The organism is Bradyrhizobium cenepequi (genome assembly GCF_020329485.1).
GTDB classification, from domain to species: Bacteria; Pseudomonadota; Alphaproteobacteria; order Rhizobiales; family Xanthobacteraceae; genus Bradyrhizobium; species Bradyrhizobium cenepequi.
In genome coordinates this window covers 1-57,105 of record NZ_JAGKJI010000041.1, presented here as the reverse complement: position 1 = coordinate 57,105, position 57,105 = coordinate 1, and the positions used below count along the sequence as shown (strand labels likewise).

The following is a 57,105-nucleotide window of genomic DNA, read 5'->3' as shown; positions in this document are numbered from 1 at the left end:
TCTGCGCGTTGCAAGCTTTCGATCGCTGCCTTTCACGTCGCATGCGGCATCACCGCAAAACGCCTTCGCCCTTTTGCAGCGTTCAACGAAGCGCGAGGTTTATCTTTGCGATCCGACGCGGGTCTTCGACGTTGGAGAGGTCTGCTGCATTTCGTCTCGAGGTGATGCTGCTCCATCAGCACTCTGCTGATCGAGCTCCTTCTGCGCCAAGAGATGTGCATGTCGCTTGCGGGTCGCAGCGAGCGCTCGCATCATCGTTTCCTTGGCATAGCCGCGATAGGCCTGTGCGGTCTTATGTCCGGAGAGCGCACGACCCTGGCCGTCAGTCAGTTCGGCTTCCTCAAGCTCGGTCATGCCGCCGTGCCGGCAGGCATCAAGCGTAAACAGCTTTGACACGCCGTCAATCTTCTTGCGCATCTGCTGCACCACTTTCTCCATGCCGGGGTATGACCACACTTTGGCATCGCCCTTGCGTTCGCCCTTTTGGATCCGACGCATGATCATCGGGACGCCAAGCTTGGGCAGATGGCTCAAAACGTCCTCTGCTTCGGCATAAAACTTGACGATCTCTCCGTCGAGAGTCTCTTCGAGCGGATGCCAGACCAACACCTTGTTCTTGTGGTGCTCAATGCGCACGGCATGTGGCCAGTTTTTGCTGCGATAGTCGGGCCAAGTCAAAAACCCGGCCACAACGTTCTCCGGCCGTTGTAGCCATTCAAAACAGATCACCGCCACGGCCGCGGGTTCAGGCCGCCCTTCTTTGATGCAGCCCCATGCAAATTTATAGACCTCTTCGCGAGTGACCGCATGCTTCTTGGTCTTGGTGCGGCTCTTGAGGGTGAAGTCGTCCCAGGGATTCGGGTGCTTCTTATCGAACAGCTCCGGATGTAGCCGGCGCATGATCCGCCACACCTTTCGGCAGAGCCCGACCACCTTCTCTCCCTGCCGCAGTCTGATGCCGTTCGGGCCGTTGATGATTTTGTCGTAGATCTTATCAGCGGCTCGGGGCGTGACTTCCATGATCTGCCGTTCGCCGATCCGTCGTCCGCTCTTACCGACGGTGTCGCAGATCATTTGCATGATCCGTTCGTAGTCCGGGCGCGACCGAGGTGAGACCTTCTCGGTATACGCCTTCTCTGTCTTGTATTGTCTGAAGAGCCAGTCAATCGTGCCGTATCGCGCGATCTTTCCCTGGCCTGGCTCCCCCCTGCGCTGGCTGTTCCATTCATCGAACAAGGCATTGAGTGTGGCGGCGCGTCCGCCTTTTCTGTCATCGCCACATGCGGTTTCATAGCTCGTTCCAAGGGGCTCATTCGGCATCTCGCAGCCGAGTTTTCTGTAATGTGTAGGGATGCGGAAGTAGAAAGCGGTCGCCCCACGGGCAAGCCGCCGTACCTCCACGAAGCGTGGAAGTGGGCGCTCCAATGTTACAAATCCTCGGCGAGGTCGCCCGGCACGATGTCCGGCGCAATAGCTCGGTCCAGATCGTCTCTCAACCACAGCTGACGCCTCCCTTCTTTCACACGTGGTCGAGGATACTCCTTACCGACTCGTTTGAGAAAGGCTTCTACAGTTGTTTCGCCGCAATACCCGGCCGCAATTGCGGCTGGCATACGACGCGGCCAAGAGCCTGCAGGAATTATGGCAGAACGTGGTATTGCGATCGGTCTAAGCGCGAACTGGTGGAGGAGGCTTCAGCCGTGTGGTGTGCCGGGGCATCATGCAGACAGCCGCCGACGCTTGAAACCGTGACAGCAGCGAGATCGCGCGAGAAGGTAGAGGATCGTATGAAAGGGAAGCGTCGACGGCAGTCGCAGGTGACAGAGCTGCTGAACGTTCGTGGACGAGGCATTCCGCCCCAGTTCGGTAGCAAGATAGCTCTCGATTTTGCTGACTCTTAATCAGCGGGTCCCAGGTTCGAGCCCTGGTGCGCCCACCAAAATCCCTAAAAAAATCAATAGCTTGCAGACATGGCATCGCTCCTACGATCGCTCGTGTTTGCTTGGGTCACGTTAGGGTCACAAAGGTGCTTCTCCGAGAGCGGATCCTGGTTGACGCGATGCTTTCAGGCGAGCTTTCAAGAGTGGGGGGAGCGTACGTCATAGACCGCAGAGCAGGTCGCGATCATGGTGCGACGGCGCCGCGTACCCCCTGCGGCTAATCCACCATCGGTTGCTAGGGTGCCGGCTACCAGTATAACGGGTTACGGACGTACAGGTGGTTTATTCCCTAGGGCGGCGCAAAATTTTACGGTTGCCCGTCGCGCCGATGGCAACCTAAATTTTGACCGATGCGAAAGGCATTCCCGTGCATTTCGATCCAACACGACAAGAATCAACAGGGGAGGCGGAAATGAGGACACTTGCGGTCATGCTGTGTGCCATGGCGCTGATTGCAACCGGCGTACAGCCCAGACCGTCAAGGAATTTCTCGCCGCGGTCACCAGGAAGTGGACCTCGCCGTTCGAGCCTTTCCAGCTGATCGGCAACATCTACTATGTCGGCACCGAAGGGATCGCCGCCTACATCATCAAGACGTCGCAGGGCCTGATCCTCATGGATACGGCGCTCCCGCAATCGACCGGCATGATCAAGGACACCATCGCCAAGCTCGGGTTCCGCGTCGCGGACGTCAAATACATCCTGAACTCGCACGCGCATTTTGACCACACCGGCGGCTTTGCGGAAATCAAACAGGAAACCGGCGCGCAGCTCGTGGCCGGCGAACGCGACAAGCCGTTGCGTGAAGGCGGATACTATCCGGGCGACGAGAACGATACCGATCTCGGCTTTCCGCCGGTCAGGGTGGACCGCGCCGTCAAGGACGGCGACAAGGTCACACTCGGCGACACGACGCTGACGGCACATTCGATGCCCGGACACTCGCCCGGCTGCACGAGCTGGGAGATGAACGTCAAGGACGGCGGCCACGATCGCGACCTGCTGTTCTTCTGCAGCGGGACGGTCGCGTTGAACAAGCTGGTCGGCCAGCCGACTTACCCCGGCATCGTCGAGGACTACCGAACGACATTCGCAAAGGCCAAGGCGATGAAGCCCGACGTGCTGCTCGGGCCGCATCCGGACGTGTACGGCATGCAGGACAAGCGCGCGCGGATGAAGGACGGTGCGTCGAACCCGTTCGTCAAGCCCGGTGAGCTTGCAGCCTATGCGGAAGGGCTCGAACAGGACTTCAACAAGCAGCTCGCCAAGCAGACGGCGGCACTGGCCCCAGTGGCCGCGCTTCAGGTGCCCGCCACGTCGGTCCCGGTACCAGGCACCATAAGCCCGCAACTCGCCAAGATCGTTGGCATGCCCCCGCGCAACGGTTGGGACGCGCTGCCAAAGACCGGCGAGGAATGGGTGCCAATCGTGCAGGCGACCGCGGCGGCCACGCTGAAAAATCTGCCGGGCATGCAGGAGCGCCTCCACGTCAAGGTGGAGAAGACCGTGATCGATGGCGTAAGGGCGTTCATTGTCACGCCGGAGACGATCCCGCCGCAAAATCGCAATCGCGTCCTGCTTCACATGCACGGAGGGTGCTACGTGCTTCCACGGGCGAGCGGCATGCGGGATTTTGCCAGGATATAGTGGACGCCCTTGTTGCCGTCTACCATCTGCGTGACGCGGAGGTCCGCGGCGATCGAGCAGAGCGTATAGGCATCCTGCGCGCCAAGGCCGCTTTTCTCCCGGATCAGCGCAATCATGTCGCGTAGTGCCGCCTTGGCCGCATCATCGAGATCTTCATCGAATCCCATCGTGATCCAGTCTGACGCCGTCTCCGCGCGCGGCGAGGCAAGGCGAAGATCGCGACGAAGATGGAATTCGAAGGTGCCGGTGAGGGCAGTCTCGATCGCGGTCAAGCAGACTTCGCCGTCGCCCTGGAGCGCGTGGCCGTCGCCCGCGGAGAACAGCGCGCCCGGCACGAAGACTGGAAAATAGACCGTGCTGCCGACGCCCAGCTCCTTGTTGTCCATGTTGCCGCCGAAGGCCCGCGGCTCCTTCGAGGACAGCCGGCCCCATGTCAGTGGCGGCGCCACGCCGAAATTGCCGAAGAAGGGAGCGAGCGCCAGTTCCTGTCCCCAGGACAGTCGCGCGACGTTGCGCGCGCGGTCGAGCGGAATGTGGATGCGGCGAAATTCGGGGAAATCCTCAGGGAGAGTGCCGAGCGTCGGGACCTGGAGGTTCCAGCCCCAGTTGCAGCGCAGCTCGATATTCAGGACGCGTACCTCGAGGACGTCGCCAGGCTCGGCGCCTTCGATGTGGATCGGCCCGGTGAGAAGATGCGGTCCCGGACCGCGAAACGTGCTTGCCAGCACGTCCGCGTGTCCGGGCACGACGTCGAAGCCGAGCGACGGATCGGGCAGATCGTCCGGCTCGCCGGAGAGCGTTTCGATGGTCACACGGTCTCCGGACGCGATCCGGAGCACCGGCTTCAGTCGTCCGTCCCAAAGTCCCCACTGGACGTTTCCCGGAGTGGATCGAAGAACGTGGTCCATGATCCGGCGCTACCTGCCTGCGCTGCTCGCAACCATCGAGGAGGGCGAGGTGACGAGCTTGCTCAGTGCAAGATAGACCAGTCCCGAAACTCCGATGCCGAACAGCCAGCTCAAATCGGCTCCGCCGAGCAAATTGATCGAGACCGGTCCCTGGAGCGCGCCGACCAGGCCGTCTTCGACCGACCATCCGGCCGCCAGACCTGCGAGGAAGGCGATCATGCCGGCCCAGTTGATGTCGCCATAGACGCTTGTTTCCGGTGACCGATAGAGCTCGGCGACGTCGATCTTGCCCTTCCGCTTGACGAAGAAGTCCGCGAGCACCACGCCGGCCCAGGGGCTCATCCACAACAGCAGGCCGATCATCCAATTGTCGAACGCCTTGGCGAAAGACGGCGCAAAGATGAAATACAGCGTGACTAGATAGCCGGCGATGCCGACGATGACGGTGAGCCAGAAGCGCGAGAACTTGAGCCCTGCACTGAGCCCGGCCAGTGTCGCCGAATAGACGTTGAGGATGTTGGTGGCGATGGGGCCGTGCAGCACCATCAGCAGGACCAAGAGACTGACCGGGCCGCCGAAGACCGCACTGACCATCTTGGCCGGATCGGTATCCAGGGTCGTCGAGGCGATGGTCGCGCCGAGAATGCCGAGCCAGACCGTTGGCACGAACATGCCGACATAGCTGTACCAGAACACGGAACGCGACGGCACGCTTCGCGGCACGAAGCGCGAATAGTCGGAGGCCCAGGTGACCCAGGAAATGCCCCAGCCGACGCCGATCGCCGTCGTCAGCAGCGTCAGCATCGCCAGATGCGCGCCCGGCGGCAGCGACGTCGTGAGACTCCAATTGACGACGCCGGGATGGGTCCACGCCAAAACGCTCATCAGCACCATGACGGCGATGGTCGGCGGCACGGTATATTTCTCGAAGGTGCGGATCGCGTAGAACCCGTAGACGCCGATCAAGACCTGCGCCGCCATCACCAGCGTGATGATGACGATCTGGACTAACCAAGTATCGGGAACGCCGAATTGACCGAGGATGCCGATCGAGATCTTCACCGGGAAGTAGGTGTTGACGCCGATCCAGCCCAGCGTCATCAGGAACATCAGGATGCTCGGCAGGTAGGCGCCGCGAACGCCGAACGCGGATCGGCTCAATACCATCTGGTTGACGCCGGTCTTGTGTCCCATCACCGTGAACGCGGCGAAGATGGCGCAGCCGACGATGTTGCCGATCACGATGACCGCGATCGTCTCCATCAGTCCCAGTTTCAGGATGATGCCGAGCGCGCCGAGCGCCCAATTGACCGGCGCGATGTTGGCGCCGGCCCAGATCCACATTTGCTGCGGCCCGGTCGAGTCCCGGTCTGCATCGGGAATTGGCTCGATGCTGTGAATATCAGCGCGAAGTTCGGAATTCCTCATGACATCCCCCAATACGAAGCACGCTTCGCAATGCGCAGCATAAATCGTGCCATTGGGGGCGCGGCCCTGACAGAACTCGCGCCGCTCGCGGATCTGGCGTGCCTCGTGCTGGATTGCTGCTGAGCTTTCAAGCGCGGCCGGTCTCGCGCGCGGTGCCGCTTGCTGCGCGTCTGCGAAACTGCGTTGCTGCTTTGACGTTCGACCGAGGGGCGGACGACGTCGCGCCTATGGGCAGCGCTACGATGATAAATTGGGCAGCCAACTCCAAAAGTGCAGCAGCCGGCGGCAATCCGGAGGCTAGTCGAATAGGGCAGCGGAGCTGTCACGACTGGGATTGCCGGCGACGATGCGCTGCATCATCTCGATGAACAGCGCCTGTTCCCGTTCACTGAGATCGCCGAGCGTCGCAAGGTGCGCCCGTCGCGCTGCGCCCTCGATCTTGACGAGCAGGACGGCGCCCGCCGCCGTCAATCGGCACGATCGTGCGCGGCGATCGTCCTTGTTCACCGTGCGCTCGACCAGGTTCCGCGCGGCGAGTCGCTTCAATGCACCGGTCGTCGTGGTTCGATCGAGGACGATATCGGCCGCCAAAGTCGTCTGATCGGCCGTTTCGCGCACCGCCAGCGCGGAAAGCAGGCTGTATAGCAATGGCGTGACATCGAACGCGCCGCAGGCCTCCTGGAAGAGCGCGACGTGAATTTGGTGCAACCGCCGGATCAAATAGCCGGGGCGTTGAGACAATGGCCAAGGGCGGTGCTTTCCCCCGCTGCGACGTTTCCCTGCTTGCCGCAATGTTCGCTCTCCCAACCTGGAACCCGTCGCGCTTCGTTCGATTCGACTGCGCTCGCCATCAGCGGATCATGGCACGAAGTTTGCTTTTGTAAAATACGAAGCATGCTTCGTAATTCGAGAGCCGGGCACCTGCCTGCGCGAGATAGAGGAGAGTGCCCATGTCCGTCACTGCTAGCTTCGATCTTCTGCTGCGAGGCGGTCGCGTGATCTGTCCGGCCTCGGGTGTGGACGGCGTCAGGGACGTTGCCATCCGCAACGGCAAGATCGCGGCGGTCGCGCCGGATATCCTGCCGACCAGCGCCAAAGAGGTGGTCGATGTCGCCGGCAAGCTGGTGCTGCCCGGCCTGATCGACACCCATGCGCATGTCTATCAATATGTCTCGGGCCGCTTCGGCATGAATGCGGACATGGTCGGCGTGCAGTCGGGCGTGACGACGCTGGTCGATCAGGGCGGTCCATCCTGCATGACGCTGCCCGGCTTTCGCCATTTCATCGCGGAGCCTTCGGCCTCGCGCGTCTATGCGTTTCTGTCCGCCTATCTCGTCGGCGGACTCGAAGGGCACTTTTATCCGCAGCTCTATAGCCCCGACGGTGTTGATGTCGATGCGACCGTCAAGTCGGCGACGGCCAATCTCGACATCGTGCGCGGCATCAAGGCCCATGCCGAGATCGGTGGTTTCGCGCGCTGGGGCATCCGCGTCATCGAAATGGCGGCGGAGATCGGCAAGCGAGCCGACCTGCCGGTCTATGTGCATTTCGGCCAGCTGTGGGGATTGCCCGCGAGCGGCGCCAATGGCGAGGATGCGGACACGATCCTGACGCGCGTGATCCCGCTGCTGCGCGAAGGCGACATTCTCGCGCATCCGTTCACGCGCCATCCCGGCGGCTTCGTCAACCGTGAGGGCGAGGTGCATCCCGTGATCCAGGCCGCGCTCGATCGTGGCCTGAAGGTCGATGTCGGTCATGGCAGCCACTTCTCGTACCGGCTCGCGAAGAAGGCGATCGCCGCCGGCATCATTCCGACCACGCTGGGAGCCGACATCCACGGCTACAACACGCACGTGCCAGCGCCGGCCGGGACGCCCGACCAGCACGAGGACGAGGAAAACCACCCCTTCGCAGGACAGGCCAAGTTCAGCCTGGTCCAGGCGATGAGCTCGATGATGGCGCTCGGCCTGTCGCTGGAGCAGGTGGTGCCGATGGTCACCTCCAATCCGGCCAAAATGCTCGGACGCAGCGAGGAAATCGGCGCCCTCAAGGTCGGCATGGACGCCGACGTCTCCGTGCTCACGCAGAAGAGTGGCCGCTTCGTCCTGCGCGACAACGAGAAGAACGAGGTGATCGCCGAACGCCTGCTTCAGCCCGCATTCTGCCTGCGCGCCGGCACGCGCTTTGACGCAGTCGCGCCAATCTTGCCGCAGGCTGTCGCGGCGTAGGCCGCGCGGTGAAGGAGAACGCCGGCGTGCGCAACGAGCGAGAGTTTCCTTCTGGCAAATCCGGGCAGGGCGTGGGCGCACGGCTACCGCGGAAGGAGGACGACCGCTTGATGCGCGGCCGCGGCCAGTTCGTCGCCGACATTCGGCTTGCTGGCCTCCAGGACGTCGCGTTCGTGCGCAGCCCGAGGGCGCATGCGCGAATCCGTGCCATTCACGTGCCCAAGCGCTATCGCGGCAGCGTCTTCACGGCGGCGGACCTCGTCGGCATCAATCCGATTCGCGCGGTATCGGGACTTCCGGGCTTCAAGATTTCGGAGCAGCCGGTGCTGGCCACCGGCAAGGTGCGCCAGGTCGGCGAGCTCGTTGCGATGTGCGTCGCACCGACGCGGGCCGAGGCCGAGGACATCGCGGCGTCCGTAACGTTGGATCTGGAGGAGCTGCCCGCGATCTACGACATGCTGAAAGCGCGCGAGCCGGGTTCGGCCCTAGTGCATGAGCACTGGGGCGACAACGTCTTCCTCGAAACCACCTACGAGGTCGACATTTCCGCGGCGCTCGACGCGCCGATCAAGGTTACGCGCGAGATCTCAACCGCACGGCAATGCATGTCGCCACTCGAAGGCCGTGGCGTGGTTGCGACCTTCGATCGGCGGCTCGGTCAACTCACGCTGCATTCCGCGGCCCAGATGCCGCACATCACGCGCAGTGGTCTTGCCGAATGCCTCGGCATGGAGGAGGGCCAGATCCGCGTCATCTCGCCCGATGTCGGCGGCGGCTTCGGGCACAAGGGAATCTTGTTGCCGGAGGAGGTCTGCCTGTCCTGGCTGACGATGCAGCGCGGTCATCCCGTGCGCTGGACCGAGGATCGCCGCGAGCACCTCGTCGCCAGCTCCAATTGCCGCGAGCACCATTACAAGATCACGGTCTATGCCGACCGCGATGGGACGTTGCGCGGCATCGATTGTGAAGCGACGGTGGATTCCGGCGCCTATTCGTCCTATCCGTTCTCGGCGTGCCTTGAGGCCGCTCAGGTCGCAAGCATCTTGCCGGGTCCCTATCGGATGCCGGCCTATCGCTGCCGCACCTTCTCCGTCGCAACCAACAAATGTCCGATCCTTCCCTATCGCGGGGTAGCGCGCACCGGCGTGTGCTTTGCGCTGGAATTGATGCTCGACCTCGTGGCGGCGGAGGCAGGGCTCGAGCCTGGCGAGGTGCGGCTGCGCAACCTGGTGCAGCCGGAGCAGATGCCGTTCGACAACATCACCAAGAAGCATTTCGATAGCGGCGATTATCCGGAGGCGATGCGGCGCGCGCTAGCCGCGATCGACATCGACGCCATTCGCGCGAAGCAAAGCCAGGGCGAGGCCGACGGCAGGCGGATCGGCGTTGGCGTCTCGATTTATTGCGAGCAGGCCGCGCACGGCACATCGGTCTATTCCGGCTGGGGCATCCCGATGGTGCCCGGCCACGAGCAGGCATCGGCCCGGCTGACGCCGGACGGCGGCCTCGAGTTGCGCGTCGGTGTGCATTCGCACGGGCAGGGCATGGAGACGACGCTCGCCCAGGTCGCTTATGAGATGCTGGGAATCGACGTGGCAAAGGTGCGCATCATCCTCGGCGACACCGCGATGACGCCCTATTCGACCGGAACCTGGGGTTCGCGTTCGATGGTCATGGCGGGCGGCGCGGTGGCGACCGCCTGCCGCGAGCTCGGCGAACGTGCGAGGCGCATCGGGGCCAAATTGTTGCAGCACGACCCGGCCTCCGTCGTATTGCAGAATGGTGAGGTGCGCGGCGTCAATGGCAGTGTCAGCCTCCAGGCGATCGCCCATACTTGGTATCGCCGTCCGCAGGATCTGCCGGCCGACGTCGATCCCGGCGGGTTGGAGGTGACCCAGGGCTACAGGCCGGTACGCGACAGCGGAACCTTCAGCTACGCCGCGCACGCCGCAATCGTCGCGGTCGATCCTGATCTCGGCGAGGTCGAAATCCTCGACTATGTGATCGTCGAGGACGGCGGCGTGCTGGTCAATCCGCTTGTCGTGGACGGCCAGATCTATGGCGGTCTTGCCCAGGGGATCGGCACCGCACTCTACGAGGAAATGCCGTTCGATGCGTCCGGCCAGCCGCTCGCGACGACGCTCGCCGACTATCTGCTTCCCGCCGCGACCGAGGTTCCTGCACCGCGCCTCGATCACATGGGGACGCCTTCGCCCTACACGCAGTTCGGCGTGAAGGGCATCGGCGAGGGCGGGGCGATTGCGCCGCCGGCCGCAATTGCCAACGCCGTCAACGACGCGCTGCGGCCGCTCGGTGTCGAGCTGATGCGGTCGCCGATCACGCCCCATCGCGTCGTCGAGGCCGTGCTGGCCGCCCGCGCTGTCGAAAGGAGCGTGGCATGAAGCCCGTGCCCTTCGGCTATGAGCGTCCGCGCGATCTCAACTCGGCGCTGTCGATGCTCGCGGCGGCCAACGGATCGGCGAAGATCATCGCGGGCGGTCAATCGCTCGGGCCGATGCTCAACTTGCGGCTGGTGCAGCCGGAGCTGGTGATCGACATCTCCGGCCTTGCCGAACTCAAGCAGGCGGAACTTCGGGACGGCGAGCTCGTGCTTGGCGCCCTCGTGACGCATGCCGACATCGAGGATGGGCGCACGGCCGACGTGACCCGCGGCGCCATGCGCGCGGTCGCGGCCAACATCGCCTATCGCGCGGTACGCAACCGCGGCACGATCGGCGGCTCGCTCAGCCACGCCGATCCCGCCGCGGACTGGATTTCGGCGCTCGCCGCGTTGGGCGCGCGGGTCAGGCTGCGCAGTCTTTTCGGTGCGCGGATGATGGCTGTCGAGGCGTTCGTCCTCGGCGCCCTCGAATCGGCGCTCCAGGCCGGCGAAATTGTCGAGGCCGTCCATGTACCGGCACGAACCGTCTCGGCGCATTGGGGTTATGCCAAGAGCTGCCGCAAGACTGGCGAGTTCGCCCACGCCATCGGCGCGATCCTGGTCGATCCGGCCGCCGCAACCGCCCGCGTCGTGATCGGAGCGATCGACACGGCGCCGATCGTCCTGACCGATGCGGCCGAGCTGTTCGGCGGGCGGGTTGCGGCCGACTACAAGCAACGTTTCGACACCCGCATCGCCGAGGCGCTTCTGGCGAAGGCCGGCATCGACGATGCGGCACAGCGCCATATCCACGTCAGCGTGTTGAAGCGCGCCGTCCACGAGGCCGCCGCATGAACACGATTGCCCTCAACGTCAACCGTCGCGCGGTCGAGGCGCTGGCCGAGCCGCGCACCAGCCTTGCCGATTTCGTGCGCGACAAGCTCGATCTGACCGGCACGCATCTCGGCTGCGAACACGGCGTATGCGGCGCCTGCACAGTGCTGCTCGACGGCGTGCCGGCGCGGTCCTGCATCACCTATGCGGCGGCGTGCGTGGGCGCCGACATCACCACAATCGAAGGCCTCGACGAGGACGAGGTCACGGCCGAGCTGCGCGCCGCCTTCACCCGGGAACACGCCCTGTAATGCGGCTATTGCACCCCGGGGATGCTGGTCTCCGCGCGCGACCTGGTGCTGCGTCTGCCCGATGCCGACGAGCGGCGAATCCGAGTCGGCCTGAGCGGCAATCTCTGCCGCTGCACCGGTTATGTCGGGATCGTGCGGGCGGTACAGGCCGTGATCGAGGCCCGGCGCGCGCGCAACGTCGCGCCGCAGCCCGCCGGCGGTCGGACCAGTCTTGGCCCTGCCGGATCAGGCCAGGCCACGCCCGGTCGAGACGAACAGTCGCCGCGAACTGCGCGGCAGTCGTTGGCGTCGGCCTCAGATCGTAACGCGCCGAACGTCATTCCGGACTTTACCCCGGCGACCATTCTCGATCAGCGCTTCACGCTGCCGCATGCGCCGGCAAAAGTGTTTGCGATGTTCGACGATATCGCTGATATCGCAGCCTGCCTTCCCGGCGTATCGCTCACGGCGCCGCCGAGCCCGAAGCGCGTCGAAGGCGCGATCCGCGTCAGGCTCGGGCCGATCGTAGCGGCTTTCGTGGGAGCTGCACGCGTCGAACGCGATGCCGCGACGCTTTCCGGCCGCATTGTCGGCATCGGCACCGACCAGCGCAGCCATTCGGCGACCCAAGGTGAAATCCGCTATCGCCTGATCCCGCTTGAGGGCGGCACGGCAACTACTGTCGAGGTGTCGATCGGCTACACGCTCACGGGAATGCTGGTCCAGGTCGGCCGGCCCGGCCTGGTGAGGGATCTCTCCAGACGCCTGGTTGCGGACTTCGCCGCCAATCTCGATCGCCACATGTCGGGTGCCGCGCCGCAAGAGGCGGTCCCGGTGGAGCTCAGCGGTTGGTCGATTGTCTCCGACGTCTTGCGTGCCCGGGTCGCGCGCCTCCTTGGCCGTGTCTTCGCCAAGCGAGGCGGCGCGGGATGAACGGATCGGTGTATTCGCGCACCGCGGAGCGACGAAGCCTAGACTGCCTAGAAATCAACAGCGTGGGATTTGGAGAGACAAAATGACACGAGCACTTGGACTTGTTCCGGCAATGGCGGTGGCAACGGCCTTGTTCGGCGGCGCCGCAGCGGCGCAGACCATCAAGATCGGCGTCAACGAGCCGCTCACCGGCGCGTTCGCGGCGTCCGGCACCTACGTCGTCAACGGCGCCAAGATCGCCGCCGACGAGATCAACGCCAAGGGCGGCATTCTCGGCAAGAAAATCGAGCTCGTGATCGAGGATAACAAGAGCAACCCGACCGAAGCGGCGGCCGTTGCGGAGAAGCTCATCACCAGCGACAAGGTGCCCGTCCTGATGGGCGCCTGGGGCTCGAGCCTGACTCTCGCGGTGATGCCGAAGCTGATGGAATATGAGACCGCGATGGTGGTGGAGACCTCGTCCTCGGGAAAGATCACGACGACCGGTAATCCCTTCATCTTCCGCATCTCCCCGCCCTCGGCGGTCGAGGCCGCGGCGTTCAAGGGGATCGTCGACAAGCTTGCTCTGAAGAAGGTCGACTTCCTCGTCATCAACAACGACTGGGGGCGCGGCACGGCCGAGGACTTCAGCAAGATGATGAAGGACAAGGGGATCGGCATCGGCCTGGTCGAAACCATGGACCAGGGGGCGCAGGACATGAGCGCCCAGCTCTCCAAGATCAAGAGTTCGGATTCCGAGACGGTCATCGTCACGACCGCGGTCGACCAGCTGACGCTGATCTTCAAGCAGGCGGCCGCGCTGGGGCTGAAAAAGCGCATCATCACCACCGGCGGTTCGCAGAATCCGGACCAGATCATCGCCCAGGCTGGAGCTGCCGCCAACGGCACCATGCACCTGACGACCTTCCTGCCATGGTTCCCCGACAAGACGCCGAACCCAGAGGCGACCAATTACTTCATCTCGGAATGGAAGAAGCGCGGCTTCGAGTTCGCCGGCTGCACCGAGAGCTTCCGCGGCTATGACGGCATCCGCACCGCGGCGGCCGCGATCGAGAAGGCGGGCAAGGCCGAGCCGGCGGCGATCAAGGCGGCGTTCTGGGACATCGACGTAAAGGGGCTCAACGGCGACATCGTGTTCCGCAAGTCCGGCCCCGAAGGCAAGGAGAGCGGACAGAGCCAGCCGAACGTCTATCTCATCGAGATCAACGACGGCAAGGTCGCTATGAAGGCGCTCTGACGTCAGCCAATCCTGGGCGAGGGCGGCGTATCGCGGCCCTCGCCGACATGCGGATCATTCGGGAATAGAATTTGAACGAGTTTCTACAGCATCTGGTCAACATGCTCGTGCTTGGCGGCACCTATGCGCTGCTCGGCATCGGGCTCACGCTGATCTTCGGCATCATGAACGTCGTGAACTTCACGCACGGCGTGCTGTACACGTTCGGCGCCTACGTCATGTTCATCGTGGTGCAACAGCTCGGGCTGAACTTCTTTCTCGCGCTCCCCGTGGCCGTGCTGGCCGGATGGCTGCTCGGCGCAGCCATCGAACTGACGCTGCTGCGCCCGCTGCGGGGCTCCGACATCGACACCACGATGCTGGTCATGATCGGTGCCTGGATCGCGATGCAGTCGGGCACGCTGTGGATCTGGGGCGGCGTCGCGAAGTCGGTGGCAGCGCCGTTTCCCGAGGCGCCGCTGGTGCTCGGACCGGTGTCGGTGTCCTGGCTGCGCCTGTTCGTGCTCGCCGCCGCGGCGCTCTTGATTCTCGTGACATACCTCCTGATCAACAGGACGAGCCTCGGCCGCGCGATGCGGGCGACGTTCCAGGACCAGGACACGGCGTCGCTGATGGGCGTCAATGTCGATCTGATCTATACCTCGACGTTCGCGATCGGCTCCAGCCTGGCCGCCGCTGCGGGAGCTCTGCTCGGGCCAGTTTACGTGATCTTCCCGCAAATGGGCGATCTCGCCGCCGTCAAGGCCTTCGCGATCGTCATCCTGGGCGGTCTCGGCAACATCACCGGTGCCGTGGTCGGCGGCTTTATCCTGGCATTGGCCGAGGAACTCGGCGCCGGCTACGTCTCCTCCGGTTATCGTGACGCGATGGGCTTCCTGATCATCATCGCGGTCCTGATCTTCCGGCCAACCGGCCTGTTCGCACGCGCGGAGCGCGTCGGATGAAGGCAGCCATTACGGTTCTCGCGGTCGCAGCCCTTGCCACGGTGCCGCTCTGGCTGCGCGATCCCTATCTGCTGAACGCGCTGATCACGACCGGCATCTTCATCATCGGCGCAATGAGTCTCAACCTGCTGCTCGGCTTCACCGGCCAGCTCAGTCTCGGTCACATCGCCTTCTTCGGCATCGGCGCCTATGTCAGCGCGCTGACATCGCTCGGCTTCGACATCGGCCTGCCCGGAGGCGCTCGCCTGGTTCACGAGCCCTGGCCGCCCATCGTCGGCCTGGCACTCGCGATCCTAGTTGCCGGACTGTGCGGCTATTTTGTCGGACTGCTCTCGTTTCGCGTCCGCGGTGCCTATTTCGTCATCGTGACGATCTCCTTTGCCGAGGTCGTCCGGCTGGTTGCGCTGAACTGGGTCGAGCTGACGCAAGGCCCGCTGGCGCTGACCAATATTCCCTCCATCGCGCTGCCTTTGGCTGGCTTCGGCGAGCTGACATTGCGTACCAAGCTGCAGAACTATTATCTCGTGCTGGTCGTGGGTCTTGTCGCCTATCTCCTGATCGCGCGCCTCGTTCATTCGCATTTCGGCCGCGCGATGCGCGGATTGATGGAGAATGAAACGCTGGCCGTCTCCGTCGGCATCGACGTGACGAAGACGCTGACGCTGGCGGCGGTGATCTCGGCCGCGATCGCGGGTGCGGCCGGCAGTCTCTACGCGCACTATATCCGGATCATCGATCCCGAAGTGTTTGCCTTCATCAATACCGTCACCATGGTGATCATGGTGATCAGCGGCGGCAAGGGCTCGCTCTCCGGTCCTGGCGTCGGCGGCCTGATCTTCGGACTGCTGCCGGTCGCCCTGCGTCCGATCATGGCGCCGGAAGCGCAGTGGATCGCCTATGGCGGCGTGCTGATGGCCATCCTGTTCGTGCTGCCGCGCGGCATTGTGCCGTCACTCGCGCAGCGGTTGGTGAGGAGACGAAGCGGGGCGGCAGCGCTGGCGCCGGTGGCCCTCGCGGAAACCGGCGTCAAGAAGGGGGCGTGATGGCGGCGCACGCGGTTGCGATGACGATCGAGCAGGTCGCGGTCCGTTTCGGCGGGCTCGTCGCGATCTCCGACATGAGCTTCACCGTGGGGGAGGGTGAGATCGTCAGCCTGATCGGGCCGAACGGCGCCGGCAAGACCACCGCCTTCAACGTCATGACTGGTTTCATCGAGCCGAGCGCAGGGCGCGTCACTTATCGCGATACCGCGCTCAATGGATTGAAGCCGCACCAGATTGCGGATCTCGGGTTGATCCGGACCTTCCAGCGCACCAGCGTTTTTCCCAACGACACCGTCTACGACAATCTCCTGATCGGGCTGCATCGCCAGGGCAGGATCCGGTTGCTTGATGCCATCCTCGGGCTGCCGGGCGCGCGTGCCTCCGAGCGCAAGCTGCGGAAGCGCGCGAGCGACCTGATCGAATGGGTCGGTCTCGAACGCCGTGCGCATGATGCTGCCGGCTCGCTCTCCTACGGTGAGCAGCGTCTGGTGGGCGTGGCGCTGGCGCTCGCGGCAGAGCCCACGATGCTGCTGCTCGACGAACCCGTCTCGGGCATGAATGCCTCGGAGACCCACCGTTTCGTCGAGCTCATCCGGGACATCCGCGGCCGCGGCATCACGATCCTGCTGGTCGAGCACGATATGCCGATGGTGATGACTGTCTCGGACCGCATCGTGGTGCTGAACTACGGCCGCATCATCGCCGAGGGAACTCCCGAAATGATCCGCAACGATCCGGCGGTGATCGAGGCCTATCTCGGACATGGAGCGGGACGTGCTTGAGGTCCGCGACATGGTGTGCGGGTACGGCGGCGTCGCTGCGCTGCGCGGCATCTCGCTGGACGTGAAGGCCGGCCAACTGGTCGCGCTGATCGGCGCCAACGGCGCCGGCAAAAGCACGACGTTGCGCGCCATCTCGGGACTGGTGCCGCCGCGCTCGGGCCAGATGCGCTTCGAGGGCATCGACATTACCGGGGCCAGGCCACCCCGCGTGCTGGCGAGCGGAATCGCGCATTGCCCGGAAGGGAGGCGGGTGTTTCCGCACATGAGCGTCGAGGAAAATCTCGACATGGGGGCTTACCTCCGAAGCGGTCCGAGTGAGATCGCGGCCGATCGCGATCGCATCTACACGGAGTTTCCGCGGCTCGCCGAACGGCGGCGGCAAGCGGCGGGCACGCTGTCCGGCGGGGAGCAGCAGATGCTCGCGATCGGACGGGCGCTGATGTCGCGGCCGCGGCTGATCATGTTCGACGAACCGTCGCTTGGGCTCGCTCCCAACATCGTCGAGCGGACCTTTGCGATCATCCGCAGCATTCGCGATGCCGGCACCACGGTGCTCCTGGTCGAGCAGAATGCGTTTGCCGCGCTCGAGATGTGCGACCACGCCTATTTGCTCGAGAACGGCCGCATCGTGCTGTCCGGGCCCGGCGCCGAGCTGATCGAGAACGAGCACGTGCGGAAGGCCTATCTCGGTGGATGATCCGGCTGTCCGCGCGGGCGAGCCAGGGTGGATTCCGGTCTGTGACATCGGCCGGCTGAAGGCAGAGACGATCGTCAGCGTCGCCGGGCTCGACATGCTCGTGATCTGGAACGAGGGCGATGTCGTCGCATGCGAACGCGCGTGTCCCCACGAACAGGCGGATCTCGGACTTGGACAGGTCGTGGCGGGACGGCTGTTCTGCCCACGCCATGCGGCATCGTTCGATTTGCGCGACGGGCGGATCTCTTCAGGCTGGCCAAGTCCGCCGTTGCGGCTCTATCCGGCCCGGGTCACGGAAGAGCAGGTCTGGATTGAGGCACAGGGGCGACAACCGCGGCGATGATGACATAGTGCCGGTTGTTTTGCCCGATGTGTAAGGCATTCGCGGCGCGGTCCTGGATCCAGCTGGCGCCGTCTATCTTTGTATGGGGTTGCTTTCGAGCTTTTTTAGTCCAGCAATCGGCGGGCAGCGTCGACCAGGATGCCGTCAGGGCGGCGGAGCGCCTCGAGGATGGTGAAATGGTCGGCGCCTGCGACCGGAATGAGCTTGCCTGGCGCCTGCGCAGCAGTGCGTTTTTCGTGGAAATTGATTGAATCGTACACGAGTGCCGGGAGCTCGCTGCCGCCATAGGCGATATCGAGCCGTTTTGGCGCCACGGGCAGGCGAAGTGGCGAAAGCCTGGCAATCTCCTCGTCCGTCAGCTTCAGCGCGTTGTTCAGCCCGGTATCGCGGATCGGCGCGAGATCGTAGACGCCTGATATCGCCAGCCCGGCGTGGACGCTTGGATGGTCCAGCGCCGTCGCAACGAGGTGGGCGCCTGCGGACCAACCCGACAGGACGACCGGTCCGGCGACGCCGCAGGATGCGCCGTGCGCGGCAAGCCAGTCGAGCGCACGCGGGATTTCGGCGACGATGCCGGTCAGGGACACCTCGGGCGCCAGCGAATATCCGGGAATGGCGACCGACCAGCCATGTGCGGCGACGCCTTCGACGAGCATCGCGAACAGCTCGCGGGAATTGCGCTGCCAATAGCCGCCATGCAGGAAGACCAGGCACGGCGCATCATGCTTGCGGGCGGGGTAGAGGTCAATCTTGTTGTTCGCCCGCTCGCCGTAAGCCAGATCGAGATGCGACGTCAGGCTCTTCCGCAGCCGGCCAGAAGCTTCGTCGCGCTCGGCGATCAGGGCCGCGCTGTTCTTGACGGCCGCGTTGTTGTCATAGGCGGCGTCGCGTTCCGCTCGGGACAATTCGGTCCATTTGGCGCGGGGATCGAGCGGCCGAGGCGTCGAGAGGGTGTCATCTACCATGGAGTCTCCAAAGCTGCGGGCGATAGCCCGTCGCGTGTGACAGAGTGCGAGCGCAGGACATGCCCGGACCTGGCGATACGCGGTTTCGAGCGGAGAAGCATTCTTTTGCTCCTTTGGTGTTCGCTCGCGGCCGGCATAGTCGTGCCTCAATCAGGTCGCCGACAGATCAAATCGATTTCGATCAAAGCATCGTAGGCAAGACCTGTCACGCCGACGCAGGCGCGCGCGGGGAGCCGCCCTAGCCGAGGGGTCGGGGAACGGCCGCGTCGCAACGGGTGCCGAAGTCAGGGCCGTGTCCGTCAGGTTATGTGATGTTGTGGAAGATGCCGTGCTGAACCAAGCCATCGACCGCACGTACAAGATCTGGCAAGAAATCTTGGCGGGACGGACGGCAGAGGCGCGTCATCAACGGCCCACCGGCACTGATGAAGGAGGTTTTGGCTTCTGATCAAAGCCGAGCCTCCGTTCATCTCATCATAACGTGGTGCGTTGAACCGTCGGTTCACTATTCGATTTGTCTCCGGAACATTGCAACCGTCATCCGGTTAGCGACTTAAGTACAGAGGCACATCAGCGCCGGGGACACCTTTGGTGTGGAAGCGAGAGTGATCAGATTTGAGGCTTCTGACCATTTTGGAATGCCACGGGACAGTGGTCGCGTGCGATCCGTTTGTCAGGTGTAACACCTCCTTCAAAGCACCAATGCTGAAAATGCCAATATTACCGAAAAGGAGTGAGCCATGAAATTGAATTCAGCACAGGTAGAACGAACCTTGAGCCAATTCGACGCCAAGGCTCTCCCTGATGATCATCCGGTGGTGCCTCAACTTAACAGCATGTTTGGCGAGCATACATTCTTTCTCGACAGCAGTGGGCTTAACGTTCTGGAACCCGAAGAAGCCTCCGAAGGAGATACCCAAAGCGGCAAGATTGTGAATCTTGCTTCTTGGAGTGACGCGGATCAGACCAAACTGGCAGCGCACGAACCCGAACCGACTGGGGTCGTCGTCATCCTCGAATCGAAGCATTGATCTCCGCTGCGAAATCATCGTTTCGTAGGCTCCTAACACTGCTGTGTCTACCGAAAACTTTATCCGAGTTGATGAGGTGACGGAATCGCCTAAGCTGGAAGAATGATCGGGCTGCTGTGTTTCGTACTGGCCGTCTTGGCTTCGCCTCTCAGGTGGAAGAGCCGGCTTGAAGCAGAGAATGCGGCGCTCCGACATCAATTGATTATCTTGAGCAGGCGCATGGTCGCGTCCGGCTCACGAGCAATGATCGCTGGTTCTTCATTCAGCTCTATCGCTGGTTTCCATCGATCTTGCAGGTCCTCACGATCATCCGGCCCGAGACGCTCGCGCGTTGGCACCGGGCCGGCTTCGCCGCCACTGGCGCCGGAGGTCGCGCCCACGGGGAGGGCGACCGCCGATCGATACTGAATTGCGGGCACTGATCCGGCAAATGAGCATCGATAATTCGCTTTGGGGAGCACCGCGTATTCATGGCGAACTGCTCAAGCTTGGGTTCGAGGTCGCGCAATCGAGCGTTGCCAAGTACATGGTCAAGCGTCGAAGCCCACCAAGCCAGGGATGGCAGACCTTCTTGCGTAACCACGCGCCGGACATCGCCGCCATGGACTTGTTCGTGGTTCCGACGATCGGTTTCGACCTGTTCTATGCCTTCGTCATCATCCGACTGGACCGCAGAAACTTGGCCTGGATCAACGTCACAAAGAATCCGACGGCGGAATGGGTTGCACGTCAGATCACCGAGGCCTTTCCTTGGGATCAGGCTCCAAAATACCTCATTCGCGATCGTGACCACATCTATGGCAGCCTCGTTACGCGCCGATTGCGCGCCATGGGCATCCGCGACAGGCCTACTGCACCAGCCCGCCCTGGCAGAATGGCTTGGCCGAACGGCTGATCGGATCGATCCGGCGTGAATGTGTGGACCACATCATTGTCTTGGGCGAGATGCATTTGCGTCGGGTCCTAAAATCCTACGCCGACTATTACAATCGCGTCCGAACGCACCGATCCTTGAATAATGATGCGCCCGTCACTCGCCCGATTCAGCGAATCGGAAGCATCCAATCACACGCCATCCTCGGCGGTCTTCACCATCACTACACGCGAGCTTAAATTTTCGGTACACCAGGAGATCGCGGTAGAAGGGAAGCATCGGGGCGACGTCCTTGACGTTGAGCACGGCATGTCCCATCCCGAGCGGACCCGTTCGAAATCCGGAGATAGGGCGGCCCGGCACAAACGCCGTATCGGCGAGACGCGGCCGCCAAAAGACCTCGATGCGGTGACCGCCGGGATCGTTGAATGAAATCAGCTCGGTGACATGCCGCTCGTCAGACAGGGCCGCGCTGCAGGCGGTGACCGATACGCCGTTCGCTTCAAGCCGCGCCGCCAGCGTTTGCAGGTCACATTGGCTTTCGACCTCCCAGCCCAAAAAGCCGAGAGATTCTTCGACGCTGTTAGTGACCACAAAGCGCTGCTTTCGGTCATCCATTCGGAACGCGCGCGTCCTGACGCTTTGATCCACCTGCTGCATGCCGAACAAGCGGGTCGCAAGCGTGCTCCAGTCGTCCAGCCGGGCAGACTGCACGCCGATGTATCCAAGCGATTTCAGCTCCATGGCGAACTCCGTCGCGGATCTGTCGAGTACCGCATCCTAGTCGGCAATCTTCGTTTCACCGGTGTCGGCATCATAGCCGTAGATCCAATCGGTGCTAATGGGCGGCGGCGCGACAGGCTTGCGATTGTTGTTGAACTGTTCGCGCGCCTGTAGCTGAACCTTCCGGCCCCTGGGCTGCCGTTCGCGGTCGTATGCCTTTAGCCCGGAGGCGAGATCATCCTTGTGGTCGGCCAGAATCCTCGCAATCGCCAGTCCATCTTCCATCGATTGCGCAGCTCCTTGAGCGAGCGTCGGCATCATGGGATGAGCGGCATCGCCGACAAGACCGATTCTTCCATTGACCCAGGTTTCGAGCGGCTCCCGATCGTAGATGCCCCAGCGGTAGCAGCTCTTGATCTTCCGAAACATGCCGAGCAATGCGTCGTTCCAGCCTGCATAGGCCTGCAGCATCTCGTCCACGCTTGACAGAATTGACCAGGATTCGTCGGCCCATTGTTCGGAGACACGGCCGGCGAAGATGTTCATGTATTTGCCACCGCGGACCGGATAGCAGATGACGTGGCCGGTCGGCCCGATCCAGCCGATATAGTCCGTCGTCTTCAGCGCCACGGCGCCGGCCGGGCCGACTTGCGATGGCGCGTCTTCCATCGGGACCATGGCGCGCCAGCAGATCTGATTGGTAAAGCGCGCGATGCTTTCACCGAATAGTGCCTTTCGCACGACCGAATGAATGCCGTCGGCTCCGACAATGGCGTCGGCCTCGATCTGCGTTCCGTCGGCGAATGTGGCTGTCGCGCCGTCCTTGCTGTTTGTGATGCTCGCACAAGTCTTGTTTAGATGTATCGCGTTCGCCGGCACTTTGGCGATCAGGGCGTCGTGGAGGTCGGGGCGGTGCGCCATCATGTAGGGTGCGCCGAACCGTCGCTGCATCCGGTCCCAGGAATTGCGATAGCGAAGCTCGGCCGTGTCCCACTTCAGCGACACCATGGCGGATGGCTGGACCGCGAACCGCTTCAATTCATCGAAGATCCCAATGGTACGCGCAACCTTGACCGCGTTTGGACCAAGCTGGAGGCCGAAACCCACCTCGCCGAGGCTGGCTGCACGCTCGTAGACGGTCACTTCGAAGCCCCGCTGATACAGGGCCGCGGCTGCTGTCATGCCGCCAATCCCGCCTCCGACGATGGCGATGCGCTTCGCACGATGTCCCAACGTTTTCTCTCCCTGGCCCGTTTCTCTCTTTCGAGGGCTGCTCTTCTGCGCCGGTATAAATTAGACATTATCGGATTGAATTTGACAATAGCAATTGGAGGTGCCATTTTTCAGGTAAATTACAACCGTTGGGAGGCGTCCATGGGGCTGAAGCGCTGGTTGATCACTTCGATTTCGTGGCTGTCCCTGCTGGGGATGGCCACAGCGGCGCCGGCCTCAGCGGCCGAATTCAAACCGAATGGTCCCGTGACTATCGTGGCGCCGTTCGCAGCAGGCGGTACGGTCGATCAGGTTGCGCGCGAGCTTGGCCGGGGTCTGGAGAAGCTGTGGGGCGTGCCGGTCCTGGTCGACAACAAGCCCGGTGCCGGCAACATTCTGGCCGCGACGGCGATTGCCCAGTCGAAGCCGGACGGCCAGAAGCTGCTGCTGGCCTCGACATCCATTTCGGTCAATCCGAGCGTCTACAAGTCGCTGCCTTACGATACGGAAAAGGATCTCGCGGCAGTCAGCTACCTCGCGGCTTCGCCCAATGTCCTGGTGGTGCGGCCGAAGATGAACATCAAGACGCTGCAGGAGCTGATCGAGCGCGCGAAGGCCAGCAAACAGCCGCTGCAATATGCCTCGGTCGGCAAAGGCAGCGCGCATCACTTCTGCATGGAGTTGCTGCAGATCGAGGCCGGCATCAAGCTGACCCATATTCCCTACAAGGGCGTATCGCCCGCTTTGGCGGCGCTGCTGGGCGATGAGATCGGAATTTATTGCAGCGACACGCCCGGTGCGATGGAGCCGATCAAGGAAGGGCAGCTGATTCCCCTAGCGGTGACGAGCAGCAAGAGAGTGAGCGTCTTGCCGGACATCCCGACAATGGCGGAGGCCGGCCTGCCGAACTACAACAACTCGGGCTACGTGGGCGTCATGGCCCCCGGCGCAACGCCGAAGAACGTGCGCGAAGCCATCAATCATGACATCCAGGACGTCATCAAAGACCCGGCCTTCCAGAAGCGCTTCGCCGATCTTGGATACGACATGGTGGGTGGCAGCGTTGATAAATTTGCCGACTTCATCAAGCGCGACGTCGCCCGCTACGGCGAAATCGCGAAGGCTGCCACCATCGAAAAGCAATAATTGCCTGTCGGGGAGGGGCGTATGCTCCGTATCAAGAGCCAGCAGAATTTCTGGGCGGGCGTCTTCTTCCTCGCCTGCGGCGTCTTCGAGGCAACACTGGCGCTGCAATATGATGTCGGAAGTCCCGCCGCGATGGGACCGGGCTTCATGCCTGTGCTGCTGGGGATCGCGCTGGCCCTTCTCGGCCTTATCATTCTGATCGGCGGTCTATCCGTGGCCGGCCCCGCCATCGAGCCCGGCCACTGGCGTCCCGTCGTCTGCATTATCGCCGCGCTGGTGCTCTTTGCTCTCCTGATCAGCAAGGCAGGCCTTGCCGTCAGCACCTTTCTCGTCGTGATGCTCGGCGGCATCGCCTACCGGGGCAAGGTCCCCTGGCTTCGTCTGTCCGCGATGGCTGTCGGGATGACCATCTTTGCAGCCGTGCTGTTCGTCTATGTTCTCGGCCAGCCGATCGCCGTGTGGGGAGCGAGCTAGTGGACATGATTCACAACCTCGAGATCGGCTTTGCGGCGGCGGTCACGCTTCAAAATCTCGGCTTCTGCCTGATCGGCGCCTTGCTCGGGACCCTGATCGGCGTGCTCCCGGGAATTGGACCGCTGGCGACGATCGCGATGCTTCTGCCGATCACGTTCGAACTGAACGCGCTGAGCTCGCTCATCATGCTCGCTGGCATCTATTACGGCGCTCAGTACGGCGGATCGACGACGGCAATCCTGGTCAACATGCCCGGTGAATCCTCGTCCGTGGTCACCTGCCTTGACGGCTATCAGATGGCCCGCAATGGCAGAGCGGGCAGCGCGCTCGCGATCGCGGCCATTGGCTCGTTCTTCGCCGGCTGTGTCGGAATTCTGTTCATCGCGGCATTTGCGCCGGCGCTGGCCAGCGTGTCCCAGCGATTTCAGTCTCCCGAATATTTCGCGCTGATGCTGTTCGGCTTGGTTGCGGCAGTGGTGCTCGCGCATGGTTCGGTCACCAAGGCGCTCGCGATGATCGTGCTTGGATTGTCGTTCGGCCTCGTCGGTACCGACGTGACCAGCGGAACGATGCGCTTCACCTTCGGGGTCTCGGAGCTGTTCGACGGCATCGATTTCGTCACGGTTGCGATGGGCCTCTTCGGGCTCGCCGAGATTCTCCGCAACCTCGAGCAGAAGGACGAGCAGCGCCAAATCTCGACCATCGGCAGATTGTGGCCCAGCCGCAGCGAGATGCGGGAAGCATGGCCGGCGATCATCCGTGGCACCGTTCTCGGCTCGGTGCTCGGCATTCTGCCAGGTGGCGGCGCGATCCTCTCGTCGTTCGCGTCCTACACGCTCGAAAAGCGCATCAGCAACAACCCCTCGGCCTTCGGCAAGGGGGCAATTCAGGGTGTGGCCGGTCCCGAGTCGGCCAACAACGCCGGCGCACAGACGTCGTTCATTCCGCTTCTGACCCTTGGCATTCCCTCCAATCCGGTGATCGCGCTTCTCATGGGAGCGATGATCATCAAGGGAATTGCGCCGGGCACCGCCGTGATGGTGAAGGAGCCGACCCTATTCTGGGGGCTGGTCGCCAGCATGTGGGTCGGCAATCTCATGCTGATCATCATCAACCTGCCTCTGATCGGCCTGTGGGTGAAGCTCTTGCGGATTCCATATCGATGGCTGTTTCCGGGCATTCTCGTATTCTGCTGCGTGGGGGTCTACAGCGTCGCGAACTCTTATGTCGCGGTGCTGCTGACCGCCGGCTTCACTCTGCTCGGATATCTGGCTGCGAAGCTCGGTTGCGAATGTGCGCCGTTCCTGCTTGGCTTTGTGCTCGGTCCTCTCATGGAAGAAAACCTTCGGCGTTCGATGCTGCTGTCTGATGGCGACCCGCTGATCCTGATCCAGCGGCCAATCTCCGCAGTTCTGATCGCCGCCGCGCTGGGGCTCCTCGCACTGACCATCATCCCGAGCATTCAGAAGACGAGAGAAGAGGCGTTCCAGGAGTAGGAACCTCGGCAATAAGGAAGAATACATAGTGAGCAATCAAGTCAGCATCGCGATCGCAGGGGCAGGCATTGGTGGCCTGGCGGCGGCACTCGCGCTGCTTAAGCGTGGCTTTGACGTCAAGGTCTACGAGCAGGCGCCGGCCCTGGCGGAAATCGGCGCAGGACTGCAGATCAGCGCCAACGGCACCGAGGTTCTGGACCAGCTTGGCGTTCTCGAGACAGCAAAGCAGATCTCCTGCGAGCCGACCGGAAAGCAGATCCGGCTCTGGAGCACGGGACAGACCTGGAAATTGTTCGATCTCGGCGCGACGTCGGTCGAACGCTACGGTTATCCGTATCTGATGATTCACCGGGCCGATCTGCACAGCCTTCTGTTCGAGGCCGTGCGGAAGCAAAACCGGAACGCGATCAAGACCGGCGCGCGCTGCACCGGCTTTCGCCAGTTCGATGACGGGGTGACCGTTCTTTTCGCCGACGGATCGTCATCCACTGCAGATGCCCTGGTTGGCGCCGACGGCGTGCATTCGGCGATCCGTCAGGCGCTGTTTGGGCCGGATCGCCCGCAGTTCACGGGCTGCATGGCCTGGCGGGGGCTCGTTCCGATGCAGCGGCTTCCGGAACGCCTGCGGGCGCCGGTCGGTACCAACTGGATCGGTCCGGGCGGTCACGTCGTCATGTATCCGCTTCGGCGCGGCGAGCTTCTCAACTTCGTGGGAATCGTGGAGCGCGACGACTGGAAGGGGGAGTCCTGGACTGACGCCGGGTCGCGGACGGAATGTTCGGCCGATTTCAGGGATTGGCACCCGGACATTCATGAGATCATCGGCAATATCGGCACGCCGTACAAATGGGCGCTGATCGGTCGCGATCCGTTGCCAAACTGGACGAACGGCTGCGTCACCTTGCTGGGCGACGCCTGCCATCCGACGCTGCCATTCCTGGCGCAGGGCGCCAACATGGCCCTCGAGGACGGGCTCATACTTGCGCGGTGTCTCGAAAAATACGATACAGCGCCGACGGCCCTTCAGCACTATGAAGCTGCGCGTATCGAGCGAACCACAAAGATCGTGCGTGGCTCGGCAGACAATGCAAAGCGCTTCCACAATCCAACGCTGGCGGAGGCCGCCGGAGCCCAGGCCTACGTGGATCGTGAGTGGCAGGAAAACCGGGTAAAGGCGCGCTACGATTGGCTGTTCGAGTACAGTGCCGTCCGCGCTGCCATTTAATTCAGCACCTTGGGGTGCGAGCCGGAGACGATGGACAAACCGTTAAAATCGCGCCAGCGCGGAATCCAATCGGTCGAGGTCGGCTTTCGGCTGATCCGCGCGCTGGAGGTCGCTCCGGGCAAGCTTTCGTTGAAGGCGCTTGCTGAAGCCGCAGACATGCCGACCAGCAGTGCGCATCTCTACCTGGTGAGCTATTGCCGGCTCGGTCTCGCGGTCCAGGATCCGATCACGCTTCGCTACGGGCTTGGCCCGTACGCCGTGCAGCTCGGACTGGCGGGGCTGCGGCATCTCGAAGTCACTGATGTTGCGCGTGGCTATCTGGAAGAACTGCAGGCTGACATCCCGCTGGCGGTTTACCTATCCATCTGGGGCAACATGGGCCCTACGATCGTCCTGAAGCTGGATGGAAGCTTCCAGTCGCCACTGTCGGTGCGCGTCGGGTACGTATCGCCGCTGCTGTCAACGGCAACCGGCGCGGTCTACCTGACATACATGCCCGAGCACGAGATCAAGCGTGTGCTCGAGCGCGAGCTAATCGAGCGCGGAGGGCAGGATGTCGATCTGGAAGCCATCCGCAAGCGGGTGCGAGAGACGGGAGTTGGCATTTCCATCGGCCAGATGAATGAGGGATACGCCGCAGTGTCGGCGCCCGTGCTCAATCATGATGACCGCCTGGCGGGCAGCATCACGGCGCTTGGTCCGCATTCGCTCGTCGATCGGTCACCAAACGGCTCGTTGACGCGATCGTTGCGGCAAACGGCCGCAAGGATCGCGTCGGCCTTGGGTCAGCGCAAGGAGTGATCAGGAGCAACCTGCCGTCGAATGAAGCCGCGATAAACGGCCTCCAATGTTTCCGATGGTTTCGAAAGATGGTCGTCCCAGCAAACCGCAACTAACGTTTCAGACAAGAAGCGCAAGATGAAAACTCGCGCCCTAGCGAGGATTACAGAATGATGAACCGCCGCTCTCTTCTGGCCGCAAGCCTTCTCGCACCGTTCGTTGGCCCCGCGGCGGCGGACAGCCGCTATCCCAGCCACACCGTAACCGTCATCAGCCCGTTCGCGGCTGGTGGCCAGTCCGACTCGGTTGGCCGTGTTGTGAATAATCATTTTCAGAAAGTGCTTGGCCAGCCCTTCATCCTGGAGAACAAGGTTGGCGCAGGCGGGACAATCGGTGCCCAGTACGTGGTCCGGTCTCAGCCCGACGGTTACACCCTTCTGCTCGGCACGACGAGCTCCTTCACGATCGCTCCCTACGTCTACAAGCCGCAACCCTACGATCCCGTGGCAAATGTTGCGCCGATCGCGGCTTTGACGGAGGCGCCGACAGTCCTGCTTGCGAGCGAAAGGAGCGGCTTCAAGAACCTGAACGATCTCGTTCAGATCGCCAAGAAGGAGCCCGGTCGCGTCACGGTCGCTTCTGCCGGCATCGGAAGCTTCCCGCACGTGTTTTCGGAGGTTTTTTCGTCGCTCCTCGGCGTGCAATTCAATCACGTCCCATATCGAGGCGGCGGTCCCGCGATGAATGACATCCTCGCCGGACAGGTTGACGTGTTTTTCGAAGTCATCACGACGGCCGCGCCGCAGATCCAGGTCAAACGTGCTTACGGCCTACTCGTGACCGGCAACGGCCGCTCCGCGCTGCTGCCCGACGTTCCCACCTGCACCGAGCTCGGTTACCCCGGTATGAACCTGACGTCCTGGAGCGGGCTGGCTGCGGCGGCGGGGACTCCTGCTGCAATCGTCGATGTCTTGAACAAGGAGGCCAATGTCGTCCTCCAATCCCACGAGATGAAGGATTTGCTGACCCAGCTCGGCATCGGACCAGTCGGAGGCAGTCCCGCGAAGATGGCGGAGCGCATCGCGCAGGAAGCATCACTCTACAAAGACATCATCTCCAAGCGCCAAATCGCTGTGCAGTGAGACGCTGGCCGCCTCGCATACCATGCAGTGGCAAAGTCATTGGGGACCTTCTCGCCGTCTTGTTGAAGAGCCGGCTTGCTCCGTCTTCCAGTCGCACATTTTTTCATGCGTCGTCCGGCTATTGCAGCGGCGGCCGGGCCCGAGCTCGGCCGGTTCGTCACCAGGATAGACTAGTTAGTTGCATGGGGTCCAACAACGTCAAATTTCTTAGAACGTGCGTCGCGCATCAGTTGCTGAAAGCCTGCGCGGTTTGCGGTCGATGCTCCGGAGATTCCGCGGCCCGAATAGCCTCCAGGACAATGGCCTTCGCGGGTGCAGAGCGCGCGGCACAGCGAGATCTGATCAGTTCGGCGTCAGCCAGGTGCCTTATGTGTATCGGATGGCGGACATGCGAGGCTGATTTCTGCGGTGCCTTCGAGAAAAATGCTAAATACGCTTCCGTGTATTGTTGAAAGCTTGCACCGATCCGGGTCCCCTCGAAGCCGGCGAAAAAGGCAGCGGCGAAGAGAAGCCGGCCGCCGGTGCGCGGCCGAAGTCAGCGTGAAGCCGGATCAGGAGAGCCGCGTGGATAGGAAGGAAGCTGCGGCAATGACGGAAGCCTCGGGGCTGACGAACATCAGGCCGGCATCGAGCACACTTTCGGAGCGCGCCGGCGACCGCTCCAGTCGCTGTCGCAGGAGGCCGCGATGCGCTGGGCCGATCGGCTACGCGAGATGACGTGAAGGCGCCGCTGTAGGCGCGCAAATTACTGGCCGACATTGCCGAGATCAGGAGCGCGCTCGTCGAGATCCGCGACAAATCGATCCGCCTCCTGCACGAGATGCGCAGGAGCCGACGACAATCACATGAGCTTGCCACGGACCGAACGGGGCAGCATCACCACGCCTGAAGATAGTTGACTCAGGCCTGGGTGCCGCTGTGTGTACCGAAAACTTAAGCTCGCGTGTAGTGGTGGTGAAGACCGCCGAGGATGGCGTGTGGTTCAATGCTTCCGATTCGCTGAATCGGGCGAGTGACCGGCGCATCCGTATTCAAGGATCGGTGCGTTCTGACGCGATTGTAATAGTCGGCGTAGGATTTCAGGACCCGACGCAAATGCATCTCACCCAAGACAATAATGTGGTCCACACACTCACGCCGGATCGATCCGATCAGCCGTTCGGCCAAGCCATTCTGCCAGGGCGAGGCTGGTGCGGTAGGCTTGTCCCGGATGCCCATGGCGCGCAACCACGCTGCCATAGATCCGATCCCGATCGCAGATGAGGTAACGCGGCGCCTCATCCCAAGGAAATGCCTCCGTGATTTGATGTGCCACCCATTCGGCGGTCGGATTTGCCGTGACGTTGATCCAGACGAGGTGTCTGCGGTCGAGCAGGACGATGACGAAGGCGTAGAGCAGATCGAAACCGATCGTTGGAACAACGAACAGGTCCATGGCGGCAATCTCCGGCGCGTGGTTGCGCAAGAACGTCCGCCATCCCGGGTTTGATGGCCAGCGTCGCTTCACCATGTACTTGGCGACGCTCGACTGCGCGACCTCAAACCCGAGCTTGAGCAGTTCGCCATGAACACGCGGAGCTCCCCAAAGCGGATTCTCCATGCTCATCTGCCGGATCAATACGCGCAGCTCGGTGTCGATCTGCGGCCGCCCTCCCAGTGAGCGCGACTTCCAACGCCAGTAGCGGCGAAAGCCGGCCCGATGCCAACGCACGAGCGTCTCAGGCCGAATGATGGTGAGGACATCCTGGATTGACGGAAACCAGCGATACAGCTGGATCAGGAACCAGCGGTCCTGGTTCGTCAGCCGGACGCGACCATGCAGCCTGCGCCTCACGACAATCAGCTGATGTCGAAGCACCGCGTTCTCAGCTTCAAGCCGCAACTTCGACTTGAATGGCGAGGCCAGGACGGCCAGAGCGAAACAAAACAGCCCGATCATTCCGCCAGCTTAGGCGATTCCATCACGTCATCAGCTCGGACTGGGTTTTCGGTACACACAGCTCCTTGACGGCATTGAGTTCAAGCAGACTGCTTATGCGTTAGACCGAGACTCACGAAAAGCTGCTCTGGCTAGCTTCCTGAAGCGGGCTTCGGGAGGTAACAAGAGGCAATCGAAGACGAGTGCCGATTAGCTGCCTAGGTGCCACCCCAAGAACTGATCACGGACCGGCGCCCGAAATATCCTTAGCAGCAAGGGAGGCCGTCTCTGTAAACACAGCGATGAAGAAGCACAACCATTCCAGCAACGGTCGTCCCTAAACTCATGCGGAACGTCAGCTCGGCAAAGCAGGGCTTGCTATTCGGATCCCGCACCACGGATGATATCTACTAGTCGCCGGGGATCGATTGAAAGTTCGTTTCCCCGCCAAGCGACATGTTGGTCTGGTCGGACCAATATGAGATTGCGCGCAAACGACTTCGCCGCTTCCGGACCGGATACATCGAGTACTGTCAGCGGAACGCGTGCAGTCGCTGCGGCATTTGTCAGACCCGACACGTCTATGTCCGAGTCCAGGCGCAGTAGCGTATAGAATGGTCCCAAGGCGTCATAAAGCGAACGTCCATCTTCGAGCCAGACATGGGGGAGTCGGGCGCCCGGAACTGTCGACGGTGTGAATTCTCCCATCGTGTAGGGAGGCGCAGCTTCACCATCGTAAACGATGATCGGCGATCCCTGATAGTAATAGCCAAAGTTCAACCCCGCGCAGCAATATTGCTGCACATTGAGGTCATAGGTCGCTTTGCCGACCGCGGCGCGATAGGCATCGGCCTGCGGTCCGTCGGCCTCGATTTCGTCGCTCACCGATATTCGCGCTTTGGCCATTGCATGCGCATGGTCCATCGCAAAATGCGAAACCTGATCGGTGATCGGCAGCCGCTCGGCCGCATAGGCCGCCAGCATTTCATCGCCGCCCCAACCTTCGAGCCGCGCCGCCAATAACCAGCTCAGGTTGGCGGCGTCCGCAATGCCGGCATTCATGCCGTAGCCGGCGTAGGGCACCCAGAGATGGCAGGCATCGCCGCAGATGAACACCTTGCCATCGCGCACCTTGTCGACGATCAGGCGGCGTCCAATCCAGTCTTCCTTGCTGAGCAGTTCATATTGGAAATCGCGGCCAACTCCGAGCACGGTGCGTATCGCGGCGTCGCGGTCGATCGCCTCAAAGTCCGTGATCCCTGGCTTGAGGTAGACATGCACGAGCCAGTTCTGCTTGCCGTCGATGGCGTAGACGTTGCCGGATTGCCGCGCATTCAGTGCGAAGGAGCCCCATGCCGGAGTGCCCCCTTGTTCCAGCAGCATATCGAGCAGCTTTGGCGCGCGAATGTAGCTCGACTGCACGTGCTGCAAGGCGACGTCGCCGCTCAACGTCGAACCGATCTTCTTGCGCACCAATGAGCGGCCGCCATCGCAGCCGATCAGGAACTTGCAGGAAATCTCCATCTCGCCGCCGTTCTCGGTGGCGAAGGCAGTGACTCCTTCCGCGCCTTGAGTGAAATCGACCAGTGTCGTGCCGTTGAAGATGCGTGCGCTCGGCATTGCCGACAGATGGGCGAACAATACCGGTTCGAGATAGATCTGATTGATACGGTGCGGCGGTTCCGGCGTCGGCCACCAGGTATCCGGCCCGTCTTTGGCTGTGTAACGCTCGGTGCGGCACGGAATTTTAATGCGTGTGATTTCGCGGCCGAGAAAACTGGTGCGATAGACCACGTCGTTGGGATAATCCGCCGGCAATCCGGCGTCGCGCACCTTCTGCGCCACGCCGAGACGGCGGAAGATTTCCATCGAACGTGCCGAGACGTGGTTCGACTTGACGCTGGGCGCCTCACCTAAGGCGCGCGACTCCAGCACGATGACGTCGACGCCGCGCCAGGCCAGATCAATGGCCAAGGTCAACCCGACCGGGCCCGCGCCAACCACCACGACATCGGCATGCAGCCGCCTGGTCATTTGTCTGTCTCCACGCGCGACTGTTTATTGGGCCATCTTGATATTGCCGGCACGGGCGACCGCTTTCCAGCGTTCAAGATCGGCCGCGATGATGCGCGAAAATTCTTCAGAGGAATTGCCGACTGAATCGATGTTGAGCAACTTGAGGCGGGAGACGACATCGGGCAGCCCTGCGATGCGGATGAATTCAGCTTCCAGCTTGCTGACGATTTCGGGCGGCGTCGCCGCGGGCACGAAAATGCCGCTCCACAGCACCGCTTCGACGTCGGCGCCGGCTTCCTTCATGGTCGGCACATCGGGCAAACTCTCCGCCCGCGTCGGCGCGGCGACCGCCAGCGCGCGAGCCTGGCCGCCGTTGAGCTGGCTGGTCACCGGTCCGGCATCGGCGATGGTCGCGGTCACTTCGCCCGAGATCACCGCGGTAACGGAATCGTTGGCTCCCTTGTAGGGGATCATCTGCATCGGCACGCCGGTCTTCTGCTTGAACAGCTCGGTCGCGAGCTGGAAGGCGGCGGAGGAAGAGGAATAGTTTGCCTTGTCTGGATTCGCTTTTGCGTAGGCGACGAGATCGGCCAACGACTTCAACGGCGATTTCGCGTTGACGATCAAGATCAGCGGAAACGATCCAAGCTCGGACACCGGCTTGAAATCCCGTACCGTGTCGTAGCTCAGCTTTTCGTAGACGGCGGGGTTGATCACCATGGCGCCGCTGGCGCCGACCAGCAGCGTGTAGCCATCGGGTGCCGATCGCGCGACGTATTCGGTTGCAAGGATCGCACCGGCGCCGGGCTTGTTCTCGATGACGACCGGCTGGCCGAGGCTTTCCGAAAGCTTTTGTCCGAAGACGCGGGCGATGATGTCGTTGCCGCCGCCCGGCGTGAAACCGACGACGATGCGAATCGGCCGGGTCGGATACTCGCCCTCGGCGGCAGGAGCTGGCGCGTGCCCGGGGATGCTCAAACAGAGGGCGGCGAGCGCCACACGGCTAAAGAGTTTCATTTAAACCTCCTCCTGGGCAATGGGGTCGTGAGGCAAATTGGTGCGCGGCGAACAAGATTAGAGTGGCGTGATCTGGACATGCAGGACGGCGGCGACCCCGCCGTTGACGGCCGCCAGGCAGCGTTCGATTGCAGCGGTGAGCTCATCCGGGTCGCTGACGAATTCAGCATGCGCACCGAATGCACGGCCAATATCGGAAAAGCGTCGCTGCTCGCCCTGCCGGCCCGAGCGCAATTGCGATTGGAAGGAATTGGTCTCTGCGGCGACGCCCTTCGGATAGACCCGCTGCACCGACGACTTGACCGCCTGCCAGCCCCCATTGTCGAGCACGATGGTCAGAATCGGAAGTTGATATTGCTGGGCGACCGCGAATACCGAATCCGGCGAGGAAAAATGAAAGCCGCCGTCGCCGATGATCTGCACGATGCGTCGCTCCGGCTGCGCCAGCTTCAGGCCCAGCGCCATGCCGCCGCTGAAGCCAAGCCCTCCGCCGGCGAGCCCGACATAGCTGCGCGGCTGCGTGCGGCGGATATGCTCCTGCAGCAGCGGCGCGTTCCGGATCGCTTCGTTGACGACGACATCGTCCTGCGACAGCGCGCGGTTCAAGGTTGCGAACAGATAGGCCGCGCTGATTGCACCTCGCGCGCCCTTGTTCGCAGCCGCGGCGGCGCGTCGTTTGTCCCTTTCCTCGCGGGCGCCGCTCCAGCCGGCGATGCGCTCGGCGACGCGCTTGCGATAGGCGTCATCCGCGCGCGCCTCGATCACCTCCAGCACTTGGCGTAGAACAATCGCGCAATCGGCCTGCACCCTGATGTCGGTCGGGAAGCCCCACATCGGGAAATCCGACTTCAACGGATCGATGTCGATCTGGATCCAGTCGATCGCTTCGACGCGCCTGGCATATTGCGGCACAAAAGGGACGTCGGTATCGAGCAGCAGTCCGACGTCGGCCTGTTCCAGCAGCGGCATCGGATCGAAGCCGGCAAAGCACGGCGAATCCTGCGAAACGTTGAGGTCGATCGAGTTGAACTCCGCTATCCGGATGCCGCAAGCAAGCGCAAGACGCTCCAGCACCGCGACCGCCTCGGCATTGCGCCCGAGATAGGCCGTCAGCGCGATCGGGTTTTCCGCCGCCATCAATCGCGTCGCGATGGCATCGACGCGGGCAGGATCGATGCCGGCGGCCACCACGCCGCCATAGCGGGCGGGATTGTAGGCCGGCATCTGCACTTCGTCCCATTCCTCGGCCAGCGTTTCTCGCGGCAGCATCATGTAGACCGGCCCGGGCGGATCGCTATGCATGAAAGCGCCGGCGCGGGCGAGCGCTTCCTTCACCACGACGCCGGAGGGCAGGGAGTACTCCCACTTCACATAAGGCCGCACGATGCTGGCGATGTCGAAGGGATCCTGTACGAAGTGCACATAGGTGTCGCGCGACCCAGTCAACTCGCCGTGCAGCGTGAAGGGTGCGCGTCCGGCGAACAGCATCACCGGCAGGCGGTAGCGGAACAGGTTCTGTATCGCCATGCAGGCATTGGCGGTCCCGGCGTCGACATGGACGAACACTGCCTGTCCCCTTCCGGTCGCCAGCGCGTAGCCGCCGGCCATGTGAACGGCGACGATCTCGTGCGGGCAGAGGATGACTTCCGGATGCTTGCGGCCTTCACGGTCCCAGCGCGCGATCTCCTCGATCAGCGAAACATGATCGGTGCCGAGATTGGCGAAGATGTACTCGACGCCAAGGTCGACGAGACCCTCGAGGAAATAATGCGCGGCACTGTGACGGCTCACTTGCCTTCTCCTTGTGTTTCCTTGCCGGCCTTCGGCCTGTTCTTGTTCCATATAGAATTGGCGTGATCGGTCAGGGGTGGCCGCCGACCACGCGACGGATCATGCCGGCGGCGCCGGTCACATCGCCGTCGGAAGCCCAGGCGACGAACTGATCGGGCCGGACCAGCACCAGCGCGGCTCGGTAGAATTGCCGCGCTTCCGCGTTGTCATCCCTGATCAGCTTGAGCGGCACGCCGCCACCCTCGGCAGCGCGCCTGATCGTGGCCGCAGCGACATCCGGTGCGCCGAAATCGAGCAGCGTAAATCCTTCGCCCAGTTCCTCGAAGACATTACGACCTGATGCAAGCTGGCGCGGCGCCAGATGGTGGCCAGCGCGCGCGGCGAATTGATGCGATCCGATCGCGCTGCAAGTGGCGCCGGGCGGACCTGCGACGATCGAGGAGCCCTCGTAATTCGGCTCGAACGAATTCACTTCCGAACGCGCACCGGACGAGCGCGCCTGCCATTCGGCTTCGAACGCATCCTTGTCGGCTGCGGGATCGAATTTGGCGAGGAATTTTCGGTCGCTCTCGATCGCCTTCTCGATAAAGTCCTGCGCGGTGGATGCGAACACCGGACGCCGTTCCTCGCCGTAGGAATCCAGAAGTTGCGCTCCGGCCCAGCCCTGCAACGCCGCCGCAAGTTTCCAGCCGAGATTGGCAGCGTCCTCGAGGCCGGTGTTGATGCCGTAACCGCCATAGGGCGGATGGCTGTGCGCGGCATCGCCGGCGATGAAGACTCGCCCGATGCGGTATTGATCCGCGATCGCGACACGCAGCTCCCAAAACCCGATGTGCTTGAATTCGACATCGAATTCATCGCCGACGGCGGCATGCAGGAGGCCGCGGAAGTCGAAATTGTCTTTTGTCGTACCAAGTGGCACCGGCGCGTGAAAGAACCAGGTGGTGCCGAGATCGACGCGGCCGAAGAACTTCCAGTAGCCCTTCAGGTCGGGATGCAGCACGTTGTAGAAGGACTTGTTGGGATAGCGCTCCAGCAATTTGTGCAGGCCGGTCGAGCGGAACACCAGCAGCACCATCAGCCGGTCATGGTCGGTCAGGGTCTGGGTGATGCCGGCGGCCTCGCGCACCAGCGAGCGGCTGCCGTCACAGCCGACCACGAAGCCTGCCTGCAGCGTGCGCTGCTGGTTGCTGTTGCGCTCGGTTATCGTCACCTGCGCGCCTTTGGCGTTCTGCGTAATGCCGGAGGCGCTCCAGCCATAAACTTTCTCGACGTTCTGCAACCGGCTCAAGCGTTGTCGCAGCACCGCTTCGGTAGCGTATTGCGGCAGCCGTTCGTTGTCGGTGAAGTAATAGGGTCGCACCAGTTCGCGCTGCAGCCAGTCATAGCGGTAGGCGCTCAACAGTGTGCCGTAGGACGTCATGCCGCCGATGCCATAGTTCGGTGGGATGGTCCGCGCCGCGCGAAGCTCCGCCTCCGCACCCCAGAAGTAGAAGTGCTCAAGGGTGCGCTGGGTCAGGTTCTGACCCTTCGGGATCGGTTGCGGGCTGATAAAGCGTTCGACCAGAGCGCAGCGCACACCACGCTGGCCGAGTTCGATCGCAAGACCAAGACCGACCGGCCCGCCTCCGACAATGACGACTTGCGTGGCGGATTCGGAGGGCATGTTCATATTAGTTTCTTGCGATTGGCGGGATTGGCGCGCGGCCGGCCGAAAATGAGAACAGCTCCAGCCTCAAGTCAAGCATAATCTCATAATGTAAGATTTTTCGTCAGTTGCCGCTCGTATGGTCAGCCGAAATCTGCGAGGCCACGCGCCGGACCTCTGCACCGATCTCATCGATCTGCGCGCCCGTCACCAGATTGCCGGCAATGGTGACGCAGACGCTGGCGATCGGATAATCGCGGTCGTCCACAACGGGCGCGGCGATGCCAACGGCGGCGGGCGTGACCTCGCCATAGGCGACGCAAAAGCCGGTCTTGCGAGCCTTCCTCAGGCTTTTCAGCACATCATCGGCGGTGTTGCCGAGACCCACCGCGTGCAGATCGGCAAGATTGCGCTCGATCAGCGGCACTAGACGCGGCCGTGGCAGCAGCGCCAGGATCGAGCGCGCGATCGCGCCACGGCCCAGCGGCATCGGCCGACCACGCGGATAGGAGCTGATCGGGTTTTTGGTGGAGGATTCAGACGCAACGCAGAGGATTTTGTTGCCGTACCAGCGCAAGACCATGGCGGTGCAGGAATAGGCAGCCGTCAGTTGTTTCAGGTAGGGCACGCCGAGCAGCACCAGCGGATCGGAGCGGCGCGTCAGATAGTCCATCTCGACGACCTTCGGCCCCAGCGTAACGCCGGCGTTGCGGGTCGACATCAGGAAGCCGGCGTCTTTCAGGATCTTCAAATAGCGGTAGAGCGTTGGCCGGCTGTAGCCGAGCTCGCGCATCAGGTCCTCGGGCGTCCATTCCAGCCGCTCCTCGGAAAACACCTCGAGGACCGCAAGCACCCGTTCCAGGCTGTTCTTCGGCTTCATGCCTCAAGCCGCATGATCTGACTTCGCTCCAGTTTTCGCGCGCGGGCCGCGTTGGCGTCGCTCAGGGCAGATACTTTTCCCGATCCGGCAGAATCAACCTTGAACTGGCGCGTGATCGACGTATTATGCATCATAATCTCACATTAAGAGATTTAACAAAGAAATGTCCGCGGGCCGACCGGCTGCCGGCAAAGGTATGGGAGAAAAGGCTGGCGATCGATTCCGCAAGCGGCATGCATTCGCGCCGTACGGTGCTGGGGATTCTCGCCGCGGCTTTTGCCCCTGCGATGCCAGGCCCGGCTCACGCGCAGTCGCAGCAACCAATTCGGCTTAACGTCCCCTTCTCGCCGGGCACGGGACCTGATCTGCTCGCGCGCATCCTCAGCGAGGAACTGCGGCAGCGCTGGAATCACCCAGTCATCGTTGAGAACAAGCCCGGCGCCAGCGGCAACATCGGCACGCAGGCCGCGGCGCGCACTGCGCCTGATGGCCAGAACCTGCTGGTGACCGTCAATACGTTCGTGATGAATGCGAGCCTTTATCCGACAATACCCTATGATCCGGAAAAGGATTTCGTGCCGATCGCCGAGATCGCAACAGGCGCCTTGGCGCTCGTCGTTCATCCTTCGCTCAACGTCATCACACTCGCCGAGCTGATCGCGCTTGCCCGCAGCAAGCCGGGCACGATCAACTATGCTTCTCCCGGCCGCGGCACACCGCAACATCTCGCGATGGAGCTGTTCAAGCTCACGGCGCAGGTCAATCTGACCCACATTCCTTATTCAGGGTCGGCCGGCGCGGTGAAGGATCTTGCGGGCGGACACGTCTCGGCCATGTTCCTGCCGGTCCATACCGCACTTCCGCTCGCGGAATCCGGGCAAATCCGCATTCTCGCCGTAGGCAGCCAGAAGCGGGCGCGGCAGGCGTCAAATGTGCCGACGCTGGCCGAACTTGGCGTTGCCGACTTCGATGTCGATTTGTGGTACGGCGTTCTTGCCCCGGCCAATACGCCGAAAGAGATCGTCGACCGCTACAATGCGGTGTTCAACGAAATACTCGCGGAGTCGAACGTTCGGGCCCTTCTCGATAAGCAAGGCTTGATCGCGCAAGGCGGCCCGCCTCAACGCCTGGCAGACCTGATCGCCAAGGATCGCCCGCGCTGGGCCAAGGTCGTCAAGGATGCGCAGATCACTGCCGAATAGCATGGGCACTTTCTAGCGATCCAATGCTCACACCGGCCTTGAGTCAAAAACAGACCTTCGGGAGATGTTCGATTCTGGCGCAAGCGCATGCTCGGTACGTGTTTGATGCGTCCGCGGAGATCGGATCAGCCGGAATGCGCGTCAAGAGCGGTCTCCTTTCCCGTCGTCGCCTGTGTGTGTACCGAAAACCTTATCCGAGTTGATGAGGTGACGGAATCGCCTATTCTGGAAGAATGATCGGGCTGCTCTGTTTCGTACTGGCCGTCCTGGGCTTCGCCCTTCAGTCGAAGTTGCGGCTTGAAGCGGAGAACGCGGTGCTCCGACATCAATTGATTGTCTTGAGGCGGAAGCTGCATGGTCGCGTTCGGCTCACGAACGATGATCGCTGGTTCTTGATCCAGCTGTATCGCTGGTTTCCATCAATCCTGCAGGCTCTCACCATCATCCGGCCCGAGACGCTGGTGCGGTAGCACCGGGCTGGCTTTCGCTGCTACTGGCGTTGGAAGTCGCGTCCGGTGGGAGGGTGGCCACAAATCCAGGCGGAGCTGCGCGCATTGATCCGGCGGATGGGCATCAACAATCCACTGTGGGGTGCGCCGCGCATTCATGGCGAACTGCTCAAGCTCGGGTTTGAGGTCGCGCAGTCGAGCGTCGCCAAGTACATGGTCAAACGGCGAGTGCCGCCAAGCCAGGGATGGCGCACCTTCCTACATAATCATGCTCCAGATATCGTGGACTTCTTCGTCGTCCCGACGATCGGTTTCGATCTCCTCTATGCCTTCGTCATGGTTCGGCTAGACCGCAGAGATCTTGTCTGGGTCAACGTCACCGCACATCCAACCGCCGAATGGGTCGCGCGTCAAATAACCGAGGCATTCCCCTGGAACGAGGCTCCGGGCTACATGATCCGAGACCGGGATTGCATCTACGGTGCGGTCGTCACACGCCGACTGCGTGCCATGGGCATTCGAGACAAGCCGACCGCACCGGCCTCACCCTGGCAGAACGGCTTTGTCGAACGGCTGATCGGATCGATCCGGCGTGAATGTGTGGACCACATCATTGTCTTGGGCGAGATGCATTTGCGTCGGGTCCTAAAATCCTACGCGGACTATTACAATCGCGTCAGAACGCACCAATCCTTGAATAAGGACGCGCCGGTCACTCGCCCGATTCAGCGAATCGGAAGCATCAAATCACACGCCATCCTCGGCGGCCTTCACCACCACTACACTCGAGCTTAAGTTTTCGGTACACACAGGGCAATGACGCTCAAAGAACCTCCATGTATGGTGGCAATACCTCAAACCGAATATCCCGGACGATGGTGGGGGCAGCTAAAGTGATGAGGAATTGTCAGCCCGAGGCGCGCGTTTGCCTCTGAGCCTCAGTCTCATAAAACGGCAAACACTTTCGTTGACGATTTCAAAGATTGTCAGTGGATGCATAAGGCGCGAGCAACGCGGATCAGTGCCGAATCTCCCGCCGTCGCGCAATTGCCGCTGCCGTATATCGACCATGTTTGAATGCATTCTGATTGCCCTTCGGCGCGCCCAGTGAGGCACCATCGTGCATTCGGCACCCACCGTTTGCCATCGCCGGAGACTGGCACGGTTTCTTGCTCCGGGTTCTCGCTCCGCAACGTTTGGCCCGGTGCATTCCGCTTTCGGGGCATAGCGGACATGGCCGGACTTCCTGCTGGCTCGACCCGGTCGCGAATGACCCTGAACGGACATGATCAGGCCAACGCAGCTATTGGATCTGTCGCAGAACCTCAAATTAACGTCTGCCTTCTAACGTCTGCTCTTCAGATTTTTAGTGAAGTCCGCTGGTCAAAATCCTCTCTTGATGTTGCCACGCAGCGAAGACATTATCCAAGTCTCGTCGGATCCGATTTGATCGGGTGGCTCGGCCGGGCGCCTATCCCCGAAAACCCCTCAGCGCATAGCGATCTATCTACTCAAGGCCGACGGGCATGGCCAGTCGCTCGCTGGTCACATGGTTCTCTAAACAGATTGGGCAACCACAGGTTATCACGGCTCAGTCCTTTAAGCGAGCTTGCCCGCATCAAGCGCTCCGACGTTATGTCTCTGTCCCGCGGGGCATGAGAAGGACGCCTGCGATGACCGAAGAACGATGCGCCAAGGGGCGTGAAAGTAATCATCCCCCCGCCGGAGCCAACCAAACCCGGCCTATCCACCGCGCAGTCGGGCGGCAAGATCTGAGGACACGCATCCTAAGGCGCGGGGTTCGTGCCGTGTGCGGTCCGTCGACGACCATTCCGACGAGTGCGGCCGCTAACATCCCGTTGTTCAGTGCGAGTCTGCGGTTCGCGTGGCTCAGAGTGCTTGGTGCGGCTGGGATCAGGAATTTTGTGACGAGAAGCGGGCTTGGCTTCGATTTTGTCTGTCACGTTGGCGACCTCAGTGAACATCCATTCTATCATCGGCGAGCCTACGAAAGCGAGCTGGCATTGTGCGCCGCCTGGTTGCATGATGACAACGAGCCCATAATGTTTGATATCGGGGCGAATGTCGGGTTCGTGTCGACCCAACTGGCCCAGATGCTGGCCGCGCGGTCGCCGACGATTTATGCGTTCGAACCGGTGCCGACGACGTTCGCCAAACTTGTGCAATCCGTGTACAGCCTCGGTTTGAATGACCGGGTTCACCCCATAGCAGCCGCCGTCCTTGATGATCCGCGCCAGGTGCGCCTCAGTTATTCCCTGAGAAACTCCCTCTATGCCCAGATCACGCCGGGTGGACTCAACCAGCGAGTGGGCGACCACCTCGCATACGCGCCCAGTGTTACGCTAGATGCGTTCTGTTCGCTGGAAGATGTTCGTCCGGCGCTTCTGAAGATCGACGTCGAGGGCAGCGAAGTGGCCGTCTTACGTGGCGCACCACGGCTGCTCTCGAGGAGTGACAAACCTGCTATTCTCCTAGAATACAACCCGGTCACGCTTTCGGAATGCGGTACTAATGGACGCTTCTTGGGCGAGCTGCTTTCGGGCTATGCGCTCCACTACGTCGATGATCTTGAGGGACAAATGATGCCTCTTGGCAGCCCGGTGTCCTGCATCGATGAGATTACATGGATCTGCAATCTGTTCGCGGTTCCAGAAGGCTCGTCGGCCCGTTGGGCATCCGCGTTAAAGCACGCTGTGCACCGCCTTGGACGGTGAGAGCGACCGGATCCTGCCGTTCCGGAGATGCCGCAATTAACCTACGCCTGATCGGCCGGCCGAACGAGAAACCGTGCGGCGCGGGCGAGCCGGCAGCGGCCGTCATCCCCAGCGCGGTGTGATGCTCTCGTCGTGCGTCAGTTCCGTTTACGTCGGCGAAGCTGAAAGAGGCGATGTGAGTTCATCTGATGTCAATCTGCCCGCTGATAAGAGCAGCGCAGGGCGGCGAGGGCGGTCTTTGGCGCACTTGTGGGTGCTCGGCTTGCTGCTGATTTCCGCTCCTGGCTGTGTGCAGCGAAAACCAGCTACACCCGAACGTAGCGGTGGTGAAGACCGCCGAGGATGGTGTGTGATTTGATACTTCCGGTCCGCTGAATCGGGCGAACAAGCGGCGCGTCTTTGTCCAACGACCGGTGCGTTCTTACGTCATTGTAATAACAAGCGTAAGATCGCAAAATTCGGCGTAGATGCGTCTCATCAAAAACGATGATGTGATCCAAGCACTCGCGGCGGATCGATCCGATCAACCGTTCGGCAAAGCCATTCTGCCGCGGCGAGGCTGGTGCAATCGGCCTGTCGCGGATGCCGATGGCGCGCAATCGCCGCGTAACGAGGCTGCCATAGATGCGATCGCGATCGCGAATGAGGTATTTTGGGGCCTCATCCAAGGAAAGGCCTCGGTGATCTGACGCGCAACCCATTCCGCCGTCGGATTCTTTGTGATGTTGATCCAGACTAAGCCTCTGCGGTCCAGTCGGACGATGACGAATGCGTAGCCAGGTCGAAACCGATCGTCGGAACCACGAACAGGTCCATGGCGGCGATATCCGGCGCGTGGTTATGCAAGAAGGTCTGCCATCCCTGGCTTGGTGGGCCTCGGCGCTTGACCATGTACTTGGCAACGCTCGATTGCGCGACCTCGAACCCAAGCTTGAGCAGTTCGCCATGAATACGCGGTGCGCCCCAAAGCGAATTATCGATGCTCATTCGCCGGATCAGCGCGCGCAGTTCGGTGTCGATCGGCGGCCGCCCTCCCGGTGGGCACGACTTCCAACGCCAATAGCGGCGAAAGCCGGCCCGGTGCTACCGCACCAGCGTCTCGGGCCGGATGATGGTGAGAGCCTGCAGGATTGATGGAAACCAGCGATACAGCTGGATCAAGAACCAGCGATCATCGTTCGTGAGCCGGACGCGACCATGCAGCTTCCGCCTCAAGACAATCAATTGATGTCGGAGCACCGCGTTCTCCGCTTCAAGCCGCAACTTCGACTGAAGGGCGAAGCCAGGACGGCCAGTACGAAACACAGCAGCCCGATCATCCCGCCAGCTTAGGCGATTCCAATACGTCATCAACACGGATAAGGTTTTCGGTACACACAACCATGACAGAGCGCCAGTTGAGAGACCGAGAAGTCGAGATCGTGCGCTATCGCCTGTTGGAGCGGGAAGTCACAGACCCGCTTGCCACGTGTCTGCTTCACGCCATTATCGAAGAACTCGAAGCTGATCTGAAGGGATCGGGACATCGGTCAGAGACCTTGAGGTCAACCGACAAGCTGCCGGCAACCCCATCACAATGTTGATCTCGCGCTCCAGTATCTTGGATACGATGATCGAAATGTGCGGCCCGAAGCGATCTATCCGCCACGCGCATCACGATCTTGAGCACGTCGTCCGGCAACGGCCGCTGCAAAGTCTTCGCCTCATCCCACGGCGACCACATCCAGACTGTCACGCATGGGTCTTTAGGGTGTATCGACTCAACGACCTTCGGAGCGGTCGAAGCAAACAGCGGCCGAGTCCTCAAGAGCAAGCACCAAGCCAACCCCGCTAGTTTTACTTGAGACCGCTCAGTTTCCGCATGTAGTAGCCTTGCCTCTGAACGGCCCGCCAAATCTCTTCGCTGACACTGGCGACGCGTTTCCTACGCCTGCGCCACCTGCCTGATGCACCGCCGGGAGGGATTGGAAATCCCCTGCGAACGACAAGCAAATCGCGCCTGCCGTTTAGATAGACATCGAACATCGCGGTTCTCCCCAGCCGACGCCAGCATATCGCCGCAGATCAGAAAGGAGCGTTGCGCGAATACAACAGCAATGCAGTTTTTTCCGCTGCTACCACTTGCCGGGTCCCCGACCCAAGGATGATGGATTCCGAATGCGGTAGGCTGGCACCGATGACTTGGCGACCACAGGTGAGTGACTGCAAATGTCCCTGCTTTTCCATCGTGCCGTCGAGCACATGGAAATATGGAGCGCCAGCAGCGACGGCTATTCATTCGTAATCAGCTTCGAAAATCTCACCGGCCCTGGCTTTCGCGGAAGTCCCGGCTATGTCGCGTCATGGCGTCCGTTTGAACAGAGCCGTGGCGCGATCAGGGTCATTGGCTCTCCCTTCAAAACTTTTGCCGAGGCCGAGGCCGCCTGCACAATCATGCTAAGTTATCTAACCAGCGAAAATTGACGCGCAGCCCCTTCCGGCACAGAACAAGCGCCGAGCGCATGCTTAATCCTGGTGCTTTCCCGCTCGAACAACGCCGGCCAGTTGGGGTCATAGTCGGAGACAACAATCGATCCAGCTCCGTATTTCTCCATGCTCCCTCCCAAGAGACGGCAACCCGTCTCCTAGACCAACCGTTATCGTCGGCTGACCGCTTGTAAAATACCTCAAGTTGAAATCATAATAGGGGACTTTGGCGCATCATCCAATCCCCTCAGCGCTGAGCGAGCCCTCTTCGGAGGGCTTTTGATTAGGTGAGTTATGGCCAGTCCTTCGAGAACCTGCTTTGTGGTAGGTCCTATCGGAAAACGCGGAAGCAAGGAGCGCATTCACGCCGACGCCCTGTTCAACAAGATCATCAAGCCAGCCTTTGCGTCGATCAAGAAGAACTTATACGTTGTGCGCGCTGATCACATCTCAACGCCGGGGATGATCGACTCACAAATCGTCACCCACCTCATTGAGGCGAGGCTTGTTATCGCAAACCTGACCACACGGAATCCGAACGCCTTCTACGAACTAGGCATCCGTCACATGGTGAACCGGCCGGTGATACACATGGCGCGGCGAGAAAATCCCTGCGGATGTTTCACTCTTCCGGGCTGTGGAGATCTCCTATTCGAGCGCTGTCGCAATCGGCAAGTCTAGGGTTGAGCTTGCCAAGGCGATCAAAGCAACCTTTCTGTCGGGCTTCGCAGTAGAGAATCCCGTTACACAACCTAAGGGGTTTCAAAGGCTTCTCAATCCGCCGCCGCCAAAGGCGACAAAGCCAAAGCGAACTCCGCCGCCGAAGGCGACAGGGTCAACACCTCCGCCGCCTGAGCCTGCCCCAGAGCCTATCGAAAAACACCAACGGCCACCCCGCGTCGAGGGCGCCGTCAATCTCGTTTGGAAAGTTCGGCCCAAGGGTATCTGGGAAGCTCGCTGGCAAGTCCCATCCGACCTCATCGAGCGAGGATTTAAGATCAAGAGCGTCAGGCTGTGGTCAGGGACGGCGCCTTTTCTCACCCCCGAGGAGAGCGAGTTCATGCGCGACACAACACTTCAACTCCAAGAGGAGGCAACAAAATGGTTGAAAGAGTAGTCATCGTGAGCACCAAGCAATGATGAGCACGATCGGCACGGCGGCGCCAATCGCCCACAGCCCATCAGCACTAATGCTTGCACCCCAGAAACTCACCTTCAGCTTGTCGGACATGATTCCCTCCGTGGTGGAAGGAGTTCATCAGCGTCAGTCATCGTCTGGCAAATTTTAGCCGCAAGCTGTTGAATTTGCTTGTGCTCGCCTTAGCGAGCAGCTAGCGCAAGTGGCTATCTATCCGTTTAAATATTGGTTTAGCTCGGGTTTTCGTGCGCGGCAATTCGAGAAAAATTGGGGCGTCCCAACTCTCACTCGCTTGGATTTCCTCTCAAAGATGTGTTGGCCCTTCTGAGACATGCGCGTTCGGCCGAATGTCCGGTTTAAGCAAAGACCGAGCGACAACTGGCGCAACGCGGCGACCCAACCTTGTCGCCCTTTGCATGCCAACCGAGCCTACGCCGTCGCCAGCCGCAGCCGGGAGCTGGAGCGTGTACTCATCTTTCGAGAGTTATAGAACGATCCTGCTCACGAAAACGGTCGACACCGCTGTGCGTCAATCCTCCACGTCAACCGGCAAGCACGCGGCCGCGATGGCTGCAATGTGCCGATGGTCGGTTCCGCAGCAACCTCCAATAATCCGCATCGCAGGAAAGGCCGTCCTCAATCTCCGATAACGAAGGCCGAGGTCTTGCGGATCGCCGTCGTCCAGCGTCTCGGACTCGTCGAGTTCGGCGTGACTTCGTGTCGAGGCATTGGCTCTGATGCCGTAGATACGCTTGGTCCATCCAGCTCTGCTGTCGAGCGCCTGCTCGAAGTGCGAGGGATGCGCACAGTTGATCATGAAATATTCTGCCACTCCGTTCGTCTCATGGTCGACCGTTTCGATCGCCTGCTGCAATGTCTCCCCTCTCGGCAGGCGCCCGTTCGTCTCCACTGTGAACGAAATCGCGCACGGAATTTTCTGTCTTTCGGCTGCACGGACAATTCCGATAGCCTCATCAATATTCGTGAGCGTGAAGGCCGACACCATGTCGGCCTCGCTATCAACGAACGACGCGATTTGCTCGTTATGATAGGCTTCCGCCTCGTCGGCATCCATGATCCCGGCCTTGTAGCCGTCGCCACGTGGACCGATCACTCCGTTGATGACGCAAGGCATCTGCGAGGAATCGCAACTCGCTTCCCAGGTGGCACGCAGGTCCGCGAGAAAAGAGATTGAATCCTTGTTGATCGCATCCAGCGCCGCGGCATCGTAACCAAGCTTTTGCGCCCAGTCAGGATTGGCCCGCCACGTTGGACCGCTGAGCACGAATCCGACATCATGACGCCGCGCGATGTCTAGATAGGACTCATAGTATTTTTTGAGACGCTCGCGCCCCGCTTCGGAATCAAGCAGTGTAAACGCCGCAAAGTGCGGCAGATCGACCCCCTCGTGAAAGATCAGCTCTGTAACCTGTCCGCCATCGGTGAGAAAAGTGCCGCCATGGCGGTGCGGCAGATCATGACGATATTTAGGCATTGATTTCCTTAAGAGCGCATTTTTCGCAGCAACCCCAGCATCTGCCTAAAATCTCATAGAGCAGAGGCAATGTTTGTCGCAAATCACCATGAAATGACGGAATCGACACGCGCATGTGAAATGTCGGTCTGCCATCCCGCCGTGTCACCATGCTTGCGGCGAGCGCAGAACGTTCCCCGACTGGCCCACGCCATCGCGCCGCTCTGAGAGGTACAGCAGATATCCGCGCCCTGGTCTGCGGCCGGATTTATGAGTACACGCCCTAGATTTCGCGCCGGAACGCGGGGGGCTCCCGGTTCTTGACCTTGAGCCAATCGCAGGTTCGCGGAAGGCAGCGTCGCTCCCGGTGCGTCGACACCGCGCCTCCGAGACCATCTTGCAGACTGCCCCGAACAGTTTCGGCCCGATCTCGCCCCGCTCAAACGTCGCGGCGAAGATGCCATCCTTGGTGTCCCTTCTCGTCGGCAGCTTGCGATCAGTCATTCTTTCTCGCCCCCGCACGAAGTCGGCTACCAAGGACTTGGCCCAGCGACGCTCGGCTATGGCTTCGGCAGTGAAATACCCATCCTTATACTTGCCGTTAGCTCCTCCTTTCGGTGCCCCAGGGCTGAGCCCCCCGTGTAGACGACAGCGCATACGACCGCGGATGGCCGGGCACTGGCAGGGCTGACCCGCGCGATTGCCCGCCCCGCAGCCGCGGGCGGCCCGGAGCTTTTTCAGACGGCTTGTAACTGTTTGGTTCATGGGGTTGTTCAGCGGTTGCGGCCACGGGCAGCAGCTCGTAGAGCAGATGGATGTATGCCACGCCGCGGAACAGTGCCGCCAAGCAGTTGAGTTTCGAACAGGTCGGCCATAGATCATCCTCCGATCAGATTTCTGCCGAAGGTTTATTCTTCGGTAGTCGTTCCGATCTACACACCCTTTGGTCAGTGGTCGGCGGATGAAGATCATCAAGAGACTACCGGGCTTGCCCGTCGAGCGCGCGCTAGGCGTCTTTTCAGGACGCTGGAAGGCGGCCATCCTTTCTGTGTTGCTGGACGGCCCGCAACGCACATGCGAGCTGGAAAAGCGCATTGCCGGCATCTCGCAGAAGGTGTTGATTGGGTAGCTGCGAGCGATTGAGGAACATGGAACGGTGAGCCGGCAGCCCAGCGCCGACGATCGTCAGGGGTCGAATACCTGCTCACCCCGCGCGGGGAAAGCCTGGGGCCCGTGTTGGATTCCCTCCTGGAATGGGGAGCTCATCACGCCAGGAGCTCGATAGGCTTCTGCCATGCGATGCTGTTGTTCGCGATCATCCGACCTGACGCCTATCGGCTATCGCTGCAGGCGCACCAGCGCGGTCTCGAACTACCTCGCGCAGGCGCCGTCGCCCACGACGAGACATCGCACGTGCCGTCGACGCATGTGCCGTCGACCCTGGCCGCTGCTCACCAGTTCGCATCCAATCCAAGCAGCCCCAGAATGTTGCTCCGTAACTCCGCCAGCTTGGGATCGCCGCGGTGCCTGGGGAAGGGACGATCGACCGTCATGTCTGCCTTGATGCGCGCGGGGCGGTCGCTGAATACGATGACGCGGTTGGCCATGAAGACCGCCTCTTCAACGTCGTGCGTCACCATCAGCGTGGTGAAGCCGCTGCGCTGCCAGAGCGCGGCGATTTCCGCCTGCATGGAGATGCGTGTCAGCGAATCGAGCTTGCCGAGCGGCTCATCCAGAATAAGTATCCTGGGGTTGTTCACCAGCGCTCGTGCCAGCGCGACCCGCTGGGCCATTCCTCCCGAAAGCTGATGCGGGTAGGCGTTGCGAAACGCAGAAAGCCCGACGAGGTCGAGCGCCGCATCGACGCGGGGGCGTTGGCTCTTTAAGACACCCTGGGCTTCGAGCCCGAGCGCAACATTTTTCCAGACGGTTCGCCACGGAAACAGCGTCGGATCCTGAAACACCACCACCCGCGACGGGAACGGCCCTTTGATCGGACGACCATCTTCGAACAACGCGCCCAATCGCGGTGGTTCAAGCCCGGCCACCAGACGCAGCAAGGTCGACTTTCCGCATCCCGAGGGACCGAGCAGCGCGACGAATTCGCCCGGTCTTACGTTGAAGCTAACGTCATTCAGTACCGGCAGCGCGGCGCCATCGATGTCAAAGGCGTGGCTGACGCCCTCGACATTCAGCGACGCGCCGACGGCAGCCGGCCGATCAGTTTCAGCGATAGCAACCGCTACCATTTGACGACGCCTTTCTGCCAGACCAGCAGCCGGTCGCGCGTCCTGAACAGCAGGGTGATCGCGCCGGAGCACAACAACGACATGACGATCAGCGCCGCATACATGTTTGCGTAAGCTGCCCAGCCCTGCGCCCATTGCAAATACCACCCGAGCCCGGCCTTGACGCCCATCATTTCGGCAACGACCAGAACGGCAAAGGACGATCCAAGACCCATAAACAGGCCTACGAACACGTGCGGCAGCGCCGCCGGAATTGCGACCTTGAGCACCAGGAAGGAAGGCTTCGCCCCCAATGTTCGCGCGACATCGTAATAGGCATTGCTGACGCTTGCGACGCCCGACCAGGTCAGCACAGTGACCGGAAACCCGGTGGCCAGTGCGATCAGGAACGTGCTCGCGCTCCAGCTCGACGGAAACGTGAACAAGGCAAATGGCAGCCATGCCGTTGCGGGCAGCGGCCCGATGAAGCGCAGGGCAGGATGTACCCAATAGCCGACGGCGCGCGACCATCCAATCAATACGCCGGTGAGAAAGCCGATCGCGGCCCCGAGCGCATAGCCGACAAGCTGAAGCTTCACCGATGCAACGGTGCTGGCCAGAAGCTTCGGCCAGTCGTCGGTGTAGACTTCGACGATGGCTTGCGGCGGCGGAAAGAACGGCAATGGCAGCCATGCGAACTTAGCAGTCGCGATTTCCCATATGGTCAGGAACAGCCCGAACGCCAGCAGCCATGGCGCCCGCGACTGCAAGCCGCCGCCAAATCGGCCAAACAGAGTTGCGGTGAGAATGCTACCAGCGAACACGAATGACGCGATCGCCACCTCATGGGTCCGCGACCAATCGCCGAGGTCTTGCCACAGCAGGCAGGAGAGTCCGAAGCCGGTCCACGCCAGGCCTGCCAGCGCACCCGACGCATTTTTCGCAACCGATATCGGAAACGACAGCGAATGGCTCGCGGGGGCGGCTTTCTCTCCGGCAGATCGCGCCAGTGCCGGCGTCTTAGACCTTGTCGAATACGTCGACATAAATCCGCTCGGCGAATTTCGCGGTATCCGTGCCCGGCTTGAAGACCGAGACGCGTTTTAGATCGTCCGCATCGGTCTTGCCCATAGCGATGCACTCCAGAAGCTGGTCGGTCGGTGAGCTCATATTGATGCACATGCGGTGGTCGCGTCTTTCGGCATCTTCGATCAACTGGTCACGTCGACGACCACGCGGTTGGCGAGCTTTTGGGGATCCGTACTCTGCTTGATGATCGACGCCCGTTTGAGGTCGCTCGTGATCTTGACGACTTCCCGACGCAACGCATCGCCGGCAGGATGGTGTCCATGCGTGTGGCTGCGCAGCATCGCCGCAAGGTCTGCGACCGGAACTTTCGGTGTGTATGGTGCGAAGACCTCAGCGGCGTCATCGGGGTTGGTGGCGACATGGACGGCCGCATCGTGGATGGCATTCGTCAAGGCGGCGACAGTCGCGGGATCTTTTGCCCACAGAGAAGCACGGACACCCATCGTGCAGCAGGACAGGTTGGCGTAGTCGCCGGAGAGATTCGAGGCGATCTCCACCAGCTCGCCGTTGCTGCGATGCTGTATCAGCCACGCTGTCGGATCGGCGTCGGCGATCGCCTGGACTTCTCCGCGCTTTAGCGCGATCGGCAGCAGGTCCGCCGGAAACTCGCGCCATAGAACGTCGGTTTCCGGGTTGATGCCATTGTCAGACAGCAAGATCGCGAAGAAATTGCGGGGCGAGCCGGAAATGCTGGACACGCCGATCGTCCGGCCTTTGAGTTTCGTGATATCGGTGATGCCCGATGTCTTGCCGGCGAACAGGCGCGTGCAGCCGCCGTGCAGGCCGGTTGTGAGCTTCACATCGATGCCCTGCTCAAGCGGCTTGAGCCAATTCAGCAGCATGCTCGAACCGGCGTCGGCTTTGTCCGTCGCAAGCGCCTGCAGCATCTGGTCGGTCTCGCCGGCGACCTGAATAAATTCGACATCCAGGTTATGCTTACCAAAATACCCGTGGTGCAAGGCGACCGGCACCGCCGCAGTGCAGATCCCGGTGCCATTGTAGACAAAGCGAATGTGTCGTGGCGGCCCCTTGGGATCCGCGTAAGTGCTCTCGGATGCTCGGCAGATCGGAATGTCGCCGATGCCGTTTGCGGCGGCTGTCGATCCAAAGCCGGGGAACGCGTTCGCCTTCAACACAGCAAACGGAGCGGCGGCGCCCAGCACTCCTGCGAAGCCGACAAACTTGCGTCGCGACAGCGGCGCGAGCCGACTGCGATCGGGCGATGCCGGTCTTGAGGATGCCGGGTTCGGAGGGTTGTTCATTCCTTGCTCCTGAATCATCGAGAACGTCCGGGTTGAGAGTGTGCAGTGGATGCGCATAGTGGTGCAAGATCATGCCGCAATGTCGACTTTCACGTTGCCGTGCCTGCAACGTTGCCGGGTGTGAAGCGGCGCTCGATCGCATCGATCGTGAAAGCAAGCGCCAACTCCATCACGGAGACGGCAGGACGCCGAAGCCGTCTGCTGAATCGGGAAGCTGTACTGGCCGTAGATGATCAGCGACCGGGTTCGGCCTCTGTTACCCCGCTTTGAGTTTGCATGAGACCCGCATCGACACGACGCAACAGCGCTGTAACCCGACGCGACCTCGGTGACGATCAGGCAGAAGATGTGCGCTCTCGGCTTATTGAAACAGTATCAAGATTGATCATTCCAACTGCACCATGCCCTGTTGCGCCGGCCCGGACGCACGATGTCGTGATCAAACGCCACGACGATCGCGTGTTCGATGGCTGTGCACAGAGGACGGCAGCATCAAGCTGTCGCCGCGCATCGACCGGTACCGGTTGGCGTCAAGAAAGCGCGTCAAAACGTGCGGCCCTCACCACGGCTTCAGTGCGGCGCTGCGTGGTCGGCATTTGGACAGACGGCTCGGCTTGAGCTTGCAATCGCCGGAGGAACGACCCGCGCCGCGCGAGACGGAGTGAACGCTCGAAAAGCGATGTCCGCCTTGGGCCAAGTTCGAAAGTTTCAAGTTCGACAGTCTGCAGCCGGTCTGCGTCGCTTCCGCTTGCTATAGACTCACGATCGCGCGCTTCTGCAAGATTTGATTGTGCGGACCGTTGAAAGAGTTCGGATTGGGTGTTCTCTCGAAGCCTCAAATCACAGTGTCAAAGGATCCTGGCGACGATGCGGAGTGCTGACCTTCTCAAGACGCCCGAGTTGAATTACGAACAGTGGCGGGATCTGTTGCGCCCGAACTTTGGGCTGTACACGGTAGACGATCCCAAAGTCTTTGCCGGCAGAGTTCGCTCCCGGAGCATCTTCGGACTTAATGCGTCGGAAATCAGCAACAATATTCGCCATTGCGAACGGACACACCATTGCGAACGGACGCAAAGGGATATTCGTCTTGATGGCGTTGATCACTGCTATGCCGTATTTCAGGTTGATGGACGATCAACGATCATTCAAAATGATCAGGCTGTAGAGCTGGCGGTGGGAGATGTCGCATTCATAGATTCGACCCGCCCAGTGACGTATGTTAATGATGGCCACGAAGAGTGGCTTTCTCTGCAGTTGCCTCGACAGTCTCTGATCTCCGCCCTTGGATACGAGCCACCCGGCGGCCTTCGTGGCCACTCTGGAACGCGTGCATCACGCCTGCTGTTCCAACTCGTTCTGGACGCTGTCGACGACGACCAACCTCTGCCAACGTCGGCTGCCAACCATATGCAGTTGGCGGTTTATGATCTACTCGGAGCAGTATTCGCGCCGCTGGACCCAGCACCAGGCTCCCTTCATTCGGATCGGTTGTTTAAGCGCATCTGCGATGTCATCAAGGATCGCTTTGTCGACCCAGATTTCGGTCCGCGTGAGATTGCTGCCGAGGTCGGTATTTCGCTACGTTACCTTCAAAAACTGTTCACGAACCGCGGTTGTACCTGCAGCGGCTTCATTCAATCGGTGCGCCTGGATCAAGCTGCGCGTGCTATTAAGCGCCGCGAGTCGACGAAGTCGGGCCAGGTTCTGAGCACGATAGCCTACGCTTGCGGGTATCGCGATTACGCTAATTTCGCGCGTGCATTCCGCCAACGGTTCGGTCACGCACCTTGCGTTCATGTGCAGGGCGATGACGTCAACCTGGTGCGTGGCGCAAGGCACGAAAGGGCGCGTTAGGCCCATGACGCCGCCCGCTCAGTGGCCTAGCTTTGATGGCACGGTGCCGACGGCTGCGTCGCGAGATTTGTCGTCAGCGTGAACCACCGGCAGATTCCATTCTGCTCAGTTCACTTTCCCGTGCGCATCATTTGTCTAGGGGTAGCAATGCAAAACATCGTTGGACTGGTGGCGTTGATCGCCATCGCCGCGTTATTGGCCCGGTCTGGTTTCCGCACTTGGCGCGTCAAAAACCGCATCGTCAAATGGGGCGGCGCAGGTCTGTTGGCGCTGCTGTCCGTCGCGGTGTTGTCCGCCGGCGCGCTCACGTCGCTCGGGATGATCAAGCAGCACAGCCGCTCGGCGCCCATCCCGGACATCAAGGTGGCGGCTACGCCGGAACTCATTGCGCGTGGCAAGGACATCGCCGACGGTCTGTGTGGCGCCTGCCATTCACACACCGGCACGCTCACCGGCGGCTACGATCTCGCCGTCGAGCTCCAGGTTCCAATTGGGTCCTTTGTCGCTGCAAATCTTACTCCGGCCGGGCCATTGAGGCACTGGTCCGATGGCGAGATCTTCCGCGCCATTCGCAACGGCGTGGACGCGGAGGGCCGGTGGCTGACAATGATGTCCTACGTCAGGGCCGGCCGACTGAGCGACGACGATATCAAGGCTGTGATCGCGTATATTCGTAGTGTACCGGCGGCAGGAAATCCGACGCCGGATCCGCCCGATCACATGAATATGCTCGGCCTTGCCATGCTCGGTGCTGGCATGCTCCCAAGCGGCAAGCCGATCATCACCGGGCATATCTCAGGGCCGTTGAAAGGGCCGACCTTTGAACTTGGCGAATACATCCTGGCGTATCAGGACTGCCGTGAGTGTCACGGCGAGAACCTGACCGGCGGCGTGCCCGGGCAGTTGGCGCCGCTCGGACCCGACCTGAATCTCGTCAAGGACTGGACGCTGGCTGGCTTCATTGCAGCTATGCGCACCGGCATCGATCCCAACGGCCATGAGATCAGCGAAAAAATGCCGTGGCGTTCGGTCGGAAAAATGGATGATGACGAGCTGGCCGCGATCTATCAGTATCTGACGCATATGCCCAACTCTTAATGCCGGTTGTATTTGCGAGCATCAGTACCCTGGAGCCGGCGACGGAGTCGTCGGCGCGCAATCGCGCGGCGCGGCGCATTCATAAAACGCGTGCTCGGCCTGCAGTCATTGCATCGCGTCCGCGAGCGATCGGTCAGCCAGCGTATCAAGCCGTGGAACAGCGGTCGCAGGTCCAACGTCGGATCCTCTGTCCCGTCGCACATCAATGGGTCGCCTGCTAGCTGTGTGTACCGAAAACCTTGTCCGAGTTGAAGCCGTGATGGAATCGCCTAAGCTGGCGGAATGATCTGGCTGCTCTGTTTCGTTCTGGCCGTCCTGGCCTCGCTATTCAGGTCGAGGTTGCGGCTTGAAGCTGAGAACGCGGTGCTTCGACATCAGCTGATTGTCTTGAGGCGGAGGCTGCATGGTCGCGTCCGGCTGACGAACCATGACCGCTGGTTCTTCATCCAGCTGTATCGCTGGTTTCCGTCAATCCTGCAGGTTCTCACGATCATTCGGCCCGAGACGCTCGTGCGATGGCGTCGGGCCGGCTTTCGCCGCTATTGGCGTTGGAAGTCGTGCCCACCGGGAGGGCGGCCGCCGATCGACACCGAGCTGCGCGGATTGATCCTGCAGATGAGCATCGAAAATCCGCTTTGGGGCGCGCCGCGCATCCATGGCGAACTGCTCAAGCTCGGGGTTGAGGTCACGCAATCGAGCGTTGCCAAGTACATGGTGAAACGACGAGGGTCACCCAGCCAGGGATGGCGAACCTTCTTGCGCAGCCACGCGCCGGACATTGCCGCCATGGACTTGTTCGTTGTTCCCACCATCGGCTTCGACCTGCTCTATGCATTCGTCATCGTCCGACTGGACCGCAGAAACCTGGCCTGGATCAACGTCACAAAGAATCCGACCGCGGAATGGGTTGCACGTCAGATCACGGAAGCCTTTCCCTGGGATCAGGCCCCAAAATACCTCATTCGCGATCGTGACCGTATCTATGGCAGCCTCGTTACGCGGCGATTGCGCGCCATGGGCATCCGCGACAAGCCTGTTGCACCAGCCTCGCCGTGGCAGAATGGCTTTGCCGAACGGTTGATCGGATCGATCCGCCGCGAGTGTTTGGACCACATCATTGTCCTGGGCGAGATGCATCTGCGTCAGATTCTGCGATCTTACGCACGCTATTACAACGACATCCGAACGCACCGGTCGTTGGATAAAGACGCGCCGGTCTCTCGTCCCGTTCAACGGATAGGAAGCATTAAATCGCATGCCATCCTTTGGCAGGCTTCATCACCACTACGTTCGGGTGTAGCTGTTTTCAGTACACAGCGGCCACAAGCGTCCTCAAGAGCGTGCCTTTGGTGCCTTTGCTGTAGATCGCGTCCTCGGCGACCTCGACGCGCCGGGCGAAGAACGGACGTGATCCCGCCGATACGTAGCTGGAAGTTTTCCGATTGCGGCCTATGACAGGCGTTCAAGGAGAAGATCTGCGAGAAATGTTCTCATGAGATGCCACGCCTAGCGCACGTCACGTTTTCACCAGACCTATACGACAATGCGCTGCTCGGGTTCAGCGCGTTGGAAGACGCCGGCGCAATGCTTCGAACAGTTCGGCCCGGCGACGCTCGTAAAGCGCCCAAGGATCGGCGCCGAACTGCGTCACATCCTCAAACCAGCTCTCGAAAACCGGCCCCGTCACAAAGTCTACGATGACCTGCCGGTATTCTCGGCCGAAGGACTCGAGAAGGATATCGCCGCCACGACAACGTTCGTCCAGTTCGGCGAAGCTCACGAGACCGCGCTGCAGATCGTCGCGCATCGCAAGGATTGACGTCGCCTCCGCCTTGTGCGCCCATGCGCCGGCCTCGACGAGGCCGAACCAAAGCATAGCAATAACCGTCTCAACTGTTCGGTCGCCCTCCGGTCGCCCACGCCCGATCCCGGCTTGGAAGGCCTCTTCGGCGACGTCGATCTTGAAGACGCGCCCCGTCGGCCCCTCGCGCACCTGTCGGATTTCCTCCGGCAACTGCCGCGCGACGATAGCGAGCGCGACGAGCACGAATGTCGCAAAGGCCGCGAAGGCAATCGTCATACCTGGCTCGGTACTGAATGTGCGCGGCACGAGAAATATCGCACCACCGGCGAAA

At 61.4% G+C, this 57,105-nt stretch carries 53 protein-coding genes, 3 pseudogenes and 1 other annotated feature; of the genes and pseudogenes, 29 read left to right on the top strand and 27 right to left on the bottom strand.

What is annotated here, in order from left to right; all coding sequences use genetic code 11:
• Positions 1-99: 99 nt before the first annotated feature.
• On the bottom strand, positions 100-1,425 hold the full coding sequence (locus tag J6497_RS31015; RefSeq protein WP_225708038.1) for a hypothetical protein: 1,326 nt from the start codon (positions 1,423-1,425) through the stop codon (positions 100-102).
• Between the two features lie 927 nt (positions 1,426-2,352).
• On the opposite strand from J6497_RS31015, the pseudogene bla reads away from it, so the two are divergent.
• Positions 2,353-3,224, top strand: a pseudogene (bla, locus tag J6497_RS31010) (subclass B3 metallo-beta-lactamase); the annotation flags it as partial.
• A 314-nt stretch (positions 3,225-3,538) separates the two neighbouring features.
• Here the strand turns inward: bla and J6497_RS31005 are convergent.
• The 3 genes from J6497_RS31005 to J6497_RS30995 all read right to left on the bottom strand — a co-directional run bounded on the left by J6497_RS31005 (position 3,539) and on the right by J6497_RS30995 (position 6,631).
• Positions 3,539-4,498 carry an acetamidase/formamidase family protein gene (locus tag J6497_RS31005; RefSeq protein ID WP_376708297.1) on the bottom strand — a complete coding sequence of 320 codons (960 nt, stop codon included), beginning with the start codon at positions 4,496-4,498 and terminating at the stop codon, positions 3,539-3,541.
• Positions 4,499-4,504: 6 nt separating this feature from the next.
• Complete coding sequence (locus tag J6497_RS31000) at positions 4,505-5,923, bottom strand: cytosine permease (RefSeq protein WP_225708036.1); 1,419 nt, start codon at positions 5,921-5,923, stop codon at positions 4,505-4,507.
• 297 nt (positions 5,924-6,220) lie between these two features.
• A complete protein-coding gene (locus J6497_RS30995; protein ID WP_376708295.1) occupies positions 6,221-6,631 on the bottom strand; it encodes a MarR family winged helix-turn-helix transcriptional regulator in 411 nt (136 codons plus the stop codon).
• A 242-nt stretch (positions 6,632-6,873) separates the two neighbouring features.
• Here J6497_RS30995 and J6497_RS30990 point away from each other — a divergent pair, with 242 nt between their 5' ends.
• From J6497_RS30990 to J6497_RS30945, 10 genes and pseudogenes are all read left to right on the top strand, one after another.
• Complete coding sequence (locus J6497_RS30990) at positions 6,874-8,151, top strand: amidohydrolase/deacetylase family metallohydrolase (RefSeq protein ID WP_225708034.1); 1,278 nt, start codon at positions 6,874-6,876, stop codon at positions 8,149-8,151.
• A gap of 8 nt (positions 8,152-8,159) precedes the next feature.
• Positions 8,160-10,553 (top strand): xanthine dehydrogenase family protein molybdopterin-binding subunit, encoded by a 2,394-nt coding sequence (locus tag J6497_RS30985; RefSeq protein ID WP_225708033.1) that lies wholly within the window; start codon positions 8,160-8,162, stop codon positions 10,551-10,553.
• Positions 10,550-11,386 carry an FAD binding domain-containing protein gene (locus J6497_RS30980; protein WP_225708032.1) on the top strand — a complete coding sequence of 279 codons (837 nt, stop codon included), beginning with the start codon at positions 10,550-10,552 and terminating at the stop codon, positions 11,384-11,386. The genes J6497_RS30985 and J6497_RS30980 overlap by 4 nt, the downstream gene beginning before the upstream one ends.
• Positions 11,383-12,588 (top strand): annotated as a pseudogene (locus tag J6497_RS30975) (xanthine dehydrogenase family Fe-S subunit). The gene J6497_RS30980 and the pseudogene J6497_RS30975 overlap by 4 nt, the downstream one beginning before the upstream one ends.
• An 82-nt stretch (positions 12,589-12,670) precedes the next feature.
• Complete coding sequence (locus J6497_RS30970; protein ID WP_225708031.1) at positions 12,671-13,825, top strand: ABC transporter substrate-binding protein; 1,155 nt, start codon at positions 12,671-12,673, stop codon at positions 13,823-13,825.
• A 71-nt stretch (positions 13,826-13,896) separates the two neighbouring features.
• Positions 13,897-14,769 (top strand): branched-chain amino acid ABC transporter permease, encoded by an 873-nt coding sequence (locus tag J6497_RS30965; RefSeq protein WP_225708030.1) that lies wholly within the window; start codon positions 13,897-13,899, stop codon positions 14,767-14,769.
• A complete protein-coding gene (locus tag J6497_RS30960; protein WP_225708029.1) occupies positions 14,766-15,812 on the top strand; it encodes a branched-chain amino acid ABC transporter permease in 1,047 nt (348 codons plus the stop codon). Before J6497_RS30965 ends, J6497_RS30960 begins: the two co-directional genes overlap by 4 nt.
• The gene (locus tag J6497_RS30955) at positions 15,812-16,594 is read left to right on the top strand and encodes an ABC transporter ATP-binding protein (protein ID WP_225708028.1); all 783 of its coding nucleotides are present in this window, start codon (positions 15,812-15,814) and stop codon (positions 16,592-16,594) included. The genes J6497_RS30960 and J6497_RS30955 overlap by 1 nt, the downstream gene beginning before the upstream one ends.
• A complete protein-coding gene (locus tag J6497_RS30950; RefSeq protein WP_225708027.1) occupies positions 16,587-17,291 on the top strand; it encodes an ABC transporter ATP-binding protein in 705 nt (234 codons plus the stop codon). Before J6497_RS30955 ends, J6497_RS30950 begins: the two co-directional genes overlap by 8 nt.
• Positions 17,284-17,634, top strand: coding sequence for a Rieske (2Fe-2S) protein (locus tag J6497_RS30945; protein WP_225708026.1), 351 nt, complete (start codon positions 17,284-17,286; stop codon positions 17,632-17,634). Before J6497_RS30950 ends, J6497_RS30945 begins: the two co-directional genes overlap by 8 nt.
• A gap of 104 nt (positions 17,635-17,738) precedes the next feature.
• On the opposite strand, the gene J6497_RS30940 is transcribed toward J6497_RS30945, so the two are convergent.
• Both J6497_RS30940 and J6497_RS30935 read right to left on the bottom strand, forming a co-directional pair.
• Complete coding sequence (locus tag J6497_RS30940) at positions 17,739-18,599, bottom strand: alpha/beta hydrolase (RefSeq protein ID WP_225708025.1); 861 nt, start codon at positions 18,597-18,599, stop codon at positions 17,739-17,741.
• A 146-nt stretch (positions 18,600-18,745) separates the two neighbouring features.
• Positions 18,746-18,835, bottom strand: a pseudogene (locus tag J6497_RS30935) (RidA family protein); the annotation flags it as partial.
• 504 nt (positions 18,836-19,339) lie between these two features.
• On the opposite strand from J6497_RS30935, the gene J6497_RS30930 reads away from it, so the two are divergent.
• A complete protein-coding gene (locus tag J6497_RS30930; RefSeq protein ID WP_225708024.1) occupies positions 19,340-19,630 on the top strand; it encodes a hypothetical protein in 291 nt (96 codons plus the stop codon).
• Positions 19,631-19,824: 194 nt separating this feature from the next.
• Here the strand turns inward: J6497_RS30930 and J6497_RS30925 are convergent, their stop codons facing one another.
• Positions 19,825-20,010 (bottom strand): hypothetical protein, encoded by a 186-nt coding sequence (locus J6497_RS30925; RefSeq protein WP_225708023.1) that lies wholly within the window; start codon positions 20,008-20,010, stop codon positions 19,825-19,827.
• A gap of 50 nt (positions 20,011-20,060) precedes the next feature.
• On the opposite strand from J6497_RS30925, the gene J6497_RS30920 reads away from it, so the two are divergent.
• Both J6497_RS30920 and J6497_RS42170 read left to right on the top strand, forming a co-directional pair.
• The gene (locus J6497_RS30920; RefSeq protein ID WP_225708022.1) at positions 20,061-20,525 is read left to right on the top strand and encodes a transposase; all 465 of its coding nucleotides are present in this window, start codon (positions 20,061-20,063) and stop codon (positions 20,523-20,525) included.
• 23 nt (positions 20,526-20,548) lie between these two features.
• Positions 20,549-20,743 (top strand): integrase core domain-containing protein, encoded by a 195-nt coding sequence (locus tag J6497_RS42170; RefSeq protein WP_376708296.1) that lies wholly within the window; start codon positions 20,549-20,551, stop codon positions 20,741-20,743.
• Here J6497_RS42170 and J6497_RS30910 read toward each other — a convergent pair.
• Positions 20,661-21,248: a VOC family protein gene (locus J6497_RS30910; protein WP_225708020.1), complete on the bottom strand. Its 588-nt coding sequence runs from the start codon at positions 21,246-21,248 to the stop codon at positions 20,661-20,663. The genes J6497_RS42170 and J6497_RS30910 overlap by 83 nt on opposite strands.
• 36 nt (positions 21,249-21,284) lie before the next feature.
• Positions 21,285-22,460 carry an FAD-dependent monooxygenase gene (locus tag J6497_RS30905; RefSeq protein WP_225708019.1) on the bottom strand — a complete coding sequence of 392 codons (1,176 nt, stop codon included), beginning with the start codon at positions 22,458-22,460 and terminating at the stop codon, positions 21,285-21,287.
• On the opposite strand from J6497_RS30905, the gene J6497_RS30900 reads away from it, so the two are divergent.
• The 6 genes from J6497_RS30900 (at position 22,452) to J6497_RS30875 (ending at position 28,702) form a co-directional block, all read left to right on the top strand.
• The gene (locus J6497_RS30900) at positions 22,452-23,585 is read left to right on the top strand and encodes a Bug family tripartite tricarboxylate transporter substrate binding protein (protein ID WP_225708018.1); all 1,134 of its coding nucleotides are present in this window, start codon (positions 22,452-22,454) and stop codon (positions 23,583-23,585) included. The two genes, J6497_RS30905 and J6497_RS30900, sit on opposite strands and share 9 nt — an antisense overlap.
• Positions 23,586-23,606: 21 nt before the next feature.
• Positions 23,607-24,059: a tripartite tricarboxylate transporter TctB family protein gene (locus J6497_RS30895; protein ID WP_225708017.1), complete on the top strand. Its 453-nt coding sequence runs from the start codon at positions 23,607-23,609 to the stop codon at positions 24,057-24,059.
• Positions 24,059-25,555 carry a tripartite tricarboxylate transporter permease gene (locus J6497_RS30890; RefSeq protein WP_225708016.1) on the top strand — a complete coding sequence of 499 codons (1,497 nt, stop codon included), beginning with the start codon at positions 24,059-24,061 and terminating at the stop codon, positions 25,553-25,555. Before J6497_RS30895 ends, J6497_RS30890 begins: the two co-directional genes overlap by 1 nt.
• 28 nt (positions 25,556-25,583) lie before the next feature.
• Positions 25,584-26,780 carry an FAD-dependent monooxygenase gene (locus tag J6497_RS30885; RefSeq protein ID WP_225708015.1) on the top strand — a complete coding sequence of 399 codons (1,197 nt, stop codon included), beginning with the start codon at positions 25,584-25,586 and terminating at the stop codon, positions 26,778-26,780.
• Positions 26,781-26,810: 30 nt separating this feature from the next.
• Entirely contained in the window at positions 26,811-27,581 is a 771-nt protein-coding gene (locus J6497_RS30880; protein WP_225708014.1) for an IclR family transcriptional regulator, read from the top strand.
• Positions 27,582-27,733: 152 nt separating this feature from the next.
• Complete coding sequence (locus J6497_RS30875) at positions 27,734-28,702, top strand: Bug family tripartite tricarboxylate transporter substrate binding protein (protein WP_225708013.1); 969 nt, start codon at positions 27,734-27,736, stop codon at positions 28,700-28,702.
• 170 nt (positions 28,703-28,872) lie between these two features.
• On the opposite strand, the gene J6497_RS30870 is transcribed toward J6497_RS30875, so the two are convergent.
• The 8 genes from J6497_RS30870 to J6497_RS30835 all read right to left on the bottom strand — a co-directional run bounded on the left by J6497_RS30870 (position 28,873) and on the right by J6497_RS30835 (position 37,972).
• A complete protein-coding gene (locus J6497_RS30870; RefSeq protein WP_225708041.1) occupies positions 28,873-29,034 on the bottom strand; it encodes a recombinase family protein in 162 nt (53 codons plus the stop codon).
• A 601-nt stretch (positions 29,035-29,635) separates the two neighbouring features.
• Positions 29,636-29,920 carry an integrase core domain-containing protein gene (locus tag J6497_RS42165; RefSeq protein WP_225708012.1) on the bottom strand — a complete coding sequence of 95 codons (285 nt, stop codon included), beginning with the start codon at positions 29,918-29,920 and terminating at the stop codon, positions 29,636-29,638.
• The gene (locus J6497_RS30860) at positions 29,835-30,560 is read right to left on the bottom strand and encodes a hypothetical protein (protein ID WP_225708011.1); all 726 of its coding nucleotides are present in this window, start codon (positions 30,558-30,560) and stop codon (positions 29,835-29,837) included. Before J6497_RS30860 ends, J6497_RS42165 begins: the two co-directional genes overlap by 86 nt.
• 438 nt (positions 30,561-30,998) lie before the next feature.
• Positions 30,999-32,654 (bottom strand): FAD-dependent oxidoreductase, encoded by a 1,656-nt coding sequence (locus tag J6497_RS30855; protein WP_225708010.1) that lies wholly within the window; start codon positions 32,652-32,654, stop codon positions 30,999-31,001.
• 24 nt (positions 32,655-32,678) lie between these two features.
• A complete protein-coding gene (locus tag J6497_RS30850; protein ID WP_225708009.1) occupies positions 32,679-33,653 on the bottom strand; it encodes a Bug family tripartite tricarboxylate transporter substrate binding protein in 975 nt (324 codons plus the stop codon).
• Between the two features lie 57 nt (positions 33,654-33,710).
• The gene (locus tag J6497_RS30845) at positions 33,711-35,444 is read right to left on the bottom strand and encodes a thiamine pyrophosphate-requiring protein (RefSeq protein WP_312010389.1); all 1,734 of its coding nucleotides are present in this window, start codon (positions 35,442-35,444) and stop codon (positions 33,711-33,713) included.
• Between the two features lie 70 nt (positions 35,445-35,514).
• On the bottom strand, positions 35,515-37,116 hold the full coding sequence (locus J6497_RS30840; protein ID WP_225708007.1) for an FAD-dependent monooxygenase: 1,602 nt from the start codon (positions 37,114-37,116) through the stop codon (positions 35,515-35,517).
• 100 nt (positions 37,117-37,216) lie between these two features.
• On the bottom strand, positions 37,217-37,972 hold the full coding sequence (locus tag J6497_RS30835) for an IclR family transcriptional regulator (RefSeq protein ID WP_225708006.1): 756 nt from the start codon (positions 37,970-37,972) through the stop codon (positions 37,217-37,219).
• A 233-nt stretch (positions 37,973-38,205) separates the two neighbouring features.
• Here J6497_RS30835 and J6497_RS30830 point away from each other — a divergent pair, with 233 nt between their 5' ends.
• From J6497_RS30830 to J6497_RS41670, 3 genes are all read left to right on the top strand, one after another.
• Positions 38,206-39,174: a Bug family tripartite tricarboxylate transporter substrate binding protein gene (locus tag J6497_RS30830; protein ID WP_225708005.1), complete on the top strand. Its 969-nt coding sequence runs from the start codon at positions 38,206-38,208 to the stop codon at positions 39,172-39,174.
• 233 nt (positions 39,175-39,407) lie between these two features.
• Positions 39,408-39,644, top strand: a complete 237-nt coding sequence (locus J6497_RS30825; RefSeq protein ID WP_225708004.1) for a hypothetical protein — start codon at positions 39,408-39,410, stop codon at positions 39,642-39,644.
• A gap of 45 nt (positions 39,645-39,689) precedes the next feature.
• Positions 39,690-40,418, top strand: coding sequence for an integrase core domain-containing protein (locus J6497_RS41670; protein WP_225708003.1), 729 nt, complete (start codon positions 39,690-39,692; stop codon positions 40,416-40,418).
• A 223-nt stretch (positions 40,419-40,641) separates the two neighbouring features.
• On the opposite strand, the gene J6497_RS41360 is transcribed toward J6497_RS41670, so the two are convergent.
• On the bottom strand, positions 40,642-40,833 hold the full coding sequence (locus tag J6497_RS41360; protein WP_283845389.1) for an HGGxSTG domain-containing protein: 192 nt from the start codon (positions 40,831-40,833) through the stop codon (positions 40,642-40,644).
• Between the two features lie 224 nt (positions 40,834-41,057).
• Positions 41,058-41,109 (top strand) — a sequence feature (sul1 is cis-regulatory element that is thought to sense ions involved in sulfur or methionine metabolism; They are found in Alphaproteobacteria).
• Positions 41,110-41,686: 577 nt separating this feature from the next.
• On the opposite strand from J6497_RS41360, the gene J6497_RS30815 reads away from it, so the two are divergent.
• Positions 41,687-42,358, top strand: coding sequence for an FkbM family methyltransferase (locus J6497_RS30815; RefSeq protein ID WP_225708002.1), 672 nt, complete (start codon positions 41,687-41,689; stop codon positions 42,356-42,358).
• A gap of 305 nt (positions 42,359-42,663) precedes the next feature.
• Here the strand turns inward: J6497_RS30815 and J6497_RS30810 are convergent, their stop codons facing one another.
• Both J6497_RS30810 and J6497_RS30805 read right to left on the bottom strand, forming a co-directional pair.
• Positions 42,664-43,026, bottom strand: a complete 363-nt coding sequence (locus J6497_RS30810) for an integrase core domain-containing protein (protein ID WP_225708001.1) — start codon at positions 43,024-43,026, stop codon at positions 42,664-42,666.
• A gap of 67 nt (positions 43,027-43,093) precedes the next feature.
• Positions 43,094-43,345, bottom strand: a complete 252-nt coding sequence (locus tag J6497_RS30805) for a hypothetical protein (RefSeq protein ID WP_225708000.1) — start codon at positions 43,343-43,345, stop codon at positions 43,094-43,096.
• Between the two features lie 1,221 nt (positions 43,346-44,566).
• Between J6497_RS30805 and J6497_RS30795 the strand changes: the two genes are divergently transcribed.
• Positions 44,567-44,821 (top strand): hypothetical protein, encoded by a 255-nt coding sequence (locus J6497_RS30795; RefSeq protein ID WP_225707999.1) that lies wholly within the window; start codon positions 44,567-44,569, stop codon positions 44,819-44,821.
• 1,670 nt (positions 44,822-46,491) lie between these two features.
• Here J6497_RS30795 and J6497_RS30790 read toward each other — a convergent pair.
• The gene (locus tag J6497_RS30790) at positions 46,492-47,457 is read right to left on the bottom strand and encodes a homocysteine S-methyltransferase family protein (RefSeq protein WP_225707998.1); all 966 of its coding nucleotides are present in this window, start codon (positions 47,455-47,457) and stop codon (positions 46,492-46,494) included.
• Between the two features lie 144 nt (positions 47,458-47,601).
• Positions 47,602-48,201: an HGGxSTG domain-containing protein gene (locus tag J6497_RS41355; RefSeq protein ID WP_283845385.1), complete on the bottom strand. Its 600-nt coding sequence runs from the start codon at positions 48,199-48,201 to the stop codon at positions 47,602-47,604.
• 196 nt (positions 48,202-48,397) lie between these two features.
• Between J6497_RS41355 and J6497_RS30785 the strand changes: the two genes are divergently transcribed.
• Entirely contained in the window at positions 48,398-48,565 is a 168-nt protein-coding gene (locus tag J6497_RS30785; RefSeq protein ID WP_225707997.1) for a winged helix-turn-helix transcriptional regulator, read from the top strand.
• Between the two features lie 322 nt (positions 48,566-48,887).
• Here J6497_RS30785 and J6497_RS30780 read toward each other — a convergent pair whose 3' ends face one another.
• Genes J6497_RS30780 through J6497_RS30765 form a run of 4 tightly spaced genes read right to left on the bottom strand, consistent with a single transcriptional unit; the run spans position 48,888 to position 51,724 of the window.
• Positions 48,888-49,685: an ABC transporter ATP-binding protein gene (locus tag J6497_RS30780; protein ID WP_225708040.1), complete on the bottom strand. Its 798-nt coding sequence runs from the start codon at positions 49,683-49,685 to the stop codon at positions 48,888-48,890.
• Positions 49,679-50,710 (bottom strand): ABC transporter permease, encoded by a 1,032-nt coding sequence (locus J6497_RS30775; RefSeq protein WP_225707996.1) that lies wholly within the window; start codon positions 50,708-50,710, stop codon positions 49,679-49,681. The genes J6497_RS30780 and J6497_RS30775 overlap by 7 nt, the downstream gene beginning before the upstream one ends.
• On the bottom strand, positions 50,685-50,834 hold the full coding sequence (locus J6497_RS30770) for a hypothetical protein (protein ID WP_225707995.1): 150 nt from the start codon (positions 50,832-50,834) through the stop codon (positions 50,685-50,687). The genes J6497_RS30775 and J6497_RS30770 overlap by 26 nt, the downstream gene beginning before the upstream one ends.
• Before the next feature lie 41 nt (positions 50,835-50,875).
• Complete coding sequence (locus tag J6497_RS30765) at positions 50,876-51,724, bottom strand: ABC transporter substrate-binding protein (protein WP_376708294.1); 849 nt, start codon at positions 51,722-51,724, stop codon at positions 50,876-50,878.
• Between the two features lie 1,191 nt (positions 51,725-52,915).
• Between J6497_RS30765 and J6497_RS30760 the strand changes: the two genes are divergently transcribed.
• The 3 genes from J6497_RS30760 to J6497_RS30750 all read left to right on the top strand — a co-directional run bounded on the left by J6497_RS30760 (position 52,916) and on the right by J6497_RS30750 (position 56,425).
• Positions 52,916-53,872, top strand: a complete 957-nt coding sequence (locus J6497_RS30760; protein WP_225707993.1) for a helix-turn-helix domain-containing protein — start codon at positions 52,916-52,918, stop codon at positions 53,870-53,872.
• Positions 53,873-54,019: 147 nt separating this feature from the next.
• The gene (locus tag J6497_RS30755; RefSeq protein ID WP_225707992.1) at positions 54,020-54,970 is read left to right on the top strand and encodes a c-type cytochrome; all 951 of its coding nucleotides are present in this window, start codon (positions 54,020-54,022) and stop codon (positions 54,968-54,970) included.
• Between the two features lie 282 nt (positions 54,971-55,252).
• Positions 55,253-56,425 carry an integrase core domain-containing protein gene (locus J6497_RS30750; RefSeq protein WP_225707991.1) on the top strand — a complete coding sequence of 391 codons (1,173 nt, stop codon included), beginning with the start codon at positions 55,253-55,255 and terminating at the stop codon, positions 56,423-56,425.
• Between the two features lie 103 nt (positions 56,426-56,528).
• Here J6497_RS30750 and J6497_RS30745 read toward each other — a convergent pair.
• Positions 56,529-57,105, bottom strand: a 577-nt coding sequence (locus J6497_RS30745; RefSeq protein WP_225707990.1) for a hypothetical protein, incomplete at its 5' end; no start/stop codon positions are given.

Bases quoted from the DNA above. Each gene is read 5' to 3' on its own strand.
- J6497_RS30970 (WP_225708031.1), top strand. From the start codon at position 12,671: ATGACACGAGCACTTGGACTTGTTCCGGCAATGGCGGTGGCAACGGCC.
- J6497_RS30980 (WP_225708032.1), top strand. From the start codon at position 10,550: ATGAAGCCCGTGCCCTTCGGCTATGAGCGTCCGCGCGATCTCAACTCG.
- J6497_RS30795 (WP_225707999.1), top strand. From the start codon at position 44,567: ATGTCCCTGCTTTTCCATCGTGCCGTCGAGCACATGGAAATATGGAGC.
- J6497_RS30855 (WP_225708010.1), bottom strand. From the start codon at position 32,654: ATGACCAGGCGGCTGCATGCCGATGTCGTGGTGGTTGGCGCGGGCCCG.
- J6497_RS42165 (WP_225708012.1), bottom strand. From the start codon at position 29,920: ATGGGCATCCGGGACAAGCCTACCGCACCAGCCTCGCCCTGGCAGAAT.
- J6497_RS30920 (WP_225708022.1), top strand. From the start codon at position 20,061: ATGAGCATCGATAATTCGCTTTGGGGAGCACCGCGTATTCATGGCGAA.
- J6497_RS30850 (WP_225708009.1), bottom strand. From the start codon at position 33,653: ATGAAACTCTTTAGCCGTGTGGCGCTCGCCGCCCTCTGTTTGAGCATC.
- J6497_RS30825 (WP_225708004.1), top strand. From the start codon at position 39,408: ATGATCGGGCTGCTCTGTTTCGTACTGGCCGTCCTGGGCTTCGCCCTT.
- J6497_RS30750 (WP_225707991.1), top strand. From the start codon at position 55,253: ATGATCTGGCTGCTCTGTTTCGTTCTGGCCGTCCTGGCCTCGCTATTC.
- J6497_RS30815 (WP_225708002.1), top strand. From the start codon at position 41,687: ATGTTTGATATCGGGGCGAATGTCGGGTTCGTGTCGACCCAACTGGCC.
- J6497_RS30900 (WP_225708018.1), top strand. From the start codon at position 22,452: ATGTCCCAACGTTTTCTCTCCCTGGCCCGTTTCTCTCTTTCGAGGGCT.
- J6497_RS30880 (WP_225708014.1), top strand. From the start codon at position 26,811: ATGGACAAACCGTTAAAATCGCGCCAGCGCGGAATCCAATCGGTCGAG.
- J6497_RS30930 (WP_225708024.1), top strand. From the start codon at position 19,340: ATGAAATTGAATTCAGCACAGGTAGAACGAACCTTGAGCCAATTCGAC.
- J6497_RS30955 (WP_225708028.1), top strand. From the start codon at position 15,812: ATGGCGGCGCACGCGGTTGCGATGACGATCGAGCAGGTCGCGGTCCGT.
- J6497_RS30875 (WP_225708013.1), top strand. From the start codon at position 27,734: ATGAACCGCCGCTCTCTTCTGGCCGCAAGCCTTCTCGCACCGTTCGTT.
- J6497_RS41355 (WP_283845385.1), bottom strand. From the start codon at position 48,201: ATGAACCAAACAGTTACAAGCCGTCTGAAAAAGCTCCGGGCCGCCCGC.
- J6497_RS30835 (WP_225708006.1), bottom strand. From the start codon at position 37,972: ATGAAGCCGAAGAACAGCCTGGAACGGGTGCTTGCGGTCCTCGAGGTG.
- J6497_RS30895 (WP_225708017.1), top strand. From the start codon at position 23,607: ATGCTCCGTATCAAGAGCCAGCAGAATTTCTGGGCGGGCGTCTTCTTC.
- J6497_RS30770 (WP_225707995.1), bottom strand. From the start codon at position 50,834: ATGAGCTCACCGACCGACCAGCTTCTGGAGTGCATCGCTATGGGCAAG.
- J6497_RS30940 (WP_225708025.1), bottom strand. From the start codon at position 18,599: ATGGTAGATGACACCCTCTCGACGCCTCGGCCGCTCGATCCCCGCGCC.
- J6497_RS41360 (WP_283845389.1), bottom strand. From the start codon at position 40,833: ATGCACCGGGCCAAACGTTGCGGAGCGAGAACCCGGAGCAAGAAACCG.
- J6497_RS30785 (WP_225707997.1), top strand. From the start codon at position 48,398: ATGAAGATCATCAAGAGACTACCGGGCTTGCCCGTCGAGCGCGCGCTA.
- J6497_RS30805 (WP_225708000.1), bottom strand. From the start codon at position 43,345: ATGAGCATCGATAATTCGCTTTGGGGCGCACCGCGTATTCATGGCGAA.
- J6497_RS30780 (WP_225708040.1), bottom strand. From the start codon at position 49,685: ATGGTAGCGGTTGCTATCGCTGAAACTGATCGGCCGGCTGCCGTCGGC.
- J6497_RS30790 (WP_225707998.1), bottom strand. From the start codon at position 47,457: ATGCCTAAATATCGTCATGATCTGCCGCACCGCCATGGCGGCACTTTT.
- J6497_RS30990 (WP_225708034.1), top strand. From the start codon at position 6,874: ATGTCCGTCACTGCTAGCTTCGATCTTCTGCTGCGAGGCGGTCGCGTG.
- J6497_RS30830 (WP_225708005.1), top strand. From the start codon at position 38,206: ATGCATTCGCGCCGTACGGTGCTGGGGATTCTCGCCGCGGCTTTTGCC.
- J6497_RS30910 (WP_225708020.1), bottom strand. From the start codon at position 21,248: ATGGAGCTGAAATCGCTTGGATACATCGGCGTGCAGTCTGCCCGGCTG.
- J6497_RS30775 (WP_225707996.1), bottom strand. From the start codon at position 50,710: ATGTCGACGTATTCGACAAGGTCTAAGACGCCGGCACTGGCGCGATCT.
- J6497_RS30960 (WP_225708029.1), top strand. From the start codon at position 14,766: ATGAAGGCAGCCATTACGGTTCTCGCGGTCGCAGCCCTTGCCACGGTG.
- J6497_RS30755 (WP_225707992.1), top strand. From the start codon at position 54,020: ATGCAAAACATCGTTGGACTGGTGGCGTTGATCGCCATCGCCGCGTTA.
- J6497_RS31000 (WP_225708036.1), bottom strand. From the start codon at position 5,923: ATGAGGAATTCCGAACTTCGCGCTGATATTCACAGCATCGAGCCAATT.
- J6497_RS30840 (WP_225708007.1), bottom strand. From the start codon at position 37,116: ATGAACATGCCCTCCGAATCCGCCACGCAAGTCGTCATTGTCGGAGGC.